The sequence below is a fragment of the Salinivibrio sp. AR640 genome (assembly GCF_001995405.1).
Classification (GTDB): Bacteria; Pseudomonadota; Gammaproteobacteria; order Enterobacterales; family Vibrionaceae; genus Salinivibrio; species Salinivibrio costicola.
Genome location: NZ_MUFD01000004.1, coordinates 57,672 through 115,342, shown reverse-complemented (window position 1 = coordinate 115,342; position 57,671 = coordinate 57,672). Strand labels below are relative to the sequence as shown.

Genomic DNA, 57,671 nt, shown 5'->3' with positions numbered 1-57,671 from the left:
CATAGAGCGGTTCGATCGAGCCTATATCGCGATTCGTGATGTCGTTCAACGAAAACATGTGATTGATGGCTGTCAGGCAACTGACTTACCTCCAGGTTATAAATACGACCGTCAGAATGGGGATGACGGCGATGGCGTGTATATGCGCGATGGCGTTTCTTTCCCGCGTCTACTGAGCGTCAAAACCATAGACACGGTAACCACCAACCTAAAGCTTACCCAATGGATGCTCTTTAATCTCGCAACGCTAAACTATGATGCTCATGGTAAAAATATTAGCTTCTTCGTCACCCCTAAAGGCCTAGAGCTGACCCCTTTTTATGATTTAGTGAACATAGAAGCTATTGCTCAAGAGGGAGCAAAGCGCAATTCGCGAAGTGGTAAATTGTCTGCTGATGAGGGGCGAGCCGCCAGTATCCCGCAATATTTTGCAATGTCGATTGGCGATTGGGAAAGTGAAGACTTTCAAAATCGGCGGAAAGGCAACTTCCAACGTCCTATCACCAGCTATGATTTAGCTGAATTCGGCGCTCTGCTGGGTTATTCAGGCACCAAAATGGCGGCCATAATGGTAGAAACCGTTGGTGCTATAAAAAATGCGCTGAAGGAAGCGATTGACCTGACCGAAGCTCAAGGAATCGACGATGGGGAACGTGAACACATAAAGCTGTGTGTGTCACTCATCCAAACAGAGTGTGAATACTTGCTAACGCAAGCCGACAGTGTTCCTGAAATGAGTGAGCTTCTTTAATGGCGAATGCAGAGTAACCAAACTCGACAAGTTCGGCTTGATGGTTTTGTAACGATTTCAGTTCATGGTTCAAATCTCGTATGCATTCCCACGCAGGAGCGTGGGAACGAGTAATCGTCGCCAATGACATCACCGACGTTAAAGTACGCGTAGGTCGGCATAAGCGCCTTCTCGATCGCGCAAGCTGGGTGTGATTTCCGCCGCGCGCCATCCGACATCGTGGATAAAATTGGCGCCAAACGTAACAGGCGCAGTGCAACTGGCGCCCAGGTGGCATAATGCATCATAGTTGACATCTTACCGGGGCTTGTGTCACCTACGCCAATGGCACCATCGATGTATAAATTTTGTCATTGTAGTGGCCAACTAACATTGGCCACGGTGTTAGATCGTGTAAGAACAGGGATCCGTTCAGCAGAATCAGAGTAACCAAACTCGACAAGTGCGGCTTGATGATTTTGTCACGACTTCTGTTCAGGGGTCGAGCTCAGTATGCATTCCCACGCAGGAGCGTGGGAACGAGTAATAGAGATCCAGGGCAGTAAAGTCACAGTGAAAAAACGCAGCCCTACGGCTGCGTTTTGTTTATCTCACTCAATGAAACCAAGCCTGTGTTATTGAGTCGGCTCAATGGTCAGTGGCTCCCAGGTTGCCATGGCATTGCCGCCGGCGCCGTATTGGTCTGGGTATGCACGGCCTTTAAGCAGGGTGTAGTACACATCAACAAAGTCATCATCGTTGGTCAGCCAGCCGTCGGGGATGGCTTCGATGATTTTTCCGGTGATTTGCGTGACCACGCCATAGGCTTGCGCTTCCAAGTCGGGGATCGCGGCTAGGATGTCGCTCGCCACCTCGTTAAGTTTCAGCGCCAGCTCTTTGTAGTTGGTGCCGTCGTCTTGCTCCATTAAGATCACGTCTGCCGCGCCCCAGCGATAACGATCCCAATGGATCATCACTTGGTTGGGGTAATAGGTAGTTTTGTCGTAATCCAAATACGGCATATCGACAATGTCGAGCGTCGGTTCGTCACGGCTTGGGTTCACACCGGTGACAATGGCATACACTTCTGCTGCGCCGGAGATCCACGGTTCTTTATCGTCGGCCAGGCGGATGGTTTTTAGCACTGTGGTGTCAATGGGTTGGGCTGGGGCTTGTGCCATCATGCGTGCACTACGACGCATCCGTGGTGCAGGGTTCTGCTCCGCCAAGGTGCGACGCATCACTTCCAATCCGGCTTTTAATGCCGCTTTGCCGTCCGTATCAATCACTAACACGGGGCGGTCAGGCATTTGATAGACGTCTAGCCAGTGGGTGTTGCCCTCAGTGTCAAAGGCCTCAATCTGGGTCCAGCTTTTTTCATCACCGGCCGGCTCAAAGGCAAACAAAGGCGCTTGGCCGGCTTGCCAACGCGCGAGCATGCTTGGGTCGGCTAAGCGTACTTCGAGCAGTTGGTCGGCGACGTCTTCGACGCCTTGCGCCTCACGCAATGCACGGTCAGCGCTGTGCAGCTGAGTATCCAGGCTGCGTTTGCTGCGTGAGCTACGCGCTTGAGGCTGTGTCAGTGCCGACAAGGGAGCATTTAAGCCATAACTATTAATATTGCGCTGTAGCGTTGGGGCAATTTGCGCATAGTCTTGGCTGAGTTGTTTGGCGGTGTCGCGTTTTATCTCTACCACGTTGTTATCTGCGCTACCGGCAAAAGCGGGGGTGAAAACCTGAGAAAGGCCGGCGAATAGCAGCGAGATCAGTATTTTTTTATTCATCGCATTTCCTTTTCGTTATGTCCAACTGACGTTAGCTAGGGCTAACGCTTTGTATCTTGCGATGCTTGTCTTTAAACACGCTATCTCAAATAAAAAGAGCTGTGAGTACAGTTCACAAAAAAACTGAAACTCTAATGCGAAATTAGTCATTTTTGGAATTGGAGTAAATACTCACTAATGAAAAAGAATGAGATTTCCAGTAATCAATCGGTATGAATGTTGGCAGTTTTAACCGTAACTGATTGATTGGTGAAATGAAGCGATGAGAGGGAGTGGGAAAAGAACCATCAATGTTGTAGGCCGTGCGGGTAAGCCATAAACACGATAGCAGACGGTAAAAGGTGGGAGAGAAGAGCGTGGGGAGAGAACCGCCAGCATTGCACTGGCGGTGTTGAGTGCTTAAATGTCGTCGCGTTCTAGCGGACAGCTCATGCAGCGTGCACCGCCTCGGCCTCGACCGAGTTGGTCGCCGGGAATAGAGAGCACTTTAATGCCGGCTTTATCATATTTTTCATTAGTGTAGGTATTGCCTTCGTAGCCAATCACGACGCCTGGACGCACGGTCAGCACGTTGTTGGCATCGTTCCATTGCTCACGCTCGGCGGCATAGCTGTCGCCGCCGGTAGTAATGATGTTTAACGGGCCGACATCCAGCGCTTTTTCAATCGCGGTGAGGTAGCAAGACTGTGCTTCCACGTTAAGGCTGTCTTCCCCTTTACGGGTTAAGCGCCAGCAAGGCAAATCAGGGCGCATCACCGTGGGGTAGACTGAGAAAGTATGGATATCCATGTGGGTCATCACGGTATCCAGGTGCATGCATGAGCGGTTTTTCGGTAATTGCACCGCAATCACTTCTTTGGCTTGACCGCTAAACAGTAGGCTACGCGCTAGCTGTTCAACCCCTTGAGGCGTGGTGCGCTCGGACATGCCAATCAAGACCGCGCCGCGGCCAATGACCAGCACGTCGCCACCTTCAATCGCGGCGTTGTCGTAATCGCGGACCTCATCACCGAGGTAATTGACAAATTGGCTTTGCGCGAACTCAGGATGCCAGCGGTAAATGGCGCGCAAGTGATTGGTCTCTCGCTGGCGGGCGGATTTCGCCATTGGGTTGAGTGAGACGCCGCCATACACCCAGCAGGAGGTATCGCGGGTAAACAGATGGTTGGGCAGCGGCTCAATCACGAAGTCGGTTTTGTCGTGCATCGCTTGCATCATCGAGGATGATTGCACGGGTAAATCGATATAGCTTAAGCCACCGAGCAGAATGTCCGCGAGCGTGTTGTGGTCGATATCGGCCATGTAGGCGCGCACATCGTTGGCAAATTGATAGCCAAGACGGTATTGGTTGAGCTGGGTGTCGAGCAGCCATTGCTTGGCATCAGGTTCGGCTAATGTCTCAACCAGTAAGTCGTGCAGTAGGTGCACCTGCACGCCTTGATCCGTGAGTGTGCGGGCGAACATATCATGCTCTTCGCCGGCACGCTCTACCGCCAGAACATCATCAAACAACAAATCGTGGCAGTTAGATGGCGTTAGGTGGTTTAACGCTCGTTCAGGGCGATGAAGCAGAACGCGCTTCAGTTGCCCAACTTCGGATCCAACGTAAAACTCACTCATGGTAGGTCCTCTTTTTCCTTAATACGGGCCAGGCAATGAGACAAACAGCGCCTTGCACATCCGGGATGTGTGCTCACCGATAAGGTGGGAATGCGGGCCGTTTGCACAGGGTGGGCGTGTCTCATGTCCTCCTTGGATGGTCGAATAATGACAACCTTCCGAGGGGAGGTCAATGTTACAAATCACTAACAATCTCGCCAAACTAGCAAGGTCACAGAAAATTCATCAACTTGGCGGTTTTATCGTCAGCTTCGCGGTGAGCGAACGTGGCATTTTTGCCGAAACCGTGCCATATTGCGCCCGTATTCATTTTCTGGAGTCGCGCTTATGTCACAGGCTGAACTGATTGAACAACAACACCAAGAAACGCGCATGATTATCGAGGAGCTTCTCGCTGACGGCAGTGATCCGGATGCGTTATATACCATTGAGCACCATTTATGTGCCGATACCTTTGCGGCGCTGGAAGATGCGGCGGTCGAGGCCTTTAAAATGGGCTTTGAGGTAGCAGAGGCTGAAGAGCTCGAGCTGGAAGAGGGCGGCACGATTGTTTGCTTTGATGCGGTCATGGAAACCGCCTTGAATGCCGAACGCATTGATGAGCAGGTAGAAAAGTTGGTGGCGTTGGCCGACAAGCACAACATTGATTACGACGGCTGGGGTACCTATTTCGAGTCGGATGAAGACGAAGAAAGCCCAGAAAGCGAGTAAATTTACTCGCATCAGTAAGCCTCAAAAAGCCACGTTAGCGTGGCTTTTTATTTGCCTGAACTTGTTTACAGCACCTTTATCATGGTGACTTCACAGCTGTCGTGACCGGTGTTTCCCATCCTAGGACACGGCACAAAACCGAGTGACTGATATAAGGCAATGGCGGCGGTGAGGTTGGCGGTGGTCTCGAGGTAGCAGCGCTGATAGCCCCATTCTCGCGCCGTATCCATCGCCTTGACGGCTAACCGCTTTGCGATGCCTTTGCCGCGTAATGCTGGCAGAAAGTACATCTTCTGTAGTTCACACACACCATCGTGCCCAGGCAAAGGGGCGACACCACCACCGCCGAGGATCACTCTATCTGCTTCAATCACCCAATAGGCGGCATGCGGGTGCGTATATTGTTCGCTGAGATAATCGAGGGTGGGATCGGCCACGCTAAATCCGGCATCGGCACTAAGACCATGTTCGGCAGAGACGCGACGAATGACATCGGCAATGGCAGGGTTATCGCTCGGCGCAATTAAGCGCACGTCGAGGGACGCAGGGGCGTGTGAGTCAGCCTTGCGTAAATTTTGGGGGCAATCCTTAGCCATTAATACACTCCGGATAATAGATTTATCGACAATCTATCTCACTGAGATGGCTTTCACAACTCAATCGCGATACAGGCAAGGCGGCGATCATTGCGCGTTGTTCGGCGTCACTATCCCCGGTGTGGTTTTAGTGGTGGTGGCCAAGGTGCACCGGCGCGGGTTTTACCCCATGACGGCGCTGCCAGATTTTTTCATGGAAAAAGTAAGCCAATGTATTGATGCTTGGCTCAACCAGCGCTAATGCACCACCGACTAACCAATCACCGCTGATCAAATAGCCGACCAAGAAAGCGACGTTAAAGTGGATCACCGCAAAGCTGGCGGTTTTAATCACCGGACGCGCTTGACGGCTTAGTTTCCACACTTTTTCATGAAGGTAAAAGGCACCCGTGTTGACCGTTGGCTCGGTCATGGCAATTAAGCTACCTAAAATGATATCGCCGGTGAGCACATACGCGACCGTAAAGGCGATCGAAAAGTGGATAGCGGCAAAACTGAGTGTCTTTTTCATGGTGTAGCTCCTTCGCGGCAACACGCGTTTAATCAACAATGACAGTATGTACGGTTCATGTCGATAAATAAAAACGGTTCTCACTATCTTTTAGATAGAGAAGGGCTATCAAAGGCGATCAGTGCTGGTACAACAACCGTTGAGAAAGTAACCAAGCCAATTGTGTGCTGGTGTTGGGCATAAAAAAAGCCACGCCGATTGGCGTGGCTTATCACAGGGTATCGGTAAGACCGATGAACTATAACGCAGCGATGGTGACCTTTTGCTCACCGAGCTTGGTTAAGGTGTCACGATAGCCATCGAGCTTTTCACGCTCTTTCGCTACCACGGCTTCGGGCGCTTTAGCGACAAAGCCTTCATTGCCAAGCTTACCTTCAACACGCTTGATCTCACCTTCGATTTTGGCGATCTCTTTGTCCAGACGCGCCAGTTCGGCATCTTTATCAATCAAGCCCGCCATTGGGATCAAGATCTCAGCGCTGCCAACCAAGGCAGACGCACAGGCCGGTAGCGTTTCGCTGCCGTCCAGTACCTTGAAACTGCCCAGTTTGGCCAGTGCGTTTAAGGTGGTGCTGTTGCTGCTCGCACGATCAGCATCACGTGAATCGGCGGCTTTTAGCATTACGTCAAGCGGTTGGCTTGGCGCAATATCGTACTCAGCACGTAGGTTACGGATGCTGACGATAAACTGCTTCACCCACTCAATATCTTCTGACGCTTGGGTGTTCACGTGGCTTTGATCAAATTGCGGCAGAGGCTGCTGCATAATGGTGTCGCCTTCCACGCCGTTTACCAGCGGTTTAACGCTCTGCCAGATCGCTTCGGTGATGTAAGGGATCACAGGGTGCGCCAGACGCAAGGTTTTCTCCAGCACGGTGATCAAGGTATAACGGGTGGCACGCTGTTGTGCGTCGTCACCTTTCCACAGCACCGGCTTGGTCAGCTCCAAGTACCAATCGCAGAATTGATGCCAGATAAACTCATACAAGACGCCCGCCGCCATATCGAGACGGTAGTTGTCGAGGTGGGTGTTAAAGTCTTTGGCCGCTTGTTGGAACTGAGACTCGATCCACTGATCGGCATTTGAGAAGGTCATCTCGCCGCCGTTCATGCCGCAATCTTGCTCTTCGGTGTTCATCAGCACGTAACGGCTGGCGTTCCAAAGTTTGTTACAGAAGTTGCGGTAACCTTCCAGACGCTTCATGTCCCAGTTGATGTCACGGCCGGTAGAGGCCAGTGCCGCCAAGGTAAAGCGCAAGGCATCGGTGCCGTGGGCGTCGATGCCGTTTTCGAAGGTTTTGCGGGTCGCCTTCTCGATTTTTTCAGCCAGCTTAGGCTGCATCATGTTACCGGTGCGCTTGGCAACCAGATCATCAATACCAATGCCGTCAATCATGTCGAGTGGGTCAAGCACGTTGCCTTTCGACTTCGACATCTTGGCGCCACTTTCATCGCGAATCAGGCCGGTCATGTAGATGGTTTTGAACGGGACTTGTGGCTTGCCGTTTTCATCTTTGATGAAGTGCATGGTCATCATGATCATGCGCGCCACCCAGAAGAAGATAATATCGAAGCCTGACACCAATACATCGGTAGGATGGAAGGTTTTCAGTGCATCGGTATTTTCTGGCCAGCCGAGGGTGCCGAATGTCCAAAGCGCCGATGAGAACCAGGTATCGAGCACGTCTTCGTCTTGGCGCAGCGCGACGTCGTCGCCAATCTGGTTGTCACGACGGACTTCGTCTTCATCGCGGCCCACATAGACGTTGCCTTGGTCGTCATACCAGGCAGGAATGCGGTGACCCCACCAAAGCTGACGCGAAATACACCAGTCTTGTACATCGCGCATCCAGGCAAAGTACATGTTTTCGTATTGCTTGGGCACAAACTGAATGTCGCCATCTTCTACCGCTTTGACAGCCGGCTCGGCGAGCGGCGCGGTGCGCACATACCATTGGTCGGTCAGCATTGGCTCAATCACCACGCCACCGCGATCGCCATAAGGGACGGTCAGATCGTGATCTTTGATTTCACCCAGCAAGCCGAGAACGTCAAACTCGGCGACGATCGCTTTACGCGCCGCAAAACGTTCCAAACCCTGGTAGGCGGCTGGAATGTCGCTCGCGTAGGCGGTGCTTGGCTGGCCTTTGTGATCAAACACTTCTGCGTGCTCGCGGATATCCGCGTTCAGGGTCAAAATGTTGATCATTGGCAGCTGGTGGCGCTGGCCGACTTCGTAGTCATTAAAGTCGTGCGCGGGAGTGATTTTTACACACCCGGTGCCTTTTTCCATGTCGGCGTGTTCGTCGCCCACGATCGGGATACGACGATTCACCACTGGCAGCAACACGTGCTGACCAATCAGATCTTTGTAGCGCGGATCGTCTGGGTTTACCGCAACACCGGTATCGCCCAGCATGGTTTCTGGACGGGTGGTGGCAACGACAATGTAGTCTTTACCGTCTGCGGTTTTGGCACCATCAGCCAGTGGATAACGGAAATGCCACATGTGGCCTTTCTTATCTTTGTTTTCCACTTCCAAGTCCGAAATCGCCGTGTGCAGTTTCGGATCCCAGTTCACCAAGCGTTTGCCGCGATAAATCAAGTCTTCTTTGTGCAGGCGCACAAACACTTCTTTTACCGCATTGGAGAATCCTTCGTCCATGGTGAAACGTTCGCGATCCCAGTCGACAGAGGCACCCAAGCGGCGCAGCTGTTGGGTAATGGTACCACCGGATTCGCCTTTCCATTGCCAAATTTTGTCAATAAACGCGTCACGGCCGTAGTCGTGCTTGGTTTTGTTTTCTTCGGCTGCGATCTTACGTTCCACCACCATCTGCGTGGCAATACCGGCGTGGTCGGTCCCCACTTGCCAAAGGGTATTTTTACCTTTCATGCGCGCGGCACGGGTCAGGGTATCCATGATGGTATCCTGAAACGCGTGGCCCATATGCAGGCTACCGGTTACATTCGGAGGTGGGATCATGATGCTAAAGGCATCTTTGCTGGTATCACCATGAGGTCGGAAATAGCCCGCCTCTTCCCAGCGCTGATACAGCGCTTTTTCAATTGATTGTGGATTATATGTCTTTTCCATAGCGCTCTTGAAAGATCGTCAAGGGTTGGGCGATTGGTCGATGGCCAAGGTATGAAGTTGCAGGCCTGCCAGTCGGTATGCTTTATATCGGTGACGCGCGTGCTGTTTAAGCGTCTCATCGCAAGGGACGAAGTCTACCACTTGTGCAAACGAAGGCGCAAAATTTGATGCCTCTGTCGCCAAATTGATTAACACACTGCGATGACCGGTATGGCGCACACCTGGCCAGCCTATTTCCACCGGTGCGCCGCCTCGCGGCCCTTCACCGACCAGGTTATGGGGCACGAAGGTATCTGGGTCACGTTGCCATAAAGCGTCATCCAATTGATGCGCTTGGGCTTGGTCCTGTGCGGCCAGATAAATGCGTTGCCCTTGTTGATAGTAGTAAAAAGCCAAATCAATGGCCGTGTCTATCAGTATTTGTTGTTCACGCGCTTGCTGCTCAGGTGTCAGCCCCAGGCTGTTGCTGTCGTCTGCCGGCTCGGGCGGCGACAAAAGATAAAAGGTGGCGGTGGGCATATACGCTCCTAAATGTGAGAAACGGCCTCCGTCCCAAAAGCGGGGTGTCCGGGTAGCGCGGAGCCATCAACATAGCCGATTGTGCGTGCAGACACCAGTGCCGGATAAAGTTTCAACAAAAAAGGAGGCCGGTGGGCCTCCTGTTCGTGGTTACTCTTCCAATTCAAGCCCGGAGCGGTTGAGTAAAAATTGCACCAGCAGAGGAACGGGACGGCCGGTGGAACCTTTTTCTTTGCCGCCGCTTTTCCAAGCAGTCCCAGCGATGTCTAAGTGTGCCCAGTTGTACTTTTTGGCAAACCGAGACAAGAAGCAGCCCGCGGTGATGGTGCCACCGCCTTTACCACCAATATTGGCCATATCGGCAAACGGGCTATCGAGTTGCTCTTGGAACTCGTCAGTCATTGGCAGGCGCCACGCACGGTCACCGGCTTGCTCTGAGGCACTGATAATATCGTGCGCCAAGGGGTTCTGGTTAGCAATTAGGGCGCTGATGTGATGGCTAAGGGCCATGATGCACGCGCCGGTGAGGGTTGCCACATCAATCACACACTCTGGCTCATAACGCTCTACATAGGTGAGGGCATCACAAAGTACTAAGCGACCTTCGGCGTCGGTATTAAGCACCTCGACCGTTTGCCCTGACATGGTCGTCAGGATGTCACCAGGACGATATGCTTGGCCGTCTGGCATGTTTTCACAACCGGCGAGCACACCCACGACATTGATAGGTAGGTTAAGCTCGGCCAAGGCACGCATCACCCCAAATACCGATGCGGCACCGCCCATGTCGTACTTCATCTCATCCATACCGGCACCGGGCTTAATGGAAATACCGCCCGAGTCAAAGGTGAGGCCTTTGCCGACGAGCACAATCGGTTTTGCCTCTGGATCAGGGCTGCCCTTGTACTCCATGATCGACATCATCGATTCATTTTTTGAGCCACGGCCAACCGCAAGATAGGAATGCATGCCCAGCTTGTCCATTTCTTCTTCACCGATAATACGGGTGGTGACCGCATCATAGTCATCGGCTAAACGGCGCGCTTGCGAGGCAAGATAGGCAGGGTTCGCCACGTTCGGTGGCATATTACCCAAATCTTTACAGGCATTCACACCAGAAGCGATCGCTAAGCCATGCGCGATGGCACGCTCACCCAGATTCAATTCACGACGCGTTGGGACATTGAACACCATTTTGCGTAATGGGCGACGAATTTCTGGCTTAACACTTTTGAACTGGTTAAAGGTGTACAGACTGTCTTTGGTGCTTTCAACCGCTTGACGTACCTTCCAGTATGTATCACGGCCTTTAACGTGTAGCTCGGTTAAAAAACAGACCGCTTCCATCGAGCCGGTTTCATTGAGGGTGTTGATGGTTTTTTTGATGATTTCTTTGTATTGGCGCTCGCCGAGCTCGCGCTCTTTACCACAACCCACCAGTAATACGCGCTCAGATAACACGTTCGGAACATGGTGTAGCAGGAGCACTTGGCCGGGTTTACCTTCAAGATCACCGCGGCGCAGCAGGGCGCTGATGTAGCCGTCGCTGATTTTGTCGAGTTGCTCGGCCACGGGGGACAGGCGGCGAGGCTCAAACACGCCAACGACAATACAGGCACTGCGTTGCTTTTCGGGGCTACCGCTCTTTACACTGAACTCCATTTGTACTCCTAGATCCTAAAGACAATTGAGACCAAATGTTGGATAATGCCGCCACTATATGTTGTTGAACGCGCTTTGATGCGTCCAGATCAGCCGGCGGTCAACAAATGGCCGAAAGATTAGAAAACAACTAATTAACCCAGAAACTATAGTTATTCGAGTAAAAAAACAAGTTTTCCATAGGTGCCTTCGCTTTGATAATTGTTCGATATTTGATCCGGGAGACAGTTAAAACACAAGTTGCCGTTTTATTTGTGTTGTTTCTAGTCTTTTTCAGCCAAAAATTTATCCGTGTACTCGCCAGTGCCACGGAAGGATCGATCCCGGGGAATCAGATCATTACCTTAGTCGGTTTATATATGCCGTCGATGGCAATGCTGATGTTACCTTTGAGCTTGTATATCGGCATTTTGATTACATTCGGGCGGCTCTATGCTGAGAGTGAGATCACGGTCATGAACGCCACTGGGATTGGCAATGAGTTTCTGATCCGCGCTGCGCTGTATCTCGCGATTATCACCGGATCCGTGGCGGCGTTTAACTCGCTTTGGCTAACGCCATGGGCCAATAACCAAGAGCTCGAGGTGATGGAGCAATTAGAGGCCAAATCCGGTTTAGAATTGTTGGTGCAAGGGCAGTTTCAAAGTGCGCCATCGGGTGAGGCGGTGATTTTCGTTGATAATATCGAAGATGATGGTAAAACGCTCAAACAGGTATTTGTCGCTCAGCCCGTCCCTCAAGGCTCTTTACTGCCGAATGTGGTGGTGGCCGATAAAGGCTATGTGTCTGAGCTGCCTGACGGTCGACAAGTCTTGGATTTGTTAGAGGGAACCCGTACCGAGGGCGTACCGACTCAGCTTAACTATGGTGTAACGACCTATAAAAACTATCAGGTATTGATTGGTCAGCGCGAAGTGCGTGAAAAAAGTCGTGACTGGGATGCGATGCCAACCTTGCAGTTGGTTGGTGAATCAAGTTTGAAGGCGCGCGCCGAACTGCAGTGGCGTATTTCCTTGGTGTTGTGTATCCCCTTGATGACCATGATTGTGGTGCCGTTATCGGCGGTGAACCCGCGTCAGGGACGCTTTGCCAAACTCTTCCCCGCGATAATGATTTATCTGGCCTATTTTTTATCGATCAGCGCGGCGAAATCCGCGGTAGAAGATGGCGATCTGCCCGCACAAATTGGTCTGTGGAGTATCAATGTGGCCGCTTTATTACTGGCCGTGATCCTCGCCAGCTGGGATTCGCTACCGGTGAGAAAACTCAAAGCTAGCTTAAAAGGATCTGCCTGATGTTTCGCATTCTTGATTGGTATATTGGCCGGACTCTGATAGGCACCTCGTCACTGTGTTTGGCGACCTTGGTGGGATTGTCTGCGATCATCAAGTTTGTCGAGCAGTTACGCTCGGTCGGTGATGGTACCTACACCATGGGCAAAGCGATTTTGTATGTGTTGCTCAGCATGCCGCGCGATATTGAAATGTTCTTCCCCATGGCGGTTTTGCTGGGGGCATTGATTGGTTTGGGAATGCTGGCCTCAAGCTCAGAGCTGGTGGTGATGCAGGCCGCTGGAGTGTCGAAACTCCAAATTGGCCTATCAGTGCTTAAAACGGCCATTCCGTTAATGTTGATTGTGATGGTGCTGGGCCAGTGGGGCGCACCGGATGCGCAAAAAGCCGCTCGTGAGCTGCGTGCCATTGCCAAATCAGGTGGAAACGTGATGTCGGTGCGGCGCGGGGTTTGGGCGAAAGATGGCGACGATTTTATTTATATCGCCCGCGCGGATGAGCAAGATACGCTGACCGGTGTGAGCATTTGGAAGTTTGATGACCAGCAAACCATGACCAATGTGGTGTTTGCTGAGCGTGCTGATTATCTCAATAAAGACAGTTGGATGCTTAAAGATGTGACCATTACGCGCATGCAAAATCAAACCGCGCTGAGCAATGTAGAGCAGGATGAATTGGTTTGGAATACCACACTGACGCCTGACAAATTAGCGGTGGTGACGGTGAAACCGGAAGAGCTACCGCTATCGGGTTTGTATAGTTATGTGTCGTACCTTAAAGCGTCACAGCAAGATGCGTCACGTTATGAGCTGGCCCTGTGGCGCAAAGCGGTACAGCCGCTGTCGATCGCGGTGATGATGCTGTTGGCGCTGAGTTTTGTCTTTGGCCCTTTGCGAAGTGTCACCATGGGTGCGCGGGTGCTATCAGGGGTGATTTTTGGCTTTGGCTTTTATATCGCCAACGAAGTCTTTGGGCCGATGAGTTTGGTGTATCATCTCCCTCCGGCCATTGGTGCTATCACCCCAAGTGTCATTTTTCTGGTGATCACCTTGCTGTTACTGAGACGCAAGCTGTAGTGCTGAAAGTAAACGCTTAGCGACAAGGTAAGGTGATGACATCAGTGCTTTGGCAAATCAATCGCGAGCGTGAAGAGATTAAAAAAGGGCCGATAACATATCGGCCCTTAGTTTATTTGATCATTCTCTAAGTGTGGTTTAGAAGCTGTAGCTCATACCTAAACGAACATCGCGCCCAGGCTCAGGCATGCTATTGCCGCTGCTTAAGGTAAACGAGCTATGCTCGCTGTATTCTTTGTCGAGCAGGTTATTGACCGCGAGTGAAACAGTAAGCCCCTGATAGGCTGCTGGCTGCCACTGTGCGCGTACATCATGAACCATGTAACCAGGTTTCTCGTGTTTACCTTCTGGCACATCGGTCAGCCTTTCCACTCCGGTAAGGGTATAGCCTAAGCTCACATCGGTATCGACTAGCTGATATTGCGTATCCCACACCCAAGTGTTACCGACTGACGCGCCAATTGCCATGGCGTCGCCCAAAGGATCGCCATTTTCATCTTCCATGTCGACGTAGCTATAGCTCAGTCGGGTATCGAGCTGCTTGAGCGCCCAGTTAACACTGGCTTCGACACCTTGGCTCGTCACATCATCCTCTAGATTGTAAAGGTAGTGTGGGTCACTACCGCGATCATACGCCTGGTAGTTTTCTATTTGAGTATTAAAGCCAGTGACTGCAAAACTCAGGATGTCTTGTTCGGCTAGCATCCCATAACCTTGCCATTCAACACCGATTTCAGCTTGTTTAGCTTGTTCGGGCTTTAAGCCTTTTTCCACATCAACGGCACCACCGATCAACAATACTTCGCGGGTTTTGGCACCGCGCACGGCTTCGCCGTAGCCAGCATGAAGACGGAGGTTATCAGTGGCTTGATAGCTCAGTTGTAGGTTCGGTGATACTTTACTGCCATCGATCTCGCCTGCTTGGCCATAATCGGTGTGGTAATCATCAAAACGGGCACCCCAAGCAATGCCAAGGTCGCCGATTGTCATTCTATCTTGCAAGAAAACACCAATGTTTCTGGCTTTGTCTTGGTTGTTAGGACCATTCGCTTCTTTATAGTCGATATTGTCGGTTTTTTGCTCGAACATATCGATGCCAGCGGTGAGGTCATGCTGCAAAGCACCGGTATTGAAACGCATACGATTACGAATATCACCGCCAATATTGCGTGAACGGCTGAATGTCTGGCTCTCAATGCGATCAAGGTCGAGGGTGTTTTGATAGAGCTTGGTGGTCAGTTCAATCCAGTTAGAATCCGGCGCCCAGCGATGTTGGAAAGAGAAGGTTTCGCGCTCGGTTTCTTGATAGCTCTGTGACTGACGGCTGAATTCAGGCATGTGCGCACGGATAAAGTAATCGCCCTCATCCGTCCGACGTTCGGCGCTAACACGAACATCATGATCACCGTGCTCAAGAAGCGAAAGCTTGATCAAGTAGCTTCGCTGTTGGCTGGCAGTAGCAGGTTGTAAATCACCACCACCGTGACGATAGTCGTCACTATTGCGACCTTTCATGTAGGCAAGAATGCCCAGTGATTCGCCAAGGCGACCATACACAGCGGAACTGCCCGAGGTCGCATTTGCCGCGCTTTCGTGGCCGGCGGAAAAACGGGCACCGATATCTTGCCCTGCGCGAAGCATGTCTTGCGCATCTTTGGTTTCAAAGCGGACGCTACCTCCTAATGCGCCAGGGCCACTATCAGCGCTAGCAGGTCCGGACTCTACGCCAACACGTTTGAGTAATTCAGGCTCAATATTTAAACGCCCTTGGTGATGGAACAGGTAGCCACCTTGAGCTGCACCATCAACGGTAATGTTGAGGTTGGTATCTTCAACACCGCGCAGATAGACCTTTTGTCCGGTGCCAATCCCGCCGCCGACGTTAATGCTGGCGGTATCGCGGAACATGTCTTCTAGATCTTGTGCCTGACGTGCTTCAAGCGCTTCGGCATTAACCGCTATTTTGCCTTGTAGGCTGTCAGCGGTGACAGTCACTGTCTCGACCGGCTTTGGGTCTTGAGCATGAGCGGGCAGACTGAGCGTTCCCGCGGCGATAAGAGCAAGGGTGAGCGGTCTTAAACGTAAATGCATGTCATACTCCTATGCAAATAGTTCTCATTTGATTGTGGGGCGGGACTATATCAAGGCGAGATCAAAATAACCAATAAAATCACATTAAAAATGCGTATTGTTACGATTATCATCTGCCTATGTTGCTAAATGGATAGACTATGTGACGTGTTTGTTTTTAATAAGAAAATAGAGAGGCAATCAGAAAGCTAATGCAGATGCTATGCGGTGGAAACGGACGAGAAAAGAATGAAGACGGAAAATAAGAGGGCCAGCAATCATGCCGGCCCACACAAAAGAATACGTCTTTTAACGTTAATCTTTTTTAGATTGAGGCGCATCTAGGTATTCAAACGCCTTAACCACGCCTTCTACACCGCGAATATTGCGCGCTATCTCAACCGCTTGGTCCGCTTGTGATTGGGTGACGGCGCCCATTAAAAACACTTCGCGGGCTTCAGTGACCACCTTGATATTTACCGCGCGTAACTGGTCATCGGCGACAAAGGCTGCTTTGACTCGGGTCGTTAGCCAGCTATCCGTACTGATATCGGCCAAGCCAACCATTGGCGTTTCACGGACTTCGTTATAGACAACATCGACGTTATCCAGGGCTCGGACCCGTTCAACCAGTTGCTGGGTGAGGGCCTGGTCGGTGCTTTGCCCGACTAACAGAACTTGCCCTTGAAACGATGCCGCTTTAACGCGAAGCTTATTTTTGAACGGGGCTTTGTTCACGATCCCGGCGGTATTGAGACCAATTTGGGTATCGTGCCACTCTTCTCCGGTCGTACGAGGATCGGAGGAATAAATGGCGGAACACGCTTGCAGCGTCAGTGCCAATATCAAGGTCATGATAACGCGCATGAATTATTCTCCGTGAGAAGGAAAGAGGACTTGGTCAATCAGGTCACACAAGCAATGGACAGTGAGTAGGTGTCCTTCTTGAATGCGCGCGGTACGTTGCGAGGGAATACGGACTTCGACATCACGCTGGCCAAGCAACCCGGCCATTTCGCCGCCGTCTTTCCCGGTTAACGCAATAATGGTCATATCACGGGTCACGGCAGCTTCCATCGCTTTGATGATGTCTTTACTGTTGCCGCTGGTGGATATGGCCAGAAGCACATCGCCCGCTTGCCCTAGCGCTCGTACTTGCTTGGAGAAGACTTCATCGTGGCTGTAGTCGTTGGCCACTGCGGTTAAGGTGGTAGTGTCTGTGGTGAGCGCCAAAGCCGGTAAGCTGGGACGCTCAGTCTCAAAGCGATTTAACAGGCAAGACGCAAAATGCTGGGCATTCGCGGCGGAACCGCCATTACCACAACACAAGATTTTGTTGCCGTTAAGTAGGCTTTGCACCATTACTTGTGCCGATTGTGATAGATACTCGGGAATCGCTTCTGCGGCCGCGATTTGGGTTTGAATACTTTCGGTAAAGCTCTCTTTAATGCTCTCTAGCATGACTTACCCTTGAACAATGTTTTGAATCCAGTTGACCGCCTCAACGCTGCCATCAAAGGTGACAGCGTCAAAGCGAAATTCGGTTTGCATACTTTTGATGCCGCGGCATTGCATCCAACGCTCAGCGGCGAGAATTAAACGACGTTGTTTGGTGGCGGTAATGCTCGCCGCCGCGCCACCAAAGCCGTGCCCGCGCCGGAAACGCACCTCGACAAACACCAAGCAACTGCCATCGCGCATCACAAGATCAATCTCGCCGCGACGACTATGGGCGTTTTTATCGAGCAGACTCAGCCCGTGGCGCATTAGGTATTGGCAAGCGTGTGCTTCGTAAGCCTGTCCTGTTGCTCTGGACTGAGGCTGTTTCACTGCGCCTCTCCGCGAGATTCCGTCTCAACAGGCTCAATGGCGGTTTGACCAAATCGCGCCCAGTCTAGCTGACGGTGGATAATACACTGATCGGCGAGTGAGAGTTGCCCCGTTTGACCATTTAGCTGATAACCCGGCTGGGCTTGCATTTGTGGTAGCCCCTTCAGCAGCTGGTAAGCATCCATCCCCAAGGCATGTAAGCGCGTGGTGTTGTTACTTGGCGATGGATGACGCTGTTGATAGCTTTTATACGCATCGCTTTGGGCGTGCACTAATAGAGGAATATCACTGAATTCGATGCCTTCAAGCTCGGCTAATTGGCCCATGCCATCGGCGCGGTTATTGCTACGCGAGCTTGCATAGAGTTTCGGCGGCAAGACATCGGGATTAATCGCGACCTCAATAAAGGGTTTTAATAAGGTCAGCTCAGCGGCACCGGCCACCATATAAACGGCGTCGATATCGCGACGGCTACGGGCTTGCGATTGTAAGGGTAAGTCGGTGAGTTTTTTCAGTTGTGAAATGCGGCGCTGACTGGCGTCTAAACCAAAGATATCACGAATGCGTGCTTGCATTTTATCACGATCACCGAGAGGCGCTTGCTCAACGTCTGTATCGGTGAGTGACTGCCAGCGGGCGGAAAATGCATCACGGATCCGTTGACCAAAGGCGGAGTCAGGGTAGAGCACTAAGGGGAACTGATACCCCTGCTGGTGAAGACGGTCGGCGGCTTGCGCGGCTTCTTGTTCGGGTGACAAGGTGAAGTAGCACACACCTTGCGTATAATTTTCATCCGTGGGCTGGTTAAGCGCCAATAAAGGCACTTGGCCGGCGAGCGCGTCACTGACTGCGGCGACTTTATGTTTCTGCAGTGGCCCCACCACGAAGTCGATGCCGTCATCACGGATACGTTGCGTGAGCGCATCGACATCCATGGCGTTGGTATCGTAAAAGCGCACACGAGGGCGTTGATCTGTTTTCGCATCAAGCATGGCTTCAATAAAGCCATCACGAATGGCATCCCCTTGATCAGCAAATTTATCCGTCAGTGGTAGCATTACCCCTACATTAGTGGGTTGTGTGATGGTCAGTGCTTGGATATCGGCCAAATTATCCGGTAAATACTGGTTCGCGGGGTGCGTAGGGTGCGACGCCAAGTAGGCATCTAATTGGCTTTGCATCTCGGCCAGATCGCGGGTGTAGCGGCGCGCGATGTCCAACAAGGTGACCCAACCGGCAAGGATGTCATCATCACTGGATTGAAGCTGTTTGATCTCGCGCTGGTTGAGCGATTGTAAATCTTGCCACAGCGTGTTCCATGCTTGCTGAGCTTGGTCGGATTCAATATAGCTGGCTAACCGGTGCTGATTGTTGACCGCGTCCAGGGCATTGCCTTGCTGACGCGCAATTTTGGCTTTTTGCTGGTAAAAACGGACATATTGTCCCTCGGTGAGCTGCCAATCAGGGGATAAGGCCAACGCTTGATCGGCTTGGGTTAGCTTGCCGGTTTGTGCCAAAAAGCGCCCACGCGCGAGTGTCCATTCAATACGCTGGTCCGTATTAAGATTGCGCTCAGCCAAGCGCTGCAGCAGCACATCCGCTTGGTTCAATTGCTGCTCGTTAATTAGCGCTTTTATCGCCAGTAAAAACCAGTCATTTTGCTTTTCACCTTGGCTGGTTTCGGCCTGCAACAAATAAAATGTCGAATTTTCCGTTGCCGGTTGACTGATGACATCACGCGCAGTTGGCGTGGTGGACGGCGCACTACAAGCCGCTAAAGCCAATGCTAAGGCTACAGGGGTAATAAGTCGTGTTACACTTTGACGCTTCTGGGTAAGTTTAACCATGAACATATTTCAACCGTGACAACGTTGCCCCTATCTTAATCGCCGAAGGGTTGTTAAACAAATGACTGATGCAAATCTATCCGACCATGCTCACCCCACGCTGTATATTGTGCCAACACCGATTGGTAATTTGGCTGATATTACCCAGCGTGCTCTTGATGTTTTAGCCAGTGTCGACGTGGTCGCGGCCGAAGATACGCGTCATACGGCTCGGTTGCTATCGCATTTTTCGATTAGTGCGAAAACTTTTGCGTTGCATGAGCACAATGAACAGCAGAAAGCCGCTGCATTGTTAACGCGCCTGCAACAAGGCCAGTCGATTGCATTAGTCTCTGATGCTGGCACCCCCTTGATTAGCGATCCGGGATATCACCTGGTCACCCAATGCCGTGAGGCGGGTGTCAGAGTGGTCCCGTTGCCTGGCGCCTGCGCGGTAGTCACCGCATTAAGTGCATCGGGTTTGCCTTCAGACCGTTTTAGTTTTGAAGGGTTCCTGCCTCCTAAGACAAAAGCGCGACAAGATACGTTCCGTGAATTGGCCGATGATCCGCGTACCTTAATTTTCTATGAGTCACCGCACCGTATTCGTGACAGCTTGGCGGATATGCGCGAGGTACTGGGCGACGCACGTCGCGTGGTGTTGGCGCGCGAACTAACGAAAACCTTTGAAACCATCCATGGGGCACCGTTGGGTGAACTCATTGAGTGGTTGAGTGAGGATCCTAACCGCTTACGCGGAGAAATGGTGTTATTGGTCGCCGGCCATCGCGCGGATAAAACGGCTTTGCCAACCGCGGCGTGTCATGCGCTGGGTCTATTGGCGGCCGAGTTACCGTTAAAAAAAGCAGCCGCGTTAGTCGCGGAATTATATGCGGTGAAAAAAAACGCACTCTATAAATGGGGCCTAGAGAATTTATAGCTGAGCGCGATTTACGCTGGCTTGCGTGAATATTCTTCTATATACTCCCCCGCTCGAGTTGGCCGGGTAATCGCTGCTTTATTGATGTCCTTTGGGAGACTGATAAAGGGGAGGAAAGTCCGGGCTCCTCAGGGCAGGGTGCCAGGTAACGCCTGGGAGGCGCGAGCCTACGACCAGTGCAGCAGAGAGTATACCGCCGATGGCTCTTCGGAGCACAGGTAAGGGTGAAAGGGTGCGGTAAGAGCGCACCGCGCGACTGGCAACAGTTCGTGGCACGGTAAACTCCACCCGGAGCAAGACCAAATAGGTCCCTATTGGCGCGGCCCGCGTTTGGGGACGGGTAGGTTGCTGGAGCCTGTGAGCGATTGCAGGCCTAGACGAATGGTTACCACCGTTTTTACGGTACAGAACCCGGCTTACAGGCCAACTCACCTCCTTTTAGGGCGAGCCTTTTTGGCTCGCCCTCTCTTTTTCAGCGTTTGAGTCAGACGATTTGGTTATAACCGAATGTCATCGGCTTTTTTGTGTATTGATTAAGCCGCTGAAAACCTTCTTTAATATCCCTAGGTGTGATCTTGCTCACTGTCATGGCTTGCTTGACTTTCTTTTTACCTGCTACGTACACTTCTGGGTGGGAAAATGTGGTGTAAAGTGGATAATCTTGGTGAAAAAGGGAAAATAACGTCATGTTACGTGGCGTCAGCGCCATTTCGGTCGATAAAAAAGGGCGACTTGCTCTGCCAACGCGCTATCGCGATGGGTTAATTCACCATTGTGATGGCCAGTTTGTGTGCACGATCGATCACCAACTTCCTTGTTTGGCGCTGTACCCGGTCCCGGAATGGGAAGTGATTGAGGCGAAGTTATCGCAGTTATCCAGCTTTCAACCTGCAGAGCGACGCCTGCAGCGTTTATTACTTGGCCATGCGTTTGACTGTGAAATGGACGGACAAGGTCGCTTATTACTGCCTGCGACCTTGCGCCAATATGCCGGGTTAGACGGCAAAGCGATGCTGGTTGGCCAACTCAACAAATTTGAGATTTGGGACGAGCAGACGTGGCAGGCACAAATTCGCCAGGATATGGACACACAGGCGGAATCAACCCCGATGCTCAGTGAGCGGTTAGCAGACCTCTCATTGTAAATAATGAAGTGAATGTATGTCAGAACAATATACCCATGTTTCCGTCCTATTAACTGAATCAGTGGACGGCCTTGCGATTAAACCCGATGGCATCTATGTCGATGGTACTTTTGGTCGCGGCGGTCACTCGCGCCATATCTTGTCGCAATTGGGTGATAACGGTCGCCTGTATGCTATCGATCGCGATCCACGCGCGATCGAAGAGGCAAATTCCATCGATGATCCGCGTTTCCAGATTATTCATGGCCCGTTTTCTGAGATAGCGTCGTACCTCAGTGAGCGTGGGCTAGCGGAAAAGGTCGATGGGATCCTCCTTGATTTGGGTGTGTCTTCGCCCCAGCTTGACGATCCTAGCCGTGGCTTCAGTTTTATGCATGATGGCCCGCTTGATATGCGTATGGATCCGAGCACCGGCCAGTCGGCCGCACAGTGGTTAGAAACCGCCAGTGTCGATGATATTGTTTGGGTATTAAAAGTGTTTGGCGAAGAGCGTTTTGCGCGCCGGATTGCCAATGCCATTGTTCGTCACCGTGAAGATGAAGAAGCACCTGCGCTGACCACGACCAATCAGCTTGCCAAGCTGATTGATCACGCGGTGCCGTTTAGAGAGAAGAAAAAGCATCCTGCGACACGTAGCTTTCAAGCGATTCGGATTTACATCAACAGTGAGCTGGATGAAATCGAGCAAGCCCTGCAAGGCGCGCTCGCCAGTTTAGCCCCGAGTGGACGCTTATCAGTGATTAGCTTTCACTCGTTAGAAGATCGCATGGTCAAGCGCTTTATCCGTAAGCAAAGTAAAGGACCGGATGTGCCCAAAGGGGTGCCTTTGACCGAAGCACAGATTGCCGAGCTCGGTTCGGCGGCAATGAAGCCGATTGGCAAGGCGATTAAACCGTCCGCGGAAGAAGTGGCGCATAACGCCCGGGCGCGAAGCTCGGTATTACGCGTGGCGGAAAAGTTAGGATAACGCATGAAACCGCGCCCAAGCCTCGCTAAGCAGATAGGCCAGGATGTATTGGCAATCGGGAAGTTGCCATTAGGGTTACTGCTGGCGGTATTGGTTTCGGCGATTGCCGTGGTATCGATGACCCAATCAACGCGTAATTTGATTGCCAAACAGGACGCGCTATTAGAGCAACGTGAAACCCTTGAAGTGGAGTGGCGCAATCAATTGTTAGAGGAAAATGCGTTGTCTGAACATAGCCATGTAGAATCCGTGGCGCGTCAGTCTTTTGACATGATTCGTCCCACCAGTGAGAACGAAGTGATTGTAACGCGACCTTTGAGTAACGACCGGTGAAAAAACGTTCTACTAAGTCAACTAATCGCCGTACACCCAAAGCGCCACCGGTATTGATTCAGTGGCGCTTTGGTCTCGTCTGCGTATTTATTGGCTTAGCCTTGGCTGCCTTGGTGGCGCGCGCCGCTTATATCCAAGTGATTGAGCCCGATCGATTACGCCACGAAGGGGATCTGCGTTCGATACGAACAGAGCAGGTTCCTTCCGCGCGAGGCATGATCACCGACCGTCAAGGTGAGGCACTCGCGATCAGTGTGCCCGTTCAAGCCGTGTGGGCGGATCCGGTGACGGTATTCAAACACCAAGGATTAAAAAACGTCGATCGCTGGCATGCGCTTGCGGATGTTTTGGGGTTAGATCGGCAAGCCTTGATTGATAAAATTCAGGCTAATCGGCAGCGGCGTTTTATTTATCTGCAACGTCAAGTGCGCCCAGCCATGGCAGCGTACGTTGATAAGCTTGAGTTACCTGGCATAGGGTTAAAAGCTGAGTCACGCCGCTTTTATCCCAGTGCGGAAGTCAGTGCACACCTTGTTGGGATGACTGGGATTGACGGCCATGGTTTAGAAGGGATCGAACGCCGATTTGATGATTGGTTGGCCGGTGAGCATGGTAAACGCACGGTGCGTAAAGACCGATTTGGCCGTGTCGTGGAGCATATTGCCACCGAAGATAAAAAAGAAGGCCAGTCGCTGACGCTAAGCATCGATCAGCGTCTTCAAGCCATTGCATATCGTGCTATCAAACAAGCCGTCGCCGATTACCGCGCCACCTCGGGCTCTTTGGTGATGGTGGACGTGAAGACCGGTGAAGTGATGGCCATGGTCAACGCCCCCTCCTATAACCCCAATAATCGTAGCTCACTCAAAAGCTTTAACATGCGTAATCGCGCGATTACTGATGTGTTTGAACCGGGCTCAACCATGAAGCCTTTTGTGGTACTCACTGCGTTAGAAAACGGTGTTGCCGATATGGACACCGTAATAGATACCGGCAACGGCATTATGCAAATCGGTGGCAGTCGAGTGCGTGATGTTTCTAAAGTCGGCAAAGCTAACCTTGCGCGTATTCTCAAAAAATCCAGTAATATCGGTGTGAGTAAACTCTCATTAGCCATGCCTGTAGAGACCTTATTAGGTCAATATGGCAGCTTTGGACTCGGCACCGGTACGGGCGTTGAGCTGGTTGGTGAATCAGTGGGCCATTTCCCCTCTCGGCGTCGTTGGTCAGATTTTGAACGTGCCACGCTAGCCTTTGGCTATGGATTATCGGTGACACCGACTCAGCTTGTGCGTGCTTATGCCACGCTAGGGTCGCTGGGCATTAATCGACCACTGAGCATTTTAAAGCGTGAAGGCGTCACAGAAGGTAAGCAAGTTGCCTCGCGCGAAAATGCCTATAAAGTCCTGCAAATGTTGGAAGGGGTGACCCAAGAAGGCGGCAGTGCGCGTCGTGCCGCGGTTGATGGCTATCGCGTTGGCGCCAAAACCGGGACCGCGAAAGTCGCTGTCGCCGGTGGCTATGGCGACGAATATATTGGTTACACCGCGGGGCTGGCACCCATTAGCGATCCTAAGCTGGCCATGGTGGTGGTGATCAACGAGCCGCAAGGCGACAAATATTATGGGGGGCAGGTCGCGGCACCTGTGTTTTCGAGCGTGATGAAAAGCGCACTCCAGATTTTAAACATTGCACCGGATGCCGGTACGGGTCCGGCGTTGCAAGTGGCAAAGCATGCAAATGAAGTGAATGGCGATGAATGATTTAAACCAATGGCTGAGCCCTTGGCTGGCGGATGTGCCCTCGATGCCGGTACGGCACCTATCCTTAGATAGCCGCAAAATCCGTCAAGGTGATGTATTCGTGGCGATAAAAGGCCACCAAGTTGATGGTCGCCAGTTTATCGATACCGCGATTCAGGCCGGTGCTGTGGCTGTGGTGCAGCAAGCGGAGCAAAATGCTGTGCAGTGGCATCAGAATGTGCCGCTCATCAGTTTATGCGTTTTACCTGCTTCCTTATCGGCATTAGCCGCGCGTTTTTATCAGCACCCGCAACAGCACATAGGCATGATTGGCGTGACCGGCACCAATGGTAAAACCACAGTCTCCCAATTGATTGCACAGTGGTTAGATGCCTTAGGTGAGCGGACCGCGGTGATGGGCACCACTGGCAATGGCTTTATTGGCCAATTAGAAGCGGCGGAAAACACCACGGGCGATGCCATTGGTATTCAAGCCCAGCTTGCGGCGTTTGCGCAGCAAGGTGCACGCCATGTCGCGATGGAAGTGTCTTCACATGGTTTAGTCCAAGGACGAGTCGCGAGCCTGGCATTGGATGCGGCTGTGTTTACTAATTTAAGCCATGATCATCTCGACTATCACGGCACCTTAGACGCTTATGCGGCGGCGAAAAAACAATTGTTTGATTTGGGCTCTCCGCTCAAAGTGATAAACGCTGACGATGCCGTGGGGCGCACTTGGCTCCAGCAATGGCCTGACGCGATTGCCGTCGCCATGCAGCCCGACGCATTAAGTGCTCACGCCGGCCGGTATGTACTGGCACAGTCGGTGACCTACACCACCGAGGGGGTCTGTGTTCGTATTGACTCCTCGTGGGGCCAGGGTGACATGTATGCAGAGTTAGTGGGTGATTTTAATGTCAGCAACCTCCTCGTGAGCCTGGCGACCTTGCTGGGGCTGGGTTATTCGTTATCAACCTTGTTGGCGAGTAGTCAGCAGCTACAAGCGGTTGTGGGGCGCATGGAGGTTTTTCTTGCGCCTGACAAACCGACCGTGGTGGTTGACTATGCTCACACGCCCGATGCGCTTGAGAAAGCACTACTGGCCTTACGACGTCATTGCCACGGCGCACTTTGGTGTGTATTTGGCTGTGGCGGCGATCGTGATACGCGTAAACGCCCGGTGATGGCCAGAGTGGCTGAACAGCATGCTGACAAGGTGGTGTTGACCAATGATAACCCTCGCGGTGAGGCCCCTGAGTCGATCACGCAAGATATGCTCGCGGGGCTGCAAAACCCCGAACGTGTACGGGTAGAGCATGACCGCGCTCAAGCGGTGACGCAGGTCATCGAGCAAGCGCAAGCCGACGACATTGTCTTGGTGGCGGGCAAGGGCCATGAAGACTATCAAGTGCTCGCGCATGGCAAGGTGCATTACTCTGACCGCGAGACGGTCGCGGCGCGACTCAAGGAGTTATCATGATTCGGACAACCCTCAGCACATTGGCGAATGCGATAGGAGCCACTGTGTATTATGCCGATCACGCGTCGGGCACGCCGCCGATCGATGCCATTACCACCGATACGCGTGAGCTGCGCGCGGGGGCACTGTTTGTCGCGCTTAAAGGTGACCGTTTTGATGGCCACGATTTTGCTGAGCAGGCAAAAGCATCAGGCGCCGCCGCGATGGTGGTTTCGCGCCAGTTGGACATTGATATTCCCCAATTGCTGGTGGACGATACACGCCTTGCCCTGGGTCAGTTAGGCGCTTGGGTCAAACAGCAATGCCAGGTGCCGACCATTGCGATCACGGGGAGCTGCGGTAAGACCACAGTCAAACAAATGTTGGCGGCGATCTTGGCACAGAAAGGACCCACGTTATCGACTGCCGGCAACTTCAATAATGATATCGGTGTCCCGCTGACGTTGTTTCGACTCACCCCTGCACACCACTATGCGGTGATTGAACTCGGTGCTAACCATATTGGTGAAATTGCCTATACCACATCATTGGTCAAGCCTGATATTGCCATGGTCACTAACTTAGCCGCGGCCCATCTCGAAGGGTTCGGCTCATTAGAGGGCGTGGCTGTTGCCAAAGGCGAAATTTATCAAGGGCTGCCCGAAGGCGGGATAGCGTTGGTGAATCAGGGTAGCCACGGTGGTGATACATGGGGTGACGTCCTGGCAGATAAGCAGGTGATTGCGGTAACAGACACGCAAGCCGCCCCCCTGACCTTGATTGATAGTGCCCTGACAACCGTGGGCTGTTATCAGCTCACGCTGAGTGACGGACAGAGCCAACAGTCGGTGATGCTGCCGCTACCGGGCAAGCACAATATTATTAATGCGTTAATGGCCGGTTGTGCGGCGATGCAGTTACCCGGCGTGAGTCTGGTGGATGTCGTGGCCGGGCTTGAGTCGGTAGAAAACGTCGCAGGACGCACACAAGTGAGTGAGCCTCGCCCAGGGTTACGGCTGATTGATGATACCTATAACGCCAGTGTCCCAGCGATGAAGTCTGCCATTGATGTTTTAGCCAGCTATCCAGGTGAGCGTTGGTTGATCGTCGGTGATATGGCAGAGCTGGGCGAGTACAGTGAGCAAATGCACCGTGAAGTTGGAGAGCATGCGGCGCAAGCTGCCGTTAACCGTGTCTTCACGACCGGACGCGATAGCCGTGTGATCAGCGAACGCTGTGGCGGCGATCATTTTGACAGTAAAGAGGCGCTGATTGCGCACGTAGTAGCCATGATAAAAACACAAACACCTGACACGATACTGATTAAAGGCGCCCGAGGGATGGCGATGGAAGCGGTTGTCACCGCAATCAAGGAGGCTTGCTAATGCTTTTATGGCTAGCGGAAGTACTACAAAACCTTTTACCCTCAATGCGCTTGTTTGAATACCTGACATTTCGCGCCATTGTTAGTGCACTGACGGCATTGGTTTTCTCGCTTTGGGCCGGCCCACGTCTGATTCGACGTTTACAGTCGATGCAGATTGGTCAAGTTGTTCGCGAGGAGGGCCCCGAATCTCACTTTAGCAAACGCGGTACGCCGACGATGGGCGGGGTCTTAATTGTTGCTGCCATTAGTTTAACCGTTTTGTTGTGGGCCGATTTATCCAACCCCTATGTGTGGGCTGTGATGGTCGTGCTACTGGGATACGGTGCGATTGGTTTTGTTGATGACTACCGCAAGGTAGTGCGTAAAAATACCGATGGATTAGTCGCCCGCTGGAAGTACTTTTGGCAATCTGCGATCGCACTCGGGGTGGCGTTCGCGCTCTACGCCCATGGCAATGACACCGCGGCGACACAACTGGTGGTGCCTTTCTTTAAAGACGTGATGCCCCAGCTTGGTCTGTTTTATATTGTCTTCACTTACTTTGTCATCGTGGGAACTAGCAATGCGGTGAACCTTACTGATGGCTTAGATGGCTTGGCCATTTTGCCAACCGTGATGGTTGCCGGCGGCTTCGCCTTTATTGCTTGGGCGACCGGTAACGTCAATTTCGCCAGCTACCTGCATATTCCGTATATCGAGTACAGCAGTGAACTGGTTGTGGTTTGTGCGGCCATTGTTGGCGCGGGGCTGGGCTTTTTGTGGTTCAACACTTATCCGGCGCAAGTTTTTATGGGCGATGTGGGCTCACTGGCGTTGGGCGGTGCATTGGGCACAATCGCCGTGCTGGTCCGTCAAGAATTGCTATTGATCATCATGGGCGGGGTGTTCGTGATGGAAACCATCTCAGTGATCTTGCAGGTAGGCTCGTACAAACTGCGGGGACAACGGATTTTCCGTATGGCGCCGATTCATCACCATTATGAATTGAAAGGCTGGCCAGAGCCTCGGGTGATCGTACGGTTTTGGATTATTTCGTTGATGCTGGTGTTGATTGCCCTCGCCACCTTGAAGGTCCGTTAACCATGACGCAACCAGGCCACCGCACATTAACCGAGTTTAAGCATATCGTGGTGATGGGGCTGGGGATCACCGGCCTCTCAGTGGTGAACTTTATTGCTCGCCATCATCCTGACGCCATGATCCGCGTGATGGATTCGCGCCAATCCCCTCCTGGAGAGGCGCAGCTGCCAGAGACGGTCGCACGACATACGGGAAGCTGGCATTCGGCATGGCTGGCGTCAGCTGACTTGGTGGTGATTAATCCTGGTATCTCGCTTGCCACCCCCGTCTTGGCGCCTGTTCATGCCGCGGGCACGCCCATTGTTGGTGATATTGAACTCTTCGCTTGGTACTGCGATAAGCCCGCAGTGGCGATTACCGGCTCAAATGGCAAAAGTACGGTCACGGCGCTGGTGGGAGAAATGGCGAAAGCGGACGGCATTAATGTGGGCGTGGGCGGTAATATCGGCGTGGCGGCACTGGATTTGCTCGACAAAGGCCACGACCTCTATGTGTTAGAGCTGTCCAGCTTTCAATTGGAAACCACTAAGTCATTGACCCTTCAAGGCGCCGCCTTCTTGAACTTCTCAGAAGATCACATGGACAGGTATCAAAGCTTGGCGGATTATCGGGCGGCGAAATGTCGTATTTTTACCCATGCAACTACCTTGATCGGCAATGCAGATGATGCACAGACACAGATTGATGCCGACATGTGTTTGTTTGGCTTTAGCCAGGGCGATTACTGTTTGTGCACTGACGATGGGCAAGCGTGGTTATCGGCGCAAGGAAAGCCTGTGCTACCGGTGTCCTCACTGAGCCTTGTTGGTCGCCATAATGTAGCAAACAGCCTCGCGGCCATGGCATTGGCTGATAGTGTCGGGGTGAGCCAGCCCGCTCAAATCACCGCGCTGCGCACTTACACTGGACTGGCACATCGTTGTCAAAAAGTCGCTGAGCACCAAGGTGTGATCTGGGTGAATGACTCCAAAGCCACCAATGTTGCCAGTACGTTAGCGGCGCTTGATGGTCTTGAAGTGAGCGGTTACTTACACTTGTTAGTAGGCGGAGAGGGTAAAGGCGCCGACTTTAGTGTGTTGCAGCCTGCACTCGCCAAGTTACCTGTCAGGCTTTACTGTTTTGGTAAAGATCAAGCCCAATTAGCCGCACTGGACGCGTCGGCACAGTGCTTTGATACCCTGCAAAACGCCATCGATGCCGCGGCAACGGCTGCAACGAAAGGCGACATGGTATTGCTGTCGCCAGCGTGTGCAAGTTTGGATCAATTTACTAACTTTGCCGCTCGTGGTCAGGCGTTTGTTGCCGGCGTAGAATCTGTTATCGCGAGGCCGTTATGACAGCAGTGCGTGCATTCCCCAAATATTGTTGGCAGTGGCTCCGAACGCCATCGCCGGGGGTACTGTACGATCGCCAATTGGTGTGGACGTCTCTGCTCCTAATGGTTATTGGCCTTGTCATGGTCACCTCAGCCTCGCTCCCAGTTGGATTACGACTGGCGGATGCCCCCTTTTTGTTTGCCAAACGCCATGCCTTTTATTTGCTGGTTGCCATGTTGGCGGCGGTGGCGGTGATGTATATCCCTGTCAAACTTTGGCAGCGCTACAGTGGCTACATGTTATTGATCTCATCGATTCTCTTGCTGGCGGTGTTGGTGGTGGGTCGCTCGGTCAATGGCGCGGTACGATGGATTTCTATCGCGGGGATCAATATCCAACCGGCGGAGATTGCCAAGTTATCTTTATTTGTCTTTTTAGCCGGGTATCTGGTGCGCCGCCATGGTGAAGTCCGTGAACATTTCCGTGGTTTTGCCAAGCCGCTGGCTGTGTTGCTGCTGTTTGCGGGGTTGTTGCTGATTCAACCAGATTTAGGCTCAGTGGTGGTGATGTTTGTGACCACCGTGGGCATGTTGTTTATGGCTGGGGCAAAATTGTGGCAGTTTATCGCCTTGTTGATGACGGGCCTGACCTTGGTCGCGGGCTTAATCATTGCTGAACCCTATCGAGTGCGGCGAGTCACTGCGTTTTTAGATCCTTGGCAAGACCCGTTTGGCAGCGGCTACCAGCTGACGCAATCTCTGATGGCATTTGGACGTGGCGGCTGGTTTGGCCAAGGGCTAGGGAATTCGATTCAAAAGTTAGAGTATTTACCGGAGGCGCACACTGACTTTGTCTTTGCGGTCATTGCCGAGGAACTCGGGCTCGTGGGTGTGAGTGTGATTCTGTGTCTTATTTTTTTCCTCGTATTCAAAGCGCTTTTCATTGGAAAGCACTGTCTGGCGCAAAACCAGTTATTCGGTGGTTTTTTAGCCTTTGGCATTGGCATTTGGTTTGCCTTTCAAACCCTGGTGAATGTCGGTGCGGCGGCGGGCATGTTGCCGACCAAAGGGTTAACCTTGCCACTGATCAGCTACGGGGGATCGAGCTTGGTGATTATGGCGGTCGCGGTGGCCTTGTTACTGCGCATTGATCACGAATACCGCTTAGCGACGTCTCAAGCGCACCAAAAAACCCCTTATCAAGGTAAAGATCATAAACATGACTAAAAAACGATTATTAGTGATGGCAGGCGGGACCGGTGGTCATGTCTTTCCCGGCCTTGCGGTCGCCAAGTTTTTAGAAAAGCAGGGATGGGACATCTGTTGGCTCGGTACCGCTGATCGCATGGAAGCCGAACTCGTTCCCAAATATGGTATCGAGATCGCATTTATTCGTGTCAAAGGCTTGATTGGATCCGGACTGATGCGCAAGCTACGAGCCCCTTGGATGATTGTCAGTGCCATTTGGCAGGCACGCCAAGTGATTAAACGTGTCAAACCCGATGCGGTGTTGGGCATGGGCGGTTATGTCAGTGGCCCAGGCGGAATCGCCGCTTGGTTAAGTGGTGTGCCAGTGATCCTCCATGAGCAAAATGCCGTGGCGGGGCTGACCAATCAGTGGTTAGCCAAAGTTGCCAAGCAAGTGTTGCAAGCCTTCCCGGGCGCGTTTGATGGGCAGCCGGTGGTTGGGAATCCCGTACGTCGAGACGTGTGTGACCTCCCGGATCCCGCGCAACGATTCGCAGACCGTCAAGGTGCACTACGTATTTTGGTGATGGGGGGCAGTCAAGGCGCACGTATCCTCAATCAAACGGTGCCTGAGGCAATGCCACGGCTAGAACAGTCGGTGACGGTGCGTCATCAAGCCGGAAAAAATAATGCGGAAAAGACGCTTTCCGCTTATCAACACGCCGGAATGGTCGATGTTGATGTGAGCGAATTTATTGATGACGTAGCCGAGGCTTACGCTTGGGCCGATGTGGTAATTTGTCGAAGCGGCGCGCTTACCGTGTCTGAATTAGCGGCGGCTGGCGTTGGGGCGATTTTTGTCCCCTTTATGCATGCAGATAGGCAACAAGCACTCAACGGTGATTACTTAGTCTCCCGTGGTGCGGCTTTAATGATTGAGCAGCCATCACTGACCGCCCAGTCACTGGCGGAAACAATCAATCGGTTAGACCGCCACCGCCTGTTAGCGATGGCGACGGCGGCGCGTGACGCTGCCATTATTGATGCAGATGCCCGCGTTGCGGATGCTATTACCGCACACGCAAACACATAGAGAATAGATAATGGGTAAATTGGATAATCAGCAGCTGGAAAAACTTCGCGCCATGATCCCGGAAATGCGCCGGGTCAAGCGGATCCATTTTGTCGGGATTGGCGGTGCAGGCATGTGCGGTATTGCTGAGGTGCTGATTAATGAAGGTTACCAAATAACCGGCTCGGATCTTGCACAGAATATCGTCACGGAGCGATTGGCATCCATGGGGGCGCAGATCTTTATCGGTCATCAAGCGAGCCATATAGAACAAGCCAGTGTGGTGGTGGTATCAACAGCGATTAAAGCTGACAACCCGGAAGTTGAAGCGGCAAAAGCTTTACGGATCCCGGTGGTCAGACGGGCAGAAATGCTTGCCGAATTAATGCGCTACCGGCATGGTATTGCCGTTGCCGGCACCCACGGCAAAACCACCACGACCGCGATGGTAACGCAGATCTTTTCTGAGGCAGGCCTGGATCCCACTTTCGTGAATGGCGGGTTAGTAAAAAGTGCGGGCACCAATGCACGTTTGGGAAGCAGTCGTTATTTGATTGCAGAGGCGGATGAGAGCGACGCGTCGTTTTTACACTTGCAGCCTATGGTCGCCATTGTGACCAATATTGAAGCGGATCACATGGATACCTATGGCGGTAGTTTCGCAAAACTGCAACAGACGTTTATCGACTTTCTCCATAATCTGCCGTTCTATGGTTTAGCGGTGGTGTGCATTGATGATCCCGTGGTTCGCGAGTTAATTCCGTCGATTGGTCGTCAAGTGATCACCTATGGGTTCTCGCAGGATGCGGATGTATGTTTACATGATTACCAGCAACATGGGCAATGTGGCATTTTTAAAGTGACACGCCCTGGCCGCGAAACCTTGACCATTCGCTTGAACACGCCAGGCCAGCACAACGCCCTGAATGCGGCAGCAGCGATTGCGGTAGCAACCGAAGACGGCGTGGACGACGACGCTATTTTACGTGCCCTCGCTAATTTTGCTGGGACGGGACGCCGTTTCGATCAACTTGGCGAGTTCCCGGTCGATGACGGCACTGCCTTGCTGGTGGACGATTACGGCCATCACCCTAGCGAAGTGGATGTCACGATTAAAGCCGCACGCGCTGGCTGGCAAAACCATCGCTTGGTTATGATTTTTCAGCCACATCGCTATAGTCGTACGCGCGATCTTTATGATGATTTTGCCAACGTGTTGGAAAAAGTCGACGTGTTGCTGATGCTAGATGTGTATGCGGCTGGTGAAACCCCGATTGCGGGAGCCGATGGGAGAAGTCTTTGTCGTAGCATTCGCGCTCGCGGTAAGCTGGACCCGATTTTTGTGCCGAATGCCGACGCCTTACCCTCCGCGCTCGCCAATGTTATTCAAGCGAATGACTTGGTTTTAACACAAGGGGCGGGAGATATTGGTAAAGTAGCGAAAAACTTAGCGGCAAAACAGCTAGACAAGGCTGAAATGGCACAATAAAACACAAGTTGGCAACGTAAAAACGGCGCGCAATTGCGCTCTTGGTGACCAAAAAATAGATTTTTATCGCGTTCAGGAGCCAAAATGCGCGCAATAGATCCCAGCTTATGTATGAAAATGCATATCTGTGTTGGAGTGCTTGGCGCGGGATCGCTATAATCAGTCGGTTTTTTCGCGATGAGTGTCAAGTAGCATCGACACAAGGCGATAAGATAGGTATGAGCATGGTTAATGCCCTTACACGAGTGCAAGGAATGGTGCAGCTGGATCGCCAAAAAAGCGCATCACTCGCGTTTTTAATTGGGGTTATTATCCTGATGCTCTTTGGTCTAGCTCGTGTGATTGATTGGATGAGTGATGAGCAGCAGCTCCCCTTATCGCAACTGATGCTCGAAGGCGACCAGACTTACGTGACAGCGACGCAAGTCCGAGAGGCGGTGTTGTCAGTGGGCGAGTTAAAGAGCTTTATGCTGCAGGATGTGGATAGCATCCAGAGCAGCATTGAGGCTCTGCCTTGGGTGAAGCATGTGGCCGTGAGAAAGCAATGGCCGGATACCTTGAAGGTGCACATCACTGAATATCGCGCGAGTGCGATTTGGAACGGGCAAAAGTTGCTCACACCAAGCGGTGAGGTTTTTGATGGTTCACCCAGTGATGTGGCTGACAAATCGTTAATTTCGCTACACGGCACACCCGGCTCAGCTGAAGAAGTGCTGGCGACGAGTCGTGAACTGGAAAAGAAACTGCGGAAAATTGGTTTATCGATACAAGCGCTGTCACTGAATAAACGTCGGTCTTGGCGTATCGTGACACGAGATGGCGTACGGATTGAGTTAGGGCGGACAGCCCGGCAAGAACGGCTTGCTCGCTTGGTCGCGTTATACCCGCGGATCAGTGCGCAAGATAAAACAATTGCCTATGTAGATTTGCGTTATGACACGGGCGCGGCCGTTGGCTGGAAAAGCGAAACAGGCCCCGCGAATAGCCAAGATTAAGAGATGGTGTGAATGAATAAAACGACAGATAAGTCACTGATAGTTGGGCTCGATATTGGGACGTCCAAAGTGTCTACTCTGGTCAGTGAAGTACTGCCAGACGGCACCATCAACGTACTGGGTGTGGGCAGCAGCCCATCACGCGGCATGGATAAGGGTGGCGTTAACGACTTAGAATCTGTGGTTAAATCTGTTCAGCGTGCGGTGAATGAAGCAGAGATGATGGCCGATTGCCAAATCAGTTCTGTCTATCTTTCTTTGTCAGGAAAGCACATTCACTGCCAAACTGAGAGAGGCATGGGGACAATTTCGGATGAAGAGGTTACCCAAGACGATATAGACAACGTGATTCATACCGCAAAGTCGGTCAAAATCAGTGATGAGCAGCGCGTGCTGCATGTGATCCCGCAAGAATACAAAATCGATTACCAAGAAGGGATCAAAAATCCGCTCGGCCTATCTGGCGTAAGGATGGAAGCCAGTGTGCACCTCATCACATGTCACAATGATACCGCGAAAAATATTGAGAAAGCCGTGGAGCGTTGTGGTCTTAGAGTGGATCAACTGATTTTCTCCGGGCTATCAGCGAGCCATGCGGTGATCACGCCAGATGAACGAGAGCTCGGCGTGTGCGTGGCCGATATTGGCGGCGGCACCATGGATCTTGCAGTTTGGACTGGCGGCGCACTTCGGCATGCCGAGGTCATTCCTTACGCGGGCAATGTGATCACCAGCGATATAGCCTATGCCTTTGGCACCCCACTGGCGGATGCAGAAGACATTAAAGTGAAATATGGCTGTGCATTGAGTGAGTTGGTGAATAAGGATGCAAAAGTCAATGTGCCGAGCGTGGGTGGACGCCCGTCGCGGACGTTACAGCGACAAACCTTGTCTGAAGTGATTGAGCCGCGTTGTTCAGAATTGTTGGGACTGGTGAATCAAAAATTAGTCGCCATTCAAGAAAAACTGCGTAGCGATGGTGTGAAACATCAAATGGCAGCTGGAATAGTGCTTACTGGCGGGGCATCACAAATGCACGGGCTGGTTGAATGCGCGGAACGCGTGTTCCAAAACCAAGTGCGTGTTGGACAGCCAGCCAATGTCACGGGACTGACTGATTATGTACAAGCGCCTTGCTATGCAACCGCGGTTGGGCTTTTACACTACGGTAAAGAAAGCTTGCTGACAGAAACGAGTGAACCAGAACAAAAGCGGGCTGTGGCTAGCTGGATTAAGACGCTGAGTAGCTGGTTTAAGAAAGAATTTTAACCCTGATGCGAACAGGAAGGACGGAGAGAACTCATGTTTGAACCGATGATGGAAATGTCTGACGATGCGGTGATTAAGGTCGTCGGCATTGGCGGTGGCGGTGGTAACGCCGTTGAACATATGGTGCGTGAGTCAATCGAAGGGGTTGACTTTATTAGCATTAATACGGATGCCCAAGCACTACGGAAAAGCAGTGTCGGCACGGTCATTCAAATTGGCGGTGATATCACCAAAGGACTTGGCGCGGGGGCAAATCCGCAAGTTGGGCGTGATTCCGCACTCGAAGATCGCGATGCGATTAAAGCTGAGCTCGAAGGTGCCGATATGGTATTTATCGCAGCCGGAATGGGCGGTGGTACCGGCACCGGGGGAGCGCCTGTTATCGCGGAAATCGCGAAAGAAATGGGGATTCTGACCGTTGCTGTGGTCACCAAACCTTTCAGCTTCGAAGGTAAAAAGCGACTGGCGTTTGCCGAGCAAGGAATCGAAGAGCTGTCAAAGCAAGTTGACTCGCTGATTACGATTCCCAACGAAAAATTGCTTAAGGTGCTAGGTCGCGGCATTACCTTGCTGGATGCCTTTGCGAAGGCGAACGATGTGTTACGCAATGCCGTACAAGGGATTGCAGAACTGATCACACGCCCTGGCCATATTAACGTCGACTTTGCTGACGTACGCACTGTGATGTCAGAAATGGGACACGCAATGATGGGCAGTGGTGTTGCAACGGGCGAAGATCGTGCTGAAGAAGCGGCAGAGATGGCAATTTCTAGCCCACTTCTTGAAGACATCGACTTGGCGGGTGCGCGTGGTGTGCTAGTCAACATTACAGCAGGCTTTGATATGCGTCTTGATGAGTTCGAGACCGTGGGTAACACCGTCAAAGCATTTGCATCAGACAATGCCACTGTGGTGATCGGAACGTCGATGGATCCAGAAATGAGCGATGAGCTGCGAGTGACTGTGGTGGCGACCGGGATTGGCAACGAACGTAAGCCAGACATTACCTTGGTCACCAATGCACAGTCTGGGCAAGCAAAAGCCGAGCCTAAAAAGGCACAGCCTTTGCAGGATAAACCTCAGGCGGCAAGTTCAAACCCAGCGGCGAAAGAGCAGCCAGCTGCTTCATCGAATGCAGCACCAAAATCGCAGACTGAGCATGATTATCTCGATATTCCTGCGTTTTTGCGTAAACAAGCTGACTGATCGCAATTGCTTGGTTTGTAGCCAGTGATGTGCTACCATCTCGCTCCCCTTGTCTAAGGTGACAGGGTAATGAGTGACGCAGAGCACACTTTTTTAAGAAAAAGTTGAGATAAGCCGATGATTAGACAGCGAACATTGAAAAGTATGGTCCAAACGACTGGTGTGGGTCTCCACTCTGGGCGTAAGGTTACGCTTACTCTGCGTCCGGCTCCTGCCAACACCGGTGTGATTTATCGTCGCACTGACATGGAGCCGCCGGTTGATTTTCCGGCCAACCCTGAGGATGTGCGCGATACCATGCTGTGCACCGCCTTAGTGAATGACGCGGGTGTTCGCATCTCAACCGTTGAGCATCTCAGTGCTGCAATTGCAGGAATGGGTATCGATAACATCATTATCGAAGTGAATGCGCCAGAAATTCCGATTATGGATGGCAGTTCAAGTCCGTTTATTTTCTTGCTGCAGTCTGCGGGTATCGATGTCCAAAATGCGCCAAAACGATTCATTCGTATCAAAAAGCCTGTTCGCATTGAAGACGATGATAAGTGGGCGGAACTGTTGCCTTATAATGGCTTCCGTCTCGACTTTGCCATCGAATTCGACCATCCGGCGATTGAATCGGAGCAACAAAACTTGGTGCTCGACTTCTCAAGTCAATCTTTTATTAAAGACTTGAGCCGCGCGCGAACCTTCGGTTTTATGCGTGATATCGAATACTTGCAGTCACAAAACTTGTGTTTGGGTGGCAGCTTTGACTGCGCGATTGTTCTGGATGATTATCGCATTTTGAACGAAGACGGCCTACGTTTTGACAATGAACTGGTTAAGCACAAAGTCCTGGATGCCATTGGTGACTTGTACATGTGTGGACACAGTATTCTTGGTGAAATGCGCGCCTACAAATCAGGCCATGCCTTAAACAACAAGCTGTTACGCGCGGTGTTGGCCGATCAAGAAGCGTGGGAGTGGGTCACATTTGAAGAGACTGAAACCTCTCCTGTGGCATTTGCTGAACCGGGAATGGTATTGGCCTAAGCGATATTCTTGCGCATAAGCTACTACTTGCGTATACGCTACTACTTGCGTATACGCCACCAGATGGTGTGACCGCTGACAGAAAGCGGTATGAAGCCTAACCGCTAGGCATCGTAACCAAATACTCGATTAAGATAAAAAAGCCAGAGTTTACTCTGGCTTTTTTTGATCATGGGCCAGGTTAGCTAATGCTTCAAATCGTGCTTTTAATGTTGGGGAAGCGCCTTCCCCTAACGCGCGAAGCAACTCGCCAGAGGCTTGGCTAAGATGACGAGAAGGGGCCTTCTCGTGGTCTGTTCTGTCCGCGGCGGCTAATGCTGGATTAATATTCACCTCAATGGTCGTCAAGCTCGCGAGGCCTTTGGTGCGTAACACCGAGAGCAGGTGCTGACGTTCATAGTTAAGTCGCATGGCCCAAGCGGCGCTACCTACTTCAATCACTAATACGCCATCACGATAATTGGCAACGCGACATGCCTTTGAGGTTTCACCGGGCAACAATGCTAAGATCAGCTTGTTTAGCTTGGCAAGCTCGACCGCCCGTTGGGCAATGTTGTTGGAGTCGCTCTCTAGCAGGTGTAGCGTTGAGCGAGGACGATGGTCTCTCATAGCACAATAACTGCCTTTTTTGTCATCAATTCGGTGTGGGAACGGGCGCACAGCGTCTAATTTTCGCTAATTGATCCCTTGAGTCCTAGATTTGTCATAGGATGTGAGACTATTTTACCTTATCATACATGCGTGACCCCAGCATGTAAGCTAACCCATTTGATCAATTAGGGATTGCTGGGGGAGTACAATATACAGTGCGCGAATCATTCACAGGTAAGTGTCGCATGGGTACGGCGATAAGGGAGAGCCTTTTTCCATTCCGTCTATCACATTATCAGTTACGTGGAAATTGTTGTGAAGCGGCGTGATCGCCCTTGAATTCTGTCCGATTTGGCTCCACTTAAAAGAGATAAGCCTTGTTATCTCATGTTGAATCGATGAGCTTAAGCCAACCCGCGTTGAACTGAAACACGCCAACAGAGTGGCAGTGTAGCGGCCGCCCATGTGGGAAGACCATTAAAAAGAGTACCGGCAACGCCATGTTATCGAAAGTCCTGACTAAAGTTATCGGAAGCCGAAATGACCGCACCTTGCGTCGGCTGCGAAAAGTTGTTGATGAAATCAACAAACTCGAACCCCAATTTGAAGCGTTGAACGACGATGCGCTAAAAGCGAAAACCGTTGAGTTCCGCGAGCGCCTAGATCAAGGCGCTGAACTGGATGATCTTATTCCAGAAGCCTTTGCAACAGTACGAGAAGCCTCGAAGCGTGTCTTCGGTCTGCGCCATTTTGATGTGCAGATGATTGGTGGGATTGTGCTGCATAACGGCAAAATTGCCGAGATGCGTACCGGTGAGGGTAAAACGCTCACGGCGACCCTGCCTTCCTACCTGAACGCGTTAACCGGCAAGTCGGTTCACATTATCACCGTCAATGATTACTTGGCCGAGCGTGATGCTGAAACCAACCGTCCTTTGTTTGAGTTTCTAGGGATGACGGTTGGCGTCAATGTACCGAATATGCCGCCGGAAGCGAAAAAAGCCGCCTATGCGTGCGATGTGCTGTACGGCACCAATAACGAATTCGGTTTTGATTATTTGCGTGACAATATGGCGTTTCGCGCCGAAGACCGCGTTCAGCGTGATCGCTACTTCTCTATCGTCGATGAGGTCGATTCCATCTTAATTGATGAAGCGCGAACGCCATTAATTATCTCGGGGCCGGCAGAAGATAGCTCCGAAATGTATCAGCGCATTAATGCCTTGATTCCGAGCTTAAAGCAGCAAGCAGAAGAAGACACCGAAGATTATCAAGGTGATGGCCATTTCACGGTCGATGAAAAGGCGAAGCAGGTTTACATGACCGAAAACGGTCAAGAGTTTGTTGAAGACTTGCTGAAGAAAAACGGCTTGATGGGAGAGGATGATACCCTTTATTCGCCCGCCAACATTAGCCTTATCCATCACATTAATGCCGCCCTGCGTGCACATGTTTTGTTTGAGCGTGATGTTGATTACATCATTAAAGACGACGAGATCATCATTGTTGATGAGCACACTGGCCGTACTATGCCAGGTCGTCGCTGGTCTGAAGGCTTACACCAAGCCGTAGAAGCCAAGGAAGGGGTGAAAATCCAAAACGAGAACCAAACACTGGCCTCGATTACCTTCCAGAACTTTTTCCGTCTCTACGATAAGCTTTCAGGCATGACCGGGACCGCTGATACCGAAGCGTTCGAGTTCCAGTCGATTTATGGACTCGATACCGTTGTGATCCCCACCAACCGTCCGATGGTGCGAAAAGACCATGCGGATCAGGTTTATATGACCGAGAAAGAAAAGTTTGTCGCGATTGCTGAAGACATCAAAGCACGTGCAAAAGCCGGTCAGCCTGTATTGGTGGGCACGGTATCGATTGAAAAGTCTGAGCTGTTGTCTGATGCTCTTAACAAAGATGGCATTAAGCACCAGGTACTGAATGCGAAGTTCCACGCGCACGAAGCGGATATTGTGGAGCAAGCCGGTTATCCAGGCGCAGTCACCATTGCGACCAACATGGCGGGCCGTGGTACGGATATTGTTCTGGGCGGAAGCTGGAAACAGGTTCTCGGTGATGTCGAAAACCCCACCGATGCCCAAGTGGAAGCGGCGAAAGAAAAATGGCAACAGCTGCACGACCAAGTGGTCGAAGCCGGCGGCTTACACATCATTGGTACCGAACGTCACGAATCGCGTCGTATTGATAACCAATTACGTGGTCGTGCCGGACGTCAAGGTGATCCGGGCTCAACCCGTTTTTATCTATCCATGGACGACTCACTGATGCGCATTTTTGCATCAGAGAAGGTGTCCAATATGATGAAGCGCCTCGGGATGGCTGAAGGGGAAGCGATTGAACACCCCTGGGTTAACAAAGCCATTGAGAATGCGCAGCGCAAAGTTGAAGGCCGTAACTTTGATATTCGTAAGCAGCTGCTTGAGTTCGATGACGTCGCCAACGATCAGCGTAAAGTGGTTTATGAATTGCGTGATGCATTGCTCGTCTCAAATGACATCAGTGAGATGATTGAGCACAACCGCGAAGACGTGGTTAATACCATTGTTAACCAATATATCCCGCCACAGTCGTTAGAAGAAATGTGGGATATTGCTGGGCTTGAGAAGCGCTTAAAAGCCGATTTTGATATCGAGCTGCCGATTCAACAATGGTTGGATGAAGATGACAAGCTCTACGAAGAGTTGCTGCGTGAACGTATTCTGACTGCCTTAATTGAGGTGTACAAAGGTAAAGAAGAAGCCGTTGGCGCGGAAACGCTGCGTAACTTTGAAAAGGCGGTCATGCTACAAACGCTCGACACCCTTTGGAAAGAGCACTTGGCGGCGATGGATCATCTGCGTCAAGGCATTCATTTGCGTGGCTATGCCCAGAAAAACCCGAAACAAGAGTATAAGCGCGAGTCGTTTGAGCTGTTTGAAGGCATGTTAGATGCATTAAAAACCGATGTCGTGACCGCTTTGAGTCGTGTTCGTGTTCAGCAGCCTGACGACGTTGAGCGCATGGAAGCTGAACGTCAAGCACGTGCTGAGAAAGCGGCGCGTCAGCAACAGGTTAATCATGCGCAGGCTGAAAACCAGTTTGATGATGGTGAAAGCGCTGAACGTGACGACAGCGGCAACGAAACCGTGGTACGTGATGGGCGAAAAGTTGGCCGAAACGAGCCTTGTCCTTGCGGATCAGGGAAGAAATTTAAACAGTGTCACGGTAGAATCTAGCCCCTGACCCTGTGTTAGCAAAAAGGCCGTTTTCGCGGCCTTTTTTTATTATTAGGAGAGTGCATGAAACGGGTAAGTATTGCCGCGGGCATTATTGTCAATTCGGCACAAGATCAGGTGTTTATTACACGTCGTCACGATCAGGCCCACCAAGGAGGAAAGTGGGAGTTTCCGGGCGGGAAAATTGAAGGCAGTGAAACGCCTAAACGCGCTCTGCTCCGTGAACTCAAAGAAGAAGTGGGTATTGATGCCACCGAGGTCAGTCCGTTTATTTCGTTAGACTTTGATTTTCCAGACAAAGCCTTGAGCTTAGATTTTTTCTTAGTGTGTCGTTTTGATGGTGAGCCGGCTGGTTGTGAAGGCCAAGAGGGGGTTTGGGCGCCTATCGCTGAGCTGGATAACTATACGTTTCCAGACGCGAATGACGCCGTACTTGAGAAAATTCACGCCCGATTTTGACTCGGTTGCACTAGCACTAGCACTAGCACTAGCACTAACACGCGAGCGGGGCGAAGGACGCTTGCTATTGTGTTAATACAGTTTGCTACGCGAAGTGAGCGCAGCCTGCTCAGTGAAGTGAATGCAGCCTGCTCAGTCGGGCTGCTCTTCTGACCACAAGTCATCATCCGAGATATCAGGTGCACCGGGGATGGCTTTTTCTTCACTGGCCCACTCGCCTAAATCGATCAGTTGACAGCGTTTACTACAAAATGGACGGTGTGGACTCACCTCTCCCCAAACCACAGGCTGTTGACAGGTCGGGCATTTCACCACAGTGGGGGTATTACTCACGTACTTCTCCTTAACAGACACTGATATGAACAGGCATATTGTCGGCGACCTCATGATCATCGTCAAATGGCATAAATCGGATGGCGAAGCGATTTTTATGGCCTGATACCAAAGGATACACGCCCAGATCCGGTGCCAGTTTTAGCCGAATTAAACAAGCGCCATCGGCTTCTTGTTGATAAAACCCTTGTTTTACTGTTGCGGTGCCACCGTGTGCGCTTTCGCGTGTTAGTTGCAGCCAAAAAGCGAGTGCATCACGCAGCGGCGATAGGGTAGCCATCCAAGTTTGAATCGCATTTTGCCGGGCCGCGAGCGGCTGATGCAACCAATAATGGAAAACGGGCAAATCAAAACTGCAACTGCCTCCGGGAATCGAGAAGCGTTGCTTGATGCTGGTTAAGAAGCGATCTTCCCGCAGTGGCTGACCAAAGCGTTTGGCTTGGAGCACCGAACGTTGGTGCGCGGCCACCTGATCGAGTAGCTGATTCAGCTGGGTTTGATCCACTTGCGGTACGTTTGCCCATGCGTTGAGCTTTTTCTTCAGTTTATCCAAATCCTTGGCTAAGTCTGCTTTTACTTGCACCTGCTCTAAAATTTCCAATAAATCGAATAAACTGCGGAAAAATTGAATATGGTGGCAGGGTGCTGAAAGGCCGCTCACTTCGTCCAGTTGGTCGAGCAGGTACTCCAGGCGCAAATAAATACGCACCTGTTCATTGAGTGGGTGTTCATACACAGTGAGGCTGGTCATAAGCGTTGAGCTATCCTGTCCGGCTATACACCGGCGTTTGCCTGGGTTGCCAAGGTTAAATACGTGTGGTGTAAGGCATCAACTTGTCGATCAAGTTCCGCCTCCGTGTGGGTATTGTCGATCACGTCATCAGCCACGTCGAGGCGTTGTTGACGACTGGCTTGCGCGGCCAAGATTGCCTGAACTTGTTGTTGGCTGACCTGATCGCGCGCCAAGGTTCGGGTTATCTGGGTGGCCGGGTCAACATCCACCACAAGGATGCGATTGGCTAATGTCATCAGGTTATTTTCTACTAATAAGGGCACGACAAGCAAACAATACTGAGATTGCGCGTCGGCGCAAGCTTGAATCATGCGGGTACGAATCAACGGGTGGAGTAAATCGTCAAGCCATTGCTTGTCGTCTGGTTGGCTAAATACACGCTCACGAAGCCACGCCCGCGCCAGGCTACCATCATGATTTAATGCCAACGCACCAAAGCGCGCCACAATCGCATCCAGCCCTTGGCTGCCAGGTTTTACTACCTCACGTGCAATCACGTCAGCATCGACAATATCGATCCCTTTTGCGGCAAACCGGTCCGCTACTGTGGTTTTACCGCTACCAATCCCGCCGGTTAATCCGACTACCCATGCCATTAGATGACTCCTAAAATGTGTGACAGATACCAGTGTAACAGGCTATCGCCCCAAAGCAGACTTAGCCAGCCAGCCGTGGCAATGAAAGGGCCAAAGGCAAACGCATGTTGCATACCTTGCCGCTGAGAACGAAGCCATAGCGCGCCGACAACGGCCCCGCTCATGGAGGCCATTAAAATTAACAGGGGTAACGCTTGCCAGCCCACCCAAGCGCCCAAGGCAGCAAAAAGCTTAAAATCACCGTAGCCCATGCCTTCTTTGCCAGTGATCAGTTTGAATGTCCAAAATAAGCTCCAAAGGCTGAGGTAGCCAATCATGGCGCCTGTTACGCTGTCTGCCAATGATACTGGGCTGACGCCGATGAGTGCGAGTGCGATCCCGGCCCAAAGAAGCGGCAACGTGATTTGATCGGGGAGCAGCATGGTGTCCCAGTCGATCATCGTCAGCGCAAGTAATGTCAGACTTGCGCCCATCACTGCGATGGCCCACCCAGGTGAGGTGATCAGCCAAGCGGGCAGTATGCAGACGAGGGCACTCATCAGCTCAATTAACGGATACCGCTTACTGATCCGGGTTTGACAATGCCGGCAGTGGCCTTTTAATGCGAGCCAGCTAATCAGCGGGATATTGTCGTACCAAGCAATCGCTGTGTGGCAATGTGGGCAATGCGAAGCGGGTAAGCTTAAATCAAAGCGCGTGTCGTCTGGCGCATCGATATTGGCGTCAGGAAAGCTAAGCCGGCATTCTTGGCGCCACTGGCGTTCCATCATTGTCGGCAAACGGGCGATCACCACGTTTAAAAAACTGCCAAAAACCAGACCCAGCAGGCCGGCTATCACGATAAAAAACGGGGAGGAGAACACCAACATGACACCTGCTTATTACTTGTTGCTTGTTGTGCGCGAATCATAGCGCGTTACGTATCGAGACTCTATCTTGGCTTAGCCGAGAACGGACATCAGATTAAAAATAGGAAGGTACATGGCAACCACTAAGCCACCAATGAGTAATCCGAGTACTAAAATCAGCAGTGGCTCAATGATCTTACCCAGATTATCGACGGTGTTATCAACCTCTTCCTCGTAAATCACTGCCACCCGATTAAGCATGGTGTCTAACGCGCCAGACTCTTCACCAATCATGATCATTTGCGTCATCATATTGGGAAAACGACCACTTTCACGTAACGCTTGATAGAGCGGGATCCCGGTAGCTGTGTGTGCAGATACTCGAATGAGTCCGTGTGCATAATAGTCGTTGGTGAGAATATTGGTTGCCGATTTAAGTCCGGAGATCAGTGGGATCCCAGCGCTAAAGGTTGTGGCCAGTGTGCGGGAAAACTTCGCGATACAGGCTTTGCTCAGCACCTCACCGATGATAGGCAGTTTAAGTAGCCAGCGGTGATAGTGGTACCGATAGCGCGGGTGATGCCGTTGTAGCCATTTATGCGATAACATCAGGACAATCAAGATAGCGGCAATGGTCGGCGCATGGGTGGTCATCCAATCAGACAATGCCAGCACTTGCCGTGTGAGCCAAGGTAGGGGCGCACCAAAAGAGTCAAAAATCTGCTTAAATTTTGGGATCACGAACAAAAGTAAGTAAGTGCTAACACCGAGCGCAACACTGACGACGATGGTGGGATAAATCATGGCTTTCATCACCTTACTGCGCAGCAAGGCTTGTTTTTCCCGATATAGCGCAAGGCGAGCAAATACCAAAGGAAGTTGACCGGTTTGTTCGCCGGTGGCGACCAGATCACAGTAAAAGCGATCAAATAGGGGGCTGGCTTGCGCCAAGGCCGTGCTTAAGCTGGTGCCAGCTTCTAGTTGTTGACGAAGGTAGCGAACCACTAAGCGCATTTCTGCTTTGACTTGATTCTCTTCTATCAGGTTGAGTGCCTGAACAATCGGGATGCCAGACTCTAACAAGGTAGTGAGTTCGCGTGAAAACTGGGTAATATCGGCCGCTTTGGCTTTGTGCTGGCGTTGTTGCCAGCTAGAAAGGCGTCGACGTATTAAGCGTGTTGGCAAGATAGCTTGGCCGGCGAGTTGCTGGCGGGCATCGTGCTCAGAATACGCAAATACTTGGCCTTTCTGGTGTCGCCCAAACGGCACGGCTTGACGCCAATGAAAGACGAATAACGTTTGCTTGGCCATGATCATTCCTTATGCCAGTTGGATCACGCGACTGAGTTCTTGCACACTGGTGATCCCTTGATTGAGTTTGGCAATGCCGGACTCTGCCAGCCGCCACATGCCTTGTTGGCAAGCGAGTTGGGTGAGCTCGCTAGCACTGGCATGGCGATAAATCGCGTCAGTAATGGTGTCGTCGATAGGCAGCACCTCATAAATGCCAGTTCGACCTTGATAACCTTGGTCACAGCGGTAACAGCCGCGAGGATTGGCTTGATAGATTTGAGTGGGGTCGCAGCGCGGATAAAGGCGCATCAGCTGGGTCAAGCTTGGGTCATCACGCGGGTGAGGCTGCTTACAGACGGGACAGAGCCGGCGCACCAGCCTTTGCGCCACCACCAAGGTCAATGAGCTGGCGAGGTTGTATGGCGCGATCCCCATATGTGCTAAACGCGTGATGCTCTCTGCGGCAGAGTTGGTATGTAAGGTTGAGAGCACCAAATGGCCAGTTTGTGCGGCTTTAATACTGATCTCTGCGGTGTCGGTATCGCGTACTTCTCCCACCATGACTACGTCGGGATCTTGGCGTAAAAAGGCGCGGAGGGCGGTCGCAAAATCGAGTCCGATCCGCGTATTGACATTAACTTGGTTGATCCCATTAAGCTGGATCTCGACCGGATCTTCAACGGTGGCAATGTTTCGCTGCGGCTGATTGAGATAGTGCAAACCGCTGTATAATGAGACAGTTTTACCGCTCCCGGTTGGCCCGGTGAATAAAATCATTCCTTGTGGTTGATCGAGCGCTGCTTGATAGTGCTGGCGCTGCCACTCGGTTAAGCCTAAATCATGCAGCGTCAGTTGCTGCTGACCATTATTCAATAAGCGAACCACCACTTTCTCGCCCCAGACCGTCGGTAAGGTCGATACCCGCATATCGACCGTATGCTCGGCAGTAAGGGTCAATTTGATTCGCCCATCTTGCGGTAAGCGTCGTTCGGCAATATTGAGTTGGGCTAAGATCTTGAGTCGCGTGGATAACCGCCGCGAGACGCCCGCGGGCGGATGGGCATAGGTTTGCAGTAAACCGTCTTGGCGAAACCGTATTTGGAAGTGATCCTCAAACGGTTCAAAATGCACGTCGGACGCTTTTTTTCGTACCGCATCAACTAATATTTGCTGGATATAGCGGCTAATGGGTGCCTGATCGCTTTGCAGTTCCGCGCTATCTTCTTGCGGACTATCGGTGACGGTCAGGGCCGCTAAATCCTGATCACTGATGGTGATGCCATCGCCGGTGCCCTCAATATCTGCGCCGTATAAATGGCGCAGCGCTGCGTCTAAATCCGGCTGGCTTAACACCACCAAACGAACATTGAGTCCGGTTGAAAAGCGAAAATCAGCCACCGCCTCTGTGTTATCTGGGTCACTGACGCCAAGCAGTAGCTCTTGGCCTTGCTGAGCAAGCGGCAGCACTTGATGGCGCTGAATCAAATCGCGCCGGTCGAGGGCATAGCAGGTAGCTTTAAACGGATACTGATGGCTCTCTGCGAACGGAAGATGGTGCAGCGTGGCGAGGGTGTGGGCGAGCGCGGTGGGGTCAACCCCAGCATCGAGTAAACGGGAGACGCTAAGCGGTGTGCCATCGCCAATGCCCAACGCATGGCGCTGGGCATCGGTCAATAAACCGGCTTGATACAACTGAGCAGTTGGGATCATCGTGAGTCCCTGTTTTTATATTCGCTTAAGGTGTTGGCTTTTTGGTACCCGACTTACTGCTGCAACCATCGACTTCAATATTTGTTGACGGTTGCGTGCATTCCCACTCGCCTTTAGCTGAGCGTGAGAGTTTTACATCCCCACCTCCCGGTAACCCCTCTACGGCTAGTGTCATGTTTCCTTTAACAGAATCTTTAGTAGGGTTGAGTGTTACTGTATCAGGAATACCAAGGTCTTCTTTTTTATTATTTTCTGGGAACACGCCCTCTTCCATAATTTCTGCTTCTACCACGGAGCGCATATTAGTCAGCGTGGCAATTGCGGCAGTAACTTTGGCTTTATCTTGATACTTTTGGTATTGCGGAATGGCGATGGCAGACAGTGCTGCGATAATGCCGACGACGATCAGTAACTCAATCAAACTAAACCCTTGTTGCTTTTGCATCTTATGTCTCTCCTCTCAATGATGGTCGGCCGCCAACGCGGTGGCCGCGAGTGCAGCGACTTTACGCTTGTGAGCGTGGCACAAAAAAGAGGGGCAACATGAGTTTGAGAGTGAAGGGTAAAAGCTGGATGTAAGATTTTGTTTTTTCTGTTGTAGTGTTCGACTCACCACAAATTTTTTGTCACGAAAGCGCGATAAAAAGGCCGCCCATCGTGGGCGGCCTGGTCGACTCTGGGTGAGCGTACGTGTTATTGAAAGTACGTGTTATTGAAAACGCATGGATAAATCGAGCGCGGTCACGTGCTTGGTAAGCGCGCCCACGGAAATATAATCTACGCCTGTGGACGCGTATTCAGACAGAGTATCCAAGGTGACATTGCCCGAGACTTCAAGCGCCACACGGCCTTGGTTGAGTGCAACCGCTTCGCGCATCATCGGCACGCTAAAATTATCTAACATCACAATGTCGGCGCCGGCCTCAATGGCTTGTTTTAGCTCATCCAGATTTTCTGTCTCTACTTCCACCGGTTTATCTGGATTCAGACGACGAGCCTCTTGCACCGCATTGGCAATCCCACCGCAGGCAAGAATGTGGTTTTCTTTAATGAGATACGCATCGAACACACCAATACGGTGATTGTGTCCGCCACCACAAGCGACTGCATATTTGAGTGCACTACGCAGGCCTGGCACGGTTTTGCGGGTATCCAATAGCTTGGTCTCCGTCCCTTGTAACTGTGCCGCATAGGTTGCCGTTTTACTGGCGCAGCCTGACAAGGTCTGGATAAAGTTCATCGCATTGCGCTCACCCGTTAATAACACGCGTGACGGTCCTTTTAAGGTGCACAAGGCTTGATTGGCAGTGATCGCATCGCCATCGGTCACGTGCCAGGTTAAGGAGACCTCGCCACCCAGTTGTTTGAATACTTCGTTAGCATAATCTTGGCCACAAAATACGCCATCTTCACGCGTAATCAGTACTGCGGTCGACACCGAATCGGCCGGAATCAGACTGGCGGTAATATCTTTACGCGCGTCAAGATCGCCCCCTAAATCTTCACGCAATGCGTCGCTGACGGCACGGGGCACATCCGTTTTTAGATGAGAGGTGAGATAGGCAAGACGGCTTTTGCTGTCATGAACAGCATGAAAAGGAGTCGATGTCATTATGGCTTACCGCGGTGATGAAAAAACGTGGCGAAATGATAACGCTGGTTGGGGGGAAATGCAGCTTTTCTCTCCGGTTTCCGCGTAGGCGTCCATTTTATTATCGACACCCTGACTAGAAAATTACCCATGCATTGCCTGCTCATTTGTCTACACTTTGATCAGTTCTAGTAAAGAGGTAGCGTCATGAAACGCGGATTGGCACTGATGACGATGATATTCGCTGCACTGGCAGGCTTTAGTGTCTGGCAGCACCTACGTTTACCCGCGTCTACCTCATTGTCACCATTGACGATTGCGGTTTCATTAACGCCGTTGTCAGCGCCTATCATCGTTGCCAAAGAACAAGGTTTATTTAAAAAACATGGCATCGACATGACGCTAAAACCGGTTCATGGCGGAGTGAAAAGTTTTCAAGCACTGGTTGCGGGAGAGGCGGACTTAGCTACTACGTCAGAAACAGTGGCGATGTTTAATAGCTTTGAAAGAGAGGATTTTAACATTCTGACTAGCTTTGTTGAGTCAGACAATGATGTGAAACTGTGGTCTATCCATCGTGCAATTGGTCACTCGCTCCCTGATGCGCTTCGGAGCGCACGTGTTGGAGTGGTCGCGTCAAGCGCGAGTGAGTACTTCTTCGACTCATTGCTCCAGCTGTATGATATGCCAACTGAGACAATAGAGAAGGTTTATTACTCGCCTGAGGCGTTGCCGTCGGCACTGCTCGACAATGAAGTTGATGCGATTGCTATTTGGGAACCTTACGGCTATCAACTAGTAAAACGAGCCCATGAGTCAGTACAAGCACTCGATAGTAAAGGTTTACATAGCTTATCTTTTTTATTGGTAAGTGATCGTTTAGTTGCGAAAAAGCAGCACCAAGATATGCGTCGCGTCATTCGAGCCTTGGATGAAGCGGTAGATGTTATTCATCAACGGCCTGAGCAAGCGAAAGCCCAGGTCGCTGCGTATCTTGACATGTCCGACGACAAGCTCGGCTGGCTTTGGCAGGACTATTTATTTCGCCTGTCGTTAAACGACTCTTTACTGTTGCGTTTAAAAAACCAAGCTCGGTGGGCGCAACGCGCGGGATTGGTTACGGGACCAACACCATCGTATCGTCATTTACTTAACCCTGGCCCCTTGGTTGAAGCAACTCAAAAAGTGAGTCTATTAGAATGAAAATCGGTCAGCAGTTAAACATCGTTGTTTACGCATGTGCGGCATTGACGCTGGTAACACTATTGATCACGGTAGAGCTTTTTCAGAAACAAAGTCAGACGCAAGTACGCTTAGATAGAATTGTTGCGGTGCATTCTCAAATCGACAGTTTACGCGGTCGTTTGTGGCTATATCGTCAATACCCCAGTGCGCAAACCCGCCAAGATGTATATCAATCAACCAATGCGTTGCGGGCTCAGCTATCCAGTGACCAGCATGCGATTCCTCCCCAGTCAGTGCAGTCTATGACGCAAGCGGCGGACAGTATTGACCGTTTGCTGGATACCACAACAGGCCAATTTGGTCGGGAGCAGAGCGTTGATGAAGGGCGGCTGATGCTTTTTTCACGATTTAATATTTTACTACAAGCCATGAGCGAGGCGGCATTTTCTGTGCGTCAGCAAGCGATGCATGATGCATCTAAACAGCAGAAAATGTTGCTTGTTGTCCATGGTGGTATTTTGGTGCTGTTGGCCTTATTAGTAACGATTTTTGCGACCCGTTTACGACGACGTTTAAGACAACGCTTAAAAACATTACACAGCACGGTTACTCAGATTAAAAAAGGTGATCTAACCACTGAATTAATCATGACCGATAAAGATGAACTGACCGAACTGGCGGATCATGTCAATGAAATGAAGCATGCGCTTAGCCATACCATGGTGGATAAAAACCAACTGAGTGAAGAAGTCGCACGGCAAACACAACAGCTTCGCGAGCAACAACACCAGCTCAAATTTTTAGCGGAGCATGATGAATTAACAGGTTTATTTAACCGACGTGCGTTTGAATCGCATGTCGATGTGGCTTTGATGCGGGCCAACCGAGCACAAACGAATGCTGCGTTACTGTTTATCGACTTGAATAACTTTAAACAAGTCAATGACACCTACGGCCACGGGGTCGGGGATGAGTTGCTCAGAGTTGTGAGCCAACGTCTAAAGCACGCCGTCCGTCGTTCTGATTTAGTCGGGCGTTTAGGCGGTGACGAATTTATCGTGTGGTTGGATCTTTTGACAGATAAAGATGCATTGAATGAAGTTATTCGCCGTATTCAAGATGATGTCCATGCACCTATATTAACCGAGAAAGCAGAGTTATCACTGGTGAGTAGTATTGGCGTCAGTTGCTTTCCTACCGACGGATTGGAGTTGCAACAAATGATGAATCAAGCCGATGCGGCCATGTATTACGCGAAAACACATGCTAACGAGCGGCACTGCTTATATTCCAATCTGCCTGCCGAGCGGATACAGTAACGAATTTTGCGACACGAGTAGCTTGCATGTCTTTTTCCCGCATCGACGATCATTGGCTAGCGGGCGCGCGCGCCTGTCCTTCTCCCCATTATAACTCACGCCCGGATAGCGAGGATATTTCCTTGCTGGTGGTTCACAATATCAGCCTGCCCCCCGGCCAGTTCGACGGTCCCTATATTGAGCAATTTTTTCAGGGCAACCTCGACGCTGACGCGCACCCTTATTTTGCCCAGATCCGTGATCTTCGCGTGTCCGCTCACCTACTGATCCGACGAGATGGAAGTGTGATCCAGTTTGTACCATTCAACGAACGCGCATGGCATGCTGGCATCTCGTGTTTTGACGGTCGGCAGCAATGTAACGATTTTTCTATCGGTATTGAGCTTGAGGGCACGGACACACTTCCATACACCGACCAGCAGTATCAATCGTTAGCGGCGATCACGCAGACGCTGATGCAGTACTATCCAGCCATCACTCGTGATCGGATCACAGGACATCAACATATTGCGCCCGGACGGAAGACCGATCCTGGCCATGTGTTTGACTGGGAAAGATTACACCTACTGCTCTATACTGCCTGACAAAGCCGTCATTCTTTTTGGTCTGACCAATTTTAGAGCGCCGTGAAAAAACAACTGTCAGGTGACGAATACAGGGGTTTCCATGATGTCAATCAAAGTTCAGGTGGACAGAATATCCGCTGTCTGGTAACTTTAGAGAATAATAAAGTAATTGGTCTTACCAATTTACAATCAGTCAGTTTCTGCAGCTAAGCGCCAAGCTTTGGGGGGCAGATGGTCAATAAATACAATGGCATATCAGCGAATTCGTCAACCCAAACTCTCAGATGTTATCGAGAAAGAGCTCGAAGGTTTAATTCTGGAAGGAACCTTGTCTCCAGGCCAGAAGCTACCGCCTGAGCGAGAGTTAGCGGTCCAGTTTGATGTGTCTCGTCCATCAGTCCGTGAGGCGATTCAGCGACTTGAAGTAAAAAAGCTGCTCACTCGCAAACAAGGTGGCGGCACCTTTGTCAGTCAACGACTGTGGCAGCGATTTTCTGAACCCCTGCTAGAGTTATTGGCGGACCATCCGGAAACCCAGCTTGATTTGTTGGAATCACGGCATGCGCTCGAAGGTATTTCTTCTTATTTCGCCGCTTTACGGGGCACGGAAGAGGATTTTTCTCGGATTGAAGATTGCCATGATGCGATTCGACAAGCGCAGAAAGATGGGGACTTAAAGGCAGAAGCTTCCGCCGTCATGCAATATCTCGTTGCCGTAACGGAAGCGGCGCACAATGTGGTGCTACTGCATATCATGCGTAGCCTCGCACCGTTACTGGAACAGAATATTTATCAAAACTTTGAGCTACTTTATCGCCGTCAAGAGACGGTGGAAAATGTCAGCCGACACCGAGCTGAGATCGTGGATGCAATCACCGCTGGCGAGCCAGAAAAAGCGAGACAGGCGTCGCATGCACACTTAGCTTACATTGAGGAAACTCTGTTGGATCTTGGCCGAGAAGAAAGCCGTCGAGAACGGTCTCTACGTCGAATTCAACAACGCAAGGACGAGCTGGAGTAATCCCTATTCGCCGCCAAAATAAAGGCGAGGGGCCACTGCAGCTGCGACAACGTTTGTTTTGTACGAGTCAATCAACGAAAGGATAGATCGCCATGTCTGAAGTCATGAAAAATGACGTGGACGCACTTGAGACCCAAGAGTGGTTGCAAGCTCTTGAGTCAGTCGTTCGTGAAGAAGGTGTAGAACGTGCCCAGTTCCTTCTGGAGCAAGTCTTAGGGCAAGCACGTTTAGACGGTGTTGACATGCCAACTGGCGTGACCACCAACTATGTAAATACCATCCCTGCAGATCAAGAACCTGCTTATCCAGGTGATGTGAACTTGGAGCGTCGTATCCGTTCTATCATTCGTTGGAACGCAATCATGATCGTGTTGCGCGCGTCCAAGAAAGATTTAGAGCTGGGTGGCCACATGGCTTCATTCCAGTCATCGGCTGCGTTCTATGAAACTTGCTTTAACCACTTCTTCCGTGCGCCAAACGAGAAAGATGGTGGCGATCTGGTTTATTATCAAGGTCATATCTCTCCAGGCATCTACGCGCGTGCGTTTGTGGAAGGTCGTCTCACTGCTGAGCAGCTCGACAACTTCCGCCAAGAAGTTGACGGTAACGGTATTTCCTCTTACCCGCACCCGAAACTGATGCCTGAGTTCTGGCAGTTCCCAACCGTATCTATGGGTCTGGGTCCTATTGCGTCTATCTACCAAGCGCGTTTCCTTAAGTATCTGAACGGTCGTGGCTTGAAAGACACCTCAGAGCAGCGTGTTTACGCGTTCTTAGGCGACGGTGAGATGGATGAGCCAGAATCACGTGGTGCGCTATCGTTTGCCGCCCGTGAAAAACTGGATAACCTGTGCTTTTTGATCAACTGTAACCTGCAGCGCCTTGATGGTCCTGTAATGGGTAACGGTAAAATCGTTCAAGAGCTCGAAGGCCTATTTAAAGGCGCTGGCTGGAACGTGATCAAAGTGGTTTGGGGCTCTGGCTGGGATAAACTGCTGGCCAAAGACACCTCCGGTAAACTGCTGCAGTTGATGAACGAAACCATCGACGGCGATTACCAAACCTTCAAATCAAAAGACGGCGCCTACGTGCGTGAACACTTCTTCGGTAAATATCCTGAAACTGCAGCCCTGGTTGCCGATATGACCGACGAAGAAATCTTTGCGCTCAAGCGCGGTGGTCATGAGCCATCAAAACTGTTTGCTGCGTTCAAAGCGGCACAAGAGTGCAACGACCGTCCAACCGTGATCCTGGCGAAAACCGTTAAAGGTTACGGCATGGGTGAAGCGGCTGAAGGTAAAAACATCGCGCACCAAGTGAAGAAAATGGACATGACCCATGTTCACGCTATGCGTGATCGTCTTGGCCTACAAGACTTGTTGTCTGACGATGATGTGCAAAACCTGACTTACCTAAAACTGGAAGAAGGATCTGCGGAACACGAATACCTGCACGCGCGCCGTAAAGCCCTGCACGGTTACACTCCGCAGCGCTTACCTAAGTTCACTGAAGAACTGACGCTGCCAAAACTGGATGATTTCTCTGCTCTGCTGTCTGAGCAGAAGCGTGATATCTCTACCACCATGGCGTTTGTACGCTCATTGAACGTATTGCTGAAAGACAAGAGCATTGGCAAGAACATAGTGCCAATCATTGCTGACGAAGCCCGTACTTTTGGTATGGAAGGTCTGTTCCGTCAGGTGGGTATCTATAACCCGCAAGGACAAACCTATACCCCAGAAGATCGTGGCGTGGTGTCTTACTACAAAGAAGACCAAGGCGGCCAAGTACTGCAAGAAGGGATCAACGAGCTAGGCGCGATGTCATCGTGGGTAGCGGCGGCGACCTCTTACAGCACCAATGATCTGCCAATGATTCCATTCTACATCTACTACTCCATGTTCGGCTTCCAACGTGTTGGCGACATGGCGTGGATGGCGGGTGACCAACAAGCACGTGGTTTCCTATTGGGTGCCACCGCAGGTCGTACCACCCTGAACGGTGAAGGTCTGCAACACGAAGACGGTCACAGCCATATTCTGGCAAGCACTGTACCTAACTGTGTGTCTTACGACCCAACCTTCGCGTACGAAGTGGCGGTGATCATGCAAGACGGTATCCGTCGTATGTACGGTCCTGACCAAGAAAACATCTACTACTACCTGACGCTGATGAACGAAAACTATCATCAGCCAGCCATGCCTGAGGGCGCGGAAGACGGTATCCGTAAAGGTATCTATAAACTAGAAACCTACACGGGCGACAAAGCCAAAGTTCAGTTAATGGGCTCGGGCACTATCATGACCGAAGTGCGCAAGGCAGCGAAACTGCTCAGCGATGAATTCGGCGTGGCGTCTGACGTTTACAGCGTGACCTCGTTCAACGAACTGGCACGTGACGGTCAGGATGTGGATCGTTTCAACATGCTGAACCCAGATGCAGAAAGCAAAGTGCCTTATATCCAAACAGTCATGGGATCTGAGCCTGCGATTGCTGCGACTGATTACATGAAAAACTACGCTGACCAAGTTCGTGCGTTTATCCCAGCTGAGTCTTATAAAGTGCTGGGTACAGACGGCTTTGGTCGTTCTGACAGCCGCGAAAACCTACGTCGTCACTTTGAAGTGAACGCAGGCTATGTGGTGGTTGCGGCACTGAACGAGCTGGCTAAGCGTGGTGATGTTGATAAGAAAGTCGTGTCAGAAGCGATTAAGAAATTCGACATCGATACCAACAAAGTAAACCCGCTGTTCGCGTAAGAGGCTGAAACAATGTCAATCGAGATTAATGTACCTGACATCGGTGCGGATGAAGTAGAAGTGACTGAGATCCTTGTTAGCGTTGGCGACAAGGTAGAAGAAGAACAGTCGTTAATCACCGTTGAAGGTGATAAAGCATCCATGGAAGTCCCTGCGTCACAAGCGGGTGTGGTCAAGGAAATCAAAATTGCCGAGGGTGATAAAGTCACCACTGGCTCTTTGATTATGATCTTCGAAGCCGATGCGCCAGCGCAAAGCGCCCCAGCTCAAGAGGCGGCGCCAGCCGCCCCTGCTACAGCACCAGCGGCCGCATCAGAAACCAAAGAAGTGCACGTCCCTGATATCGGTGGTGACGAAGTTGAAGTCACTGAGATCATGGTTGCGGTTGGCGATACCATTGAAGAAGAGCAGTCACTGATCACTGTTGAAGGCGATAAAGCCTCAATGGAAGTGCCTGCACCGTTTGCGGGTACCGTTAAAGAAATCAAGATCGCGGCGGGTGACAAGGTGTCAACTGGCTCACTGATCATGATGTTCGAAGTGGGTGGCAGTGCTCCAGCTGCAGACGCCCCAGCAGCAGCCGAGGCACCAGCGGCGCCGGCAGCAGCACAAGCCAAAGACGTTCACGTCCCTGATATCGGTGGCGATGAAGTTGAAGTGACTGACATTATGGTTGCCGTTGGCGATACCATTGAAGAAGAGCAGTCACTGATCACCGTTGAAGGCGACAAAGCGTCAATGGAAGTACCGGCACCGTTTGCGGGTACGGTCAAAGAGATCAAAATTGCGGCGGGCGATAAAGTGTCCACCGGCTCGCACATCATGGTGTTCGAGGTTGCTGGTAGCGCACCAGCAGCGCCTGCACCTGCAGCGGCACCTGCTGCTGAAAAGGCGGCACCCGCACCTGCGGCTAAGGCCGACGCCCCAGCGGCTAAAGCTGACGCCGGCAAAGACGAGTTTGTAGAGAACAAAGAATACGCGCATGCGTCGCCTGTTGTTCGTCGTCTTGCCCGCGAATTTGGCGTGAACCTTGCGAAGGTAAAAGGTAGCGGTCGTAAAGGACGTGTACTGAAAGAAGACGTTCAGAGCTTTGTCAAAGACGCGCTAAAACGCCTTGAATCGGGTGCAGCATCTGGCTCAGGCGACGGCAGTGCACTTGGCTTGCTCCCTTGGCCTAAAGTGGACTTCAGCAAATTCGGTGAAACTGAAGTCAAACCACTGTCACGCATTAAGAAGATCTCGGGTGCGAACCTGGCACGTAACTGGGTGATGATCCCGCACGTGACGCAGTGGGATAACGCTGATATCACTGAAGTGGAAGCGTTCCGTAAAGAGCAAAACGCGATTGAGAAGAAGAAAGAGTCTGGCATGAAGATCACCCCATTGGTGTTCATCATGAAAGCCGCTGCTAAAGCGCTGGAAGCTTTC

The 57,671-nt window shown here is 51.4% G+C and carries 48 protein-coding genes, 1 other RNA gene and 1 pseudogene (2 of these 50 cut by a window edge); 29 read left to right on the top strand and 21 right to left on the bottom strand.

The genetic code is table 11. The features are described 5' to 3' along the window. Positions 1-751, top strand: a pseudogene (locus BZG75_RS03905) (HipA domain-containing protein) (its annotated part extends 59 nt beyond the left edge of the window); the annotation flags it as partial. 614 nt (positions 752-1,365) lie between these two features. Here BZG75_RS03905 and BZG75_RS03895 read toward each other — a convergent pair. Together BZG75_RS03895 and arcA are read right to left on the bottom strand one after the other, a co-directional pair. Then, on the bottom strand, positions 1,366-2,514 hold the full coding sequence (locus tag BZG75_RS03895) for a DUF3103 family protein (protein ID WP_077459879.1): 1,149 nt from the start codon (positions 2,512-2,514) through the stop codon (positions 1,366-1,368). Between the two features lie 399 nt (positions 2,515-2,913). Next, a complete protein-coding gene (gene arcA, locus BZG75_RS03890) occupies positions 2,914-4,134 on the bottom strand; it encodes an arginine deiminase (protein ID WP_077459878.1) in 1,221 nt (406 codons plus the stop codon). Positions 4,135-4,461: 327 nt separating this feature from the next. On the opposite strand from arcA, the gene rraB reads away from it, so the two are divergent. Further along, positions 4,462-4,845: a ribonuclease E inhibitor RraB gene (gene rraB, locus BZG75_RS03885; RefSeq protein ID WP_021022642.1), complete on the top strand. Its 384-nt coding sequence runs from the start codon at positions 4,462-4,464 to the stop codon at positions 4,843-4,845. Between the two features lie 65 nt (positions 4,846-4,910). Here rraB and BZG75_RS03880 read toward each other — a convergent pair whose 3' ends face one another. From BZG75_RS03880 to pepA, 5 genes are all read right to left on the bottom strand, one after another. Beyond that, entirely contained in the window at positions 4,911-5,441 is a 531-nt protein-coding gene (locus tag BZG75_RS03880) for a GNAT family N-acetyltransferase (RefSeq protein WP_077576221.1), read from the bottom strand. Positions 5,442-5,568: 127 nt separating this feature from the next. Further along, a complete protein-coding gene (locus BZG75_RS03875) occupies positions 5,569-5,952 on the bottom strand; it encodes a DUF2061 domain-containing protein (protein ID WP_077459876.1) in 384 nt (127 codons plus the stop codon). A 238-nt stretch (positions 5,953-6,190) separates the two neighbouring features. Continuing rightward, positions 6,191-9,049: a valine--tRNA ligase gene (locus tag BZG75_RS03870; protein ID WP_077459875.1), complete on the bottom strand. Its 2,859-nt coding sequence runs from the start codon at positions 9,047-9,049 to the stop codon at positions 6,191-6,193. A gap of 18 nt (positions 9,050-9,067) precedes the next feature. After that, positions 9,068-9,568 carry a DNA polymerase III subunit chi gene (locus tag BZG75_RS03865; protein ID WP_021022638.1) on the bottom strand — a complete coding sequence of 167 codons (501 nt, stop codon included), beginning with the start codon at positions 9,566-9,568 and terminating at the stop codon, positions 9,068-9,070. A 150-nt stretch (positions 9,569-9,718) separates the two neighbouring features. Further along, a complete protein-coding gene (pepA, locus tag BZG75_RS03860) occupies positions 9,719-11,230 on the bottom strand; it encodes a leucyl aminopeptidase (protein WP_021022637.1) in 1,512 nt (503 codons plus the stop codon). 194 nt (positions 11,231-11,424) lie between these two features. Between pepA and lptF the strand changes: the two genes are divergently transcribed. After that, positions 11,425-12,525, top strand: coding sequence for an LPS export ABC transporter permease LptF (gene lptF / locus BZG75_RS03855; RefSeq protein WP_021022636.1), 1,101 nt, complete (start codon positions 11,425-11,427; stop codon positions 12,523-12,525). Further along, positions 12,525-13,598 (top strand): LPS export ABC transporter permease LptG, encoded by a 1,074-nt coding sequence (gene lptG, locus BZG75_RS03850; RefSeq protein WP_021022635.1) that lies wholly within the window; start codon positions 12,525-12,527, stop codon positions 13,596-13,598. The genes lptF and lptG overlap by 1 nt, the downstream gene beginning before the upstream one ends. Positions 13,599-13,736: 138 nt before the next feature. On the opposite strand, the gene BZG75_RS03845 is transcribed toward lptG, so the two are convergent. From BZG75_RS03845 to BZG75_RS03825, 5 genes are all read right to left on the bottom strand, one after another. Then, positions 13,737-15,689: a TonB-dependent receptor domain-containing protein gene (locus BZG75_RS03845; RefSeq protein ID WP_077576220.1), complete on the bottom strand. Its 1,953-nt coding sequence runs from the start codon at positions 15,687-15,689 to the stop codon at positions 13,737-13,739. Between the two features lie 294 nt (positions 15,690-15,983). Beyond that, positions 15,984-16,535 (bottom strand): BON domain-containing protein, encoded by a 552-nt coding sequence (locus BZG75_RS03840; RefSeq protein ID WP_077576218.1) that lies wholly within the window; start codon positions 16,533-16,535, stop codon positions 15,984-15,986. 3 nt (positions 16,536-16,538) lie between these two features. Beyond that, a complete protein-coding gene (locus BZG75_RS03835; protein ID WP_021022633.1) occupies positions 16,539-17,129 on the bottom strand; it encodes a phosphoheptose isomerase in 591 nt (196 codons plus the stop codon). A gap of 3 nt (positions 17,130-17,132) precedes the next feature. Beyond that, positions 17,133-17,498, bottom strand: a complete 366-nt coding sequence (locus BZG75_RS03830) for a YraN family protein (protein ID WP_077576216.1) — start codon at positions 17,496-17,498, stop codon at positions 17,133-17,135. After that, positions 17,495-19,345: a penicillin-binding protein activator gene (locus BZG75_RS03825; RefSeq protein WP_158009958.1), complete on the bottom strand. Its 1,851-nt coding sequence runs from the start codon at positions 19,343-19,345 to the stop codon at positions 17,495-17,497. The genes BZG75_RS03830 and BZG75_RS03825 overlap by 4 nt, the downstream gene beginning before the upstream one ends. A gap of 61 nt (positions 19,346-19,406) precedes the next feature. On the opposite strand from BZG75_RS03825, the gene rsmI reads away from it, so the two are divergent. The 17 genes from rsmI to lpxC all read left to right on the top strand — a co-directional run bounded on the left by rsmI (position 19,407) and on the right by lpxC (position 37,946). Then, positions 19,407-20,264, top strand: coding sequence for a 16S rRNA (cytidine(1402)-2'-O)-methyltransferase (gene rsmI / locus BZG75_RS03820; RefSeq protein ID WP_021022630.1), 858 nt, complete (start codon positions 19,407-19,409; stop codon positions 20,262-20,264). 54 nt (positions 20,265-20,318) lie between these two features. Then, an RNA gene (gene rnpB, locus BZG75_RS03815) (RNase P RNA component class A) lies at positions 20,319-20,699 on the top strand. 251 nt (positions 20,700-20,950) lie between these two features. Further along, the gene (gene mraZ, locus BZG75_RS03805; protein WP_021022628.1) at positions 20,951-21,409 is read left to right on the top strand and encodes a division/cell wall cluster transcriptional repressor MraZ; all 459 of its coding nucleotides are present in this window, start codon (positions 20,951-20,953) and stop codon (positions 21,407-21,409) included. Between the two features lie 16 nt (positions 21,410-21,425). Further along, positions 21,426-22,376, top strand: coding sequence for a 16S rRNA (cytosine(1402)-N(4))-methyltransferase RsmH (rsmH, locus tag BZG75_RS03800; RefSeq protein ID WP_077576212.1), 951 nt, complete (start codon positions 21,426-21,428; stop codon positions 22,374-22,376). Between the two features lie 3 nt (positions 22,377-22,379). Continuing rightward, positions 22,380-22,709 (top strand): cell division protein FtsL, encoded by a 330-nt coding sequence (ftsL, locus tag BZG75_RS03795; RefSeq protein WP_077459866.1) that lies wholly within the window; start codon positions 22,380-22,382, stop codon positions 22,707-22,709. Continuing rightward, complete coding sequence (locus BZG75_RS03790) at positions 22,706-24,472, top strand: penicillin-binding transpeptidase domain-containing protein (RefSeq protein WP_021022625.1); 1,767 nt, start codon at positions 22,706-22,708, stop codon at positions 24,470-24,472. The genes ftsL and BZG75_RS03790 overlap by 4 nt, the downstream gene beginning before the upstream one ends. Continuing rightward, positions 24,459-25,931 (top strand): UDP-N-acetylmuramoyl-L-alanyl-D-glutamate--2,6-diaminopimelate ligase, encoded by a 1,473-nt coding sequence (gene murE, locus BZG75_RS03785; protein ID WP_021022624.1) that lies wholly within the window; start codon positions 24,459-24,461, stop codon positions 25,929-25,931. Before BZG75_RS03790 ends, murE begins: the two co-directional genes overlap by 14 nt. Continuing rightward, positions 25,928-27,295, top strand: coding sequence for a UDP-N-acetylmuramoyl-tripeptide--D-alanyl-D-alanine ligase (locus BZG75_RS03780; RefSeq protein ID WP_077576211.1), 1,368 nt, complete (start codon positions 25,928-25,930; stop codon positions 27,293-27,295). The genes murE and BZG75_RS03780 overlap by 4 nt, the downstream gene beginning before the upstream one ends. Further along, positions 27,295-28,377, top strand: coding sequence for a phospho-N-acetylmuramoyl-pentapeptide-transferase (gene mraY / locus BZG75_RS03775; RefSeq protein ID WP_077459863.1), 1,083 nt, complete (start codon positions 27,295-27,297; stop codon positions 28,375-28,377). The genes BZG75_RS03780 and mraY overlap by 1 nt, the downstream gene beginning before the upstream one ends. A 2-nt stretch (positions 28,378-28,379) precedes the next feature. Next, positions 28,380-29,714 carry a UDP-N-acetylmuramoyl-L-alanine--D-glutamate ligase gene (murD, locus tag BZG75_RS03770; RefSeq protein WP_077576209.1) on the top strand — a complete coding sequence of 445 codons (1,335 nt, stop codon included), beginning with the start codon at positions 28,380-28,382 and terminating at the stop codon, positions 29,712-29,714. Further along, entirely contained in the window at positions 29,711-30,919 is a 1,209-nt protein-coding gene (gene ftsW, locus BZG75_RS03765) for a cell division protein FtsW (RefSeq protein WP_077576207.1), read from the top strand. The genes murD and ftsW overlap by 4 nt, the downstream gene beginning before the upstream one ends. Then, positions 30,912-31,973 (top strand): undecaprenyldiphospho-muramoylpentapeptide beta-N-acetylglucosaminyltransferase, encoded by a 1,062-nt coding sequence (gene murG / locus BZG75_RS03760; protein WP_077576206.1) that lies wholly within the window; start codon positions 30,912-30,914, stop codon positions 31,971-31,973. Before ftsW ends, murG begins: the two co-directional genes overlap by 8 nt. Positions 31,974-31,983: 10 nt before the next feature. Continuing rightward, the gene (gene murC, locus BZG75_RS03755) at positions 31,984-33,441 is read left to right on the top strand and encodes a UDP-N-acetylmuramate--L-alanine ligase (protein WP_077576204.1); all 1,458 of its coding nucleotides are present in this window, start codon (positions 31,984-31,986) and stop codon (positions 33,439-33,441) included. 224 nt (positions 33,442-33,665) lie between these two features. Continuing rightward, entirely contained in the window at positions 33,666-34,436 is a 771-nt protein-coding gene (locus BZG75_RS03750; RefSeq protein WP_164837537.1) for a cell division protein FtsQ/DivIB, read from the top strand. A gap of 12 nt (positions 34,437-34,448) precedes the next feature. After that, the gene (gene ftsA, locus BZG75_RS03745) at positions 34,449-35,705 is read left to right on the top strand and encodes a cell division protein FtsA (protein WP_077576203.1); all 1,257 of its coding nucleotides are present in this window, start codon (positions 34,449-34,451) and stop codon (positions 35,703-35,705) included. Between the two features lie 33 nt (positions 35,706-35,738). Beyond that, entirely contained in the window at positions 35,739-36,911 is a 1,173-nt protein-coding gene (gene ftsZ, locus BZG75_RS03740) for a cell division protein FtsZ (RefSeq protein WP_021022615.1), read from the top strand. Positions 36,912-37,028: 117 nt separating this feature from the next. After that, complete coding sequence (gene lpxC / locus BZG75_RS03735) at positions 37,029-37,946, top strand: UDP-3-O-acyl-N-acetylglucosamine deacetylase (RefSeq protein WP_025744297.1); 918 nt, start codon at positions 37,029-37,031, stop codon at positions 37,944-37,946. 150 nt (positions 37,947-38,096) lie between these two features. Here the strand turns inward: lpxC and BZG75_RS03730 are convergent, their stop codons facing one another. Beyond that, complete coding sequence (locus tag BZG75_RS03730) at positions 38,097-38,555, bottom strand: DUF721 domain-containing protein (protein WP_021022613.1); 459 nt, start codon at positions 38,553-38,555, stop codon at positions 38,097-38,099. A 482-nt stretch (positions 38,556-39,037) separates the two neighbouring features. Here BZG75_RS03730 and secA point away from each other — a divergent pair, with 482 nt between their 5' ends. Both secA and mutT read left to right on the top strand, forming a co-directional pair. After that, on the top strand, positions 39,038-41,770 hold the full coding sequence (gene secA, locus BZG75_RS03725) for a preprotein translocase subunit SecA (RefSeq protein ID WP_021022612.1): 2,733 nt from the start codon (positions 39,038-39,040) through the stop codon (positions 41,768-41,770). Between the two features lie 63 nt (positions 41,771-41,833). Further along, positions 41,834-42,229, top strand: coding sequence for an 8-oxo-dGTP diphosphatase MutT (gene mutT, locus BZG75_RS03720; protein ID WP_021022611.1), 396 nt, complete (start codon positions 41,834-41,836; stop codon positions 42,227-42,229). A gap of 132 nt (positions 42,230-42,361) precedes the next feature. Here mutT and yacG read toward each other — a convergent pair whose 3' ends face one another. From yacG to nadC, 8 genes are all read right to left on the bottom strand, one after another. Continuing rightward, entirely contained in the window at positions 42,362-42,562 is a 201-nt protein-coding gene (gene yacG, locus BZG75_RS03715; protein ID WP_021022610.1) for a DNA gyrase inhibitor YacG, read from the bottom strand. A 10-nt stretch (positions 42,563-42,572) separates the two neighbouring features. Next, positions 42,573-43,313 carry a cell division protein ZapD gene (zapD, locus tag BZG75_RS03710; protein ID WP_021022609.1) on the bottom strand — a complete coding sequence of 247 codons (741 nt, stop codon included), beginning with the start codon at positions 43,311-43,313 and terminating at the stop codon, positions 42,573-42,575. Between the two features lie 23 nt (positions 43,314-43,336). Further along, positions 43,337-43,951 (bottom strand): dephospho-CoA kinase, encoded by a 615-nt coding sequence (gene coaE / locus BZG75_RS03705; RefSeq protein WP_077576201.1) that lies wholly within the window; start codon positions 43,949-43,951, stop codon positions 43,337-43,339. Then, positions 43,951-44,820, bottom strand: coding sequence for a prepilin peptidase (locus BZG75_RS03700; protein WP_077576200.1), 870 nt, complete (start codon positions 44,818-44,820; stop codon positions 43,951-43,953). The genes coaE and BZG75_RS03700 overlap by 1 nt, the downstream gene beginning before the upstream one ends. 72 nt (positions 44,821-44,892) lie before the next feature. After that, complete coding sequence (locus BZG75_RS03695) at positions 44,893-46,116, bottom strand: type II secretion system F family protein (protein WP_077576198.1); 1,224 nt, start codon at positions 46,114-46,116, stop codon at positions 44,893-44,895. Positions 46,117-46,119: 3 nt separating this feature from the next. Beyond that, complete coding sequence (locus BZG75_RS03690; RefSeq protein WP_077576197.1) at positions 46,120-47,802, bottom strand: GspE/PulE family protein; 1,683 nt, start codon at positions 47,800-47,802, stop codon at positions 46,120-46,122. 25 nt (positions 47,803-47,827) lie between these two features. Then, on the bottom strand, positions 47,828-48,247 hold the full coding sequence (locus BZG75_RS03685; RefSeq protein ID WP_077576255.1) for a pilin: 420 nt from the start codon (positions 48,245-48,247) through the stop codon (positions 47,828-47,830). Between the two features lie 264 nt (positions 48,248-48,511). Then, positions 48,512-49,414 carry a carboxylating nicotinate-nucleotide diphosphorylase gene (gene nadC / locus BZG75_RS03680; protein ID WP_077576195.1) on the bottom strand — a complete coding sequence of 301 codons (903 nt, stop codon included), beginning with the start codon at positions 49,412-49,414 and terminating at the stop codon, positions 48,512-48,514. 186 nt (positions 49,415-49,600) lie between these two features. Here nadC and BZG75_RS03675 point away from each other — a divergent pair, with 186 nt between their 5' ends. The 6 genes from BZG75_RS03675 to aceF all read left to right on the top strand — a co-directional run. Beyond that, positions 49,601-50,596, top strand: a complete 996-nt coding sequence (locus tag BZG75_RS03675) for an ABC transporter substrate-binding protein (protein ID WP_077576193.1) — start codon at positions 49,601-49,603, stop codon at positions 50,594-50,596. Further along, positions 50,593-51,897, top strand: a complete 1,305-nt coding sequence (locus tag BZG75_RS03670; protein ID WP_077459850.1) for a diguanylate cyclase domain-containing protein — start codon at positions 50,593-50,595, stop codon at positions 51,895-51,897. The genes BZG75_RS03675 and BZG75_RS03670 overlap by 4 nt, the downstream gene beginning before the upstream one ends. A gap of 26 nt (positions 51,898-51,923) precedes the next feature. Then, on the top strand, positions 51,924-52,481 hold the full coding sequence (ampD, locus tag BZG75_RS03665; RefSeq protein ID WP_021022599.1) for a 1,6-anhydro-N-acetylmuramyl-L-alanine amidase AmpD: 558 nt from the start codon (positions 51,924-51,926) through the stop codon (positions 52,479-52,481). Between the two features lie 229 nt (positions 52,482-52,710). Continuing rightward, positions 52,711-53,484 carry a pyruvate dehydrogenase complex transcriptional repressor PdhR gene (gene pdhR / locus BZG75_RS03660; protein WP_021022598.1) on the top strand — a complete coding sequence of 258 codons (774 nt, stop codon included), beginning with the start codon at positions 52,711-52,713 and terminating at the stop codon, positions 53,482-53,484. Positions 53,485-53,576: 92 nt separating this feature from the next. Continuing rightward, on the top strand, positions 53,577-56,243 hold the full coding sequence (gene aceE, locus BZG75_RS03655; protein WP_077459849.1) for a pyruvate dehydrogenase (acetyl-transferring), homodimeric type: 2,667 nt from the start codon (positions 53,577-53,579) through the stop codon (positions 56,241-56,243). A 12-nt stretch (positions 56,244-56,255) separates the two neighbouring features. Next, on the top strand, positions 56,256-57,671 hold the 5' portion of the coding sequence (gene aceF / locus BZG75_RS03650; RefSeq protein WP_077576192.1) for a pyruvate dehydrogenase complex dihydrolipoyllysine-residue acetyltransferase. The gene runs 471 nt beyond the window's last position; 1,416 of the gene's 1,887 nt are visible here — the first part of the coding sequence; it begins with the start codon at positions 56,256-56,258; its stop codon lies off the right edge, out of view.

Bases quoted from the DNA above. Each gene is read 5' to 3' on its own strand.
- BZG75_RS03895 (WP_077459879.1), bottom strand. From the start codon at position 2,514: ATGAATAAAAAAATACTGATCTCGCTGCTATTCGCCGGCCTTTCTCAG.
- arcA (WP_077459878.1), bottom strand. From the start codon at position 4,134: ATGAGTGAGTTTTACGTTGGATCCGAAGTTGGGCAACTGAAGCGCGTT.
- rraB (WP_021022642.1), top strand. From the start codon at position 4,462: ATGTCACAGGCTGAACTGATTGAACAACAACACCAAGAAACGCGCATG.
- BZG75_RS03880 (WP_077576221.1), bottom strand. From the start codon at position 5,441: ATGGCTAAGGATTGCCCCCAAAATTTACGCAAGGCTGACTCACACGCC.
- BZG75_RS03875 (WP_077459876.1), bottom strand. From the start codon at position 5,952: ATGAAAAAGACACTCAGTTTTGCCGCTATCCACTTTTCGATCGCCTTT.
- BZG75_RS03870 (WP_077459875.1), bottom strand. From the start codon at position 9,049: ATGGAAAAGACATATAATCCACAATCAATTGAAAAAGCGCTGTATCAG.
- BZG75_RS03865 (WP_021022638.1), bottom strand. From the start codon at position 9,568: ATGCCCACCGCCACCTTTTATCTTTTGTCGCCGCCCGAGCCGGCAGAC.
- pepA (WP_021022637.1), bottom strand. From the start codon at position 11,230: ATGGAGTTCAGTGTAAAGAGCGGTAGCCCCGAAAAGCAACGCAGTGCC.
- lptG (WP_021022635.1), top strand. From the start codon at position 12,525: ATGTTTCGCATTCTTGATTGGTATATTGGCCGGACTCTGATAGGCACC.
- BZG75_RS03845 (WP_077576220.1), bottom strand. From the start codon at position 15,689: ATGCATTTACGTTTAAGACCGCTCACCCTTGCTCTTATCGCCGCGGGA.
- BZG75_RS03840 (WP_077576218.1), bottom strand. From the start codon at position 16,535: ATGCGCGTTATCATGACCTTGATATTGGCACTGACGCTGCAAGCGTGT.
- BZG75_RS03835 (WP_021022633.1), bottom strand. From the start codon at position 17,129: ATGCTAGAGAGCATTAAAGAGAGCTTTACCGAAAGTATTCAAACCCAA.
- BZG75_RS03825 (WP_158009958.1), bottom strand. From the start codon at position 19,345: ATGGTTAAACTTACCCAGAAGCGTCAAAGTGTAACACGACTTATTACC.
- rsmI (WP_021022630.1), top strand. From the start codon at position 19,407: ATGACTGATGCAAATCTATCCGACCATGCTCACCCCACGCTGTATATT.
- mraZ (WP_021022628.1), top strand. From the start codon at position 20,951: ATGTTACGTGGCGTCAGCGCCATTTCGGTCGATAAAAAAGGGCGACTT.
- rsmH (WP_077576212.1), top strand. From the start codon at position 21,426: ATGTCAGAACAATATACCCATGTTTCCGTCCTATTAACTGAATCAGTG.
- ftsL (WP_077459866.1), top strand. From the start codon at position 22,380: ATGAAACCGCGCCCAAGCCTCGCTAAGCAGATAGGCCAGGATGTATTG.
- murE (WP_021022624.1), top strand. From the start codon at position 24,459: ATGGCGATGAATGATTTAAACCAATGGCTGAGCCCTTGGCTGGCGGAT.
- BZG75_RS03780 (WP_077576211.1), top strand. From the start codon at position 25,928: ATGATTCGGACAACCCTCAGCACATTGGCGAATGCGATAGGAGCCACT.
- mraY (WP_077459863.1), top strand. From the start codon at position 27,295: ATGCTTTTATGGCTAGCGGAAGTACTACAAAACCTTTTACCCTCAATG.
- murD (WP_077576209.1), top strand. From the start codon at position 28,380: ATGACGCAACCAGGCCACCGCACATTAACCGAGTTTAAGCATATCGTG.
- ftsW (WP_077576207.1), top strand. From the start codon at position 29,711: ATGACAGCAGTGCGTGCATTCCCCAAATATTGTTGGCAGTGGCTCCGA.
- murG (WP_077576206.1), top strand. From the start codon at position 30,912: ATGACTAAAAAACGATTATTAGTGATGGCAGGCGGGACCGGTGGTCAT.
- murC (WP_077576204.1), top strand. From the start codon at position 31,984: ATGGGTAAATTGGATAATCAGCAGCTGGAAAAACTTCGCGCCATGATC.
- BZG75_RS03750 (WP_164837537.1), top strand. From the start codon at position 33,666: ATGGTTAATGCCCTTACACGAGTGCAAGGAATGGTGCAGCTGGATCGC.
- ftsA (WP_077576203.1), top strand. From the start codon at position 34,449: ATGAATAAAACGACAGATAAGTCACTGATAGTTGGGCTCGATATTGGG.
- ftsZ (WP_021022615.1), top strand. From the start codon at position 35,739: ATGTTTGAACCGATGATGGAAATGTCTGACGATGCGGTGATTAAGGTC.
- lpxC (WP_025744297.1), top strand. From the start codon at position 37,029: ATGATTAGACAGCGAACATTGAAAAGTATGGTCCAAACGACTGGTGTG.
- BZG75_RS03730 (WP_021022613.1), bottom strand. From the start codon at position 38,555: ATGAGAGACCATCGTCCTCGCTCAACGCTACACCTGCTAGAGAGCGAC.
- secA (WP_021022612.1), top strand. From the start codon at position 39,038: ATGTTATCGAAAGTCCTGACTAAAGTTATCGGAAGCCGAAATGACCGC.
- mutT (WP_021022611.1), top strand. From the start codon at position 41,834: ATGAAACGGGTAAGTATTGCCGCGGGCATTATTGTCAATTCGGCACAA.
- zapD (WP_021022609.1), bottom strand. From the start codon at position 43,313: ATGACCAGCCTCACTGTGTATGAACACCCACTCAATGAACAGGTGCGT.
- coaE (WP_077576201.1), bottom strand. From the start codon at position 43,951: ATGGCATGGGTAGTCGGATTAACCGGCGGGATTGGTAGCGGTAAAACC.
- BZG75_RS03700 (WP_077576200.1), bottom strand. From the start codon at position 44,820: ATGTTGGTGTTCTCCTCCCCGTTTTTTATCGTGATAGCCGGCCTGCTG.
- BZG75_RS03695 (WP_077576198.1), bottom strand. From the start codon at position 46,116: ATGATCATGGCCAAGCAAACGTTATTCGTCTTTCATTGGCGTCAAGCC.
- BZG75_RS03690 (WP_077576197.1), bottom strand. From the start codon at position 47,802: ATGATCCCAACTGCTCAGTTGTATCAAGCCGGTTTATTGACCGATGCC.
- BZG75_RS03685 (WP_077576255.1), bottom strand. From the start codon at position 48,247: ATGCAAAAGCAACAAGGGTTTAGTTTGATTGAGTTACTGATCGTCGTC.
- nadC (WP_077576195.1), bottom strand. From the start codon at position 49,414: ATGACATCGACTCCTTTTCATGCTGTTCATGACAGCAAAAGCCGTCTT.
- BZG75_RS03675 (WP_077576193.1), top strand. From the start codon at position 49,601: ATGAAACGCGGATTGGCACTGATGACGATGATATTCGCTGCACTGGCA.
- BZG75_RS03670 (WP_077459850.1), top strand. From the start codon at position 50,593: ATGAAAATCGGTCAGCAGTTAAACATCGTTGTTTACGCATGTGCGGCA.
- ampD (WP_021022599.1), top strand. From the start codon at position 51,924: ATGTCTTTTTCCCGCATCGACGATCATTGGCTAGCGGGCGCGCGCGCC.
- pdhR (WP_021022598.1), top strand. From the start codon at position 52,711: ATGGCATATCAGCGAATTCGTCAACCCAAACTCTCAGATGTTATCGAG.
- aceE (WP_077459849.1), top strand. From the start codon at position 53,577: ATGTCTGAAGTCATGAAAAATGACGTGGACGCACTTGAGACCCAAGAG.